44 protein-coding genes and 1 pseudogene (1 of these 45 only partly in view) are annotated in these 57,671 nt (G+C 72.8%); 27 read left to right on the forward strand and 18 right to left on the reverse strand.

The window, feature by feature from the left end; genetic code table 11:
• Positions 1 to 19 precede the first annotated feature (19 nt).
• Positions 20 to 673, forward strand: a complete 654-nt coding sequence (locus AB0D85_RS16450) for a hydrolase (RefSeq protein ID WP_362319939.1) — start codon at positions 20 to 22, stop codon at positions 671 to 673.
• Positions 674 to 675: 2 nt separating this feature from the next.
• Here AB0D85_RS16450 and AB0D85_RS16455 read toward each other — a convergent pair whose 3' ends face one another.
• On the reverse strand, positions 676 to 981 hold the full coding sequence (locus tag AB0D85_RS16455) for a hypothetical protein (RefSeq protein WP_362320392.1): 306 nt from the start codon (positions 979 to 981) through the stop codon (positions 676 to 678).
• Between AB0D85_RS16455 and AB0D85_RS16460 the strand changes: the two genes are divergently transcribed.
• Positions 953 to 1,099 carry a CGNR zinc finger domain-containing protein gene (locus AB0D85_RS16460; protein WP_362319942.1) on the forward strand — a complete coding sequence of 49 codons (147 nt, stop codon included), beginning with the start codon at positions 953 to 955 and terminating at the stop codon, positions 1,097 to 1,099. The two genes, AB0D85_RS16455 and AB0D85_RS16460, sit on opposite strands and share 29 nt — an antisense overlap.
• Before the next feature lie 43 nt (positions 1,100 to 1,142).
• Here the strand turns inward: AB0D85_RS16460 and AB0D85_RS16465 are convergent, their stop codons facing one another.
• Both AB0D85_RS16465 and AB0D85_RS16470 read right to left on the reverse strand, forming a co-directional pair.
• Complete coding sequence (locus tag AB0D85_RS16465; protein ID WP_362319945.1) at positions 1,143 to 1,925, reverse strand: hypothetical protein; 783 nt, start codon at positions 1,923 to 1,925, stop codon at positions 1,143 to 1,145.
• A gap of 13 nt (positions 1,926 to 1,938) precedes the next feature.
• A complete protein-coding gene (locus tag AB0D85_RS16470) occupies positions 1,939 to 3,111 on the reverse strand; it encodes an MFS transporter (RefSeq protein ID WP_362320378.1) in 1,173 nt (390 codons plus the stop codon).
• 321 nt (positions 3,112 to 3,432) lie between these two features.
• On the opposite strand from AB0D85_RS16470, the gene AB0D85_RS16475 reads away from it, so the two are divergent.
• A complete protein-coding gene (locus AB0D85_RS16475; protein WP_362319948.1) occupies positions 3,433 to 4,059 on the forward strand; it encodes a hypothetical protein in 627 nt (208 codons plus the stop codon).
• A gap of 61 nt (positions 4,060 to 4,120) precedes the next feature.
• Here AB0D85_RS16475 and AB0D85_RS16480 read toward each other — a convergent pair whose 3' ends face one another.
• The 3 genes from AB0D85_RS16480 to AB0D85_RS16490 form a co-directional block, all read right to left on the reverse strand.
• Positions 4,121 to 6,082: a PAS domain S-box protein gene (locus AB0D85_RS16480; RefSeq protein WP_362319951.1), complete on the reverse strand. Its 1,962-nt coding sequence runs from the start codon at positions 6,080 to 6,082 to the stop codon at positions 4,121 to 4,123.
• 616 nt (positions 6,083 to 6,698) lie between these two features.
• A complete protein-coding gene (locus AB0D85_RS16485; protein ID WP_362319954.1) occupies positions 6,699 to 7,688 on the reverse strand; it encodes a nitroreductase in 990 nt (329 codons plus the stop codon).
• A 110-nt stretch (positions 7,689 to 7,798) separates the two neighbouring features.
• A complete protein-coding gene (locus tag AB0D85_RS16490) occupies positions 7,799 to 8,680 on the reverse strand; it encodes a universal stress protein (RefSeq protein WP_362319956.1) in 882 nt (293 codons plus the stop codon).
• A gap of 578 nt (positions 8,681 to 9,258) precedes the next feature.
• Here AB0D85_RS16490 and AB0D85_RS16495 point away from each other — a divergent pair.
• The gene (locus AB0D85_RS16495) at positions 9,259 to 10,113 is read left to right on the forward strand and encodes a hypothetical protein (RefSeq protein WP_362319959.1); all 855 of its coding nucleotides are present in this window, start codon (positions 9,259 to 9,261) and stop codon (positions 10,111 to 10,113) included.
• A complete protein-coding gene (locus AB0D85_RS16500; RefSeq protein ID WP_362319962.1) occupies positions 10,110 to 11,591 on the forward strand; it encodes an NADH-ubiquinone oxidoreductase-F iron-sulfur binding region domain-containing protein in 1,482 nt (493 codons plus the stop codon). The genes AB0D85_RS16495 and AB0D85_RS16500 overlap by 4 nt, the downstream gene beginning before the upstream one ends.
• 76 nt (positions 11,592 to 11,667) lie before the next feature.
• Here AB0D85_RS16500 and AB0D85_RS16505 read toward each other — a convergent pair whose 3' ends face one another.
• Entirely contained in the window at positions 11,668 to 11,955 is a 288-nt protein-coding gene (locus AB0D85_RS16505; RefSeq protein ID WP_362319965.1) for a DUF1876 domain-containing protein, read from the reverse strand.
• Between the two features lie 233 nt (positions 11,956 to 12,188).
• Here AB0D85_RS16505 and AB0D85_RS16510 point away from each other — a divergent pair, with 233 nt between their 5' ends.
• From AB0D85_RS16510 to AB0D85_RS16550, 9 genes are all read left to right on the forward strand, one after another.
• Positions 12,189 to 13,925 carry a SulP family inorganic anion transporter gene (locus tag AB0D85_RS16510; protein WP_362319968.1) on the forward strand — a complete coding sequence of 579 codons (1,737 nt, stop codon included), beginning with the start codon at positions 12,189 to 12,191 and terminating at the stop codon, positions 13,923 to 13,925.
• Positions 13,925 to 14,350: an ATP-binding protein gene (locus AB0D85_RS16515; protein WP_362319971.1), complete on the forward strand. Its 426-nt coding sequence runs from the start codon at positions 13,925 to 13,927 to the stop codon at positions 14,348 to 14,350. Before AB0D85_RS16510 ends, AB0D85_RS16515 begins: the two co-directional genes overlap by 1 nt.
• Before the next feature lie 135 nt (positions 14,351 to 14,485).
• Positions 14,486 to 14,836, forward strand: coding sequence for a metalloregulator ArsR/SmtB family transcription factor (locus AB0D85_RS16520; protein WP_362319974.1), 351 nt, complete (start codon positions 14,486 to 14,488; stop codon positions 14,834 to 14,836).
• 128 nt (positions 14,837 to 14,964) lie between these two features.
• Positions 14,965 to 15,447 (forward strand): oxidoreductase, encoded by a 483-nt coding sequence (locus AB0D85_RS16525; RefSeq protein ID WP_362319977.1) that lies wholly within the window; start codon positions 14,965 to 14,967, stop codon positions 15,445 to 15,447.
• Positions 15,444 to 17,477, forward strand: coding sequence for a proton-conducting transporter membrane subunit (locus AB0D85_RS16530; RefSeq protein ID WP_362319980.1), 2,034 nt, complete (start codon positions 15,444 to 15,446; stop codon positions 17,475 to 17,477). Before AB0D85_RS16525 ends, AB0D85_RS16530 begins: the two co-directional genes overlap by 4 nt.
• 10 nt (positions 17,478 to 17,487) lie before the next feature.
• On the forward strand, positions 17,488 to 18,444 hold the full coding sequence (locus tag AB0D85_RS16535) for an NADH-quinone oxidoreductase subunit H (protein ID WP_362319983.1): 957 nt from the start codon (positions 17,488 to 17,490) through the stop codon (positions 18,442 to 18,444).
• The gene (locus AB0D85_RS16540; protein ID WP_362319985.1) at positions 18,441 to 19,133 is read left to right on the forward strand and encodes a hypothetical protein; all 693 of its coding nucleotides are present in this window, start codon (positions 18,441 to 18,443) and stop codon (positions 19,131 to 19,133) included. The genes AB0D85_RS16535 and AB0D85_RS16540 overlap by 4 nt, the downstream gene beginning before the upstream one ends.
• Positions 19,133 to 20,743, forward strand: coding sequence for a proton-conducting transporter membrane subunit (locus AB0D85_RS16545; protein WP_362319987.1), 1,611 nt, complete (start codon positions 19,133 to 19,135; stop codon positions 20,741 to 20,743). Before AB0D85_RS16540 ends, AB0D85_RS16545 begins: the two co-directional genes overlap by 1 nt.
• 4 nt (positions 20,744 to 20,747) lie before the next feature.
• Positions 20,748 to 22,253 (forward strand): NADH-quinone oxidoreductase subunit C, encoded by a 1,506-nt coding sequence (locus AB0D85_RS16550; protein ID WP_362319990.1) that lies wholly within the window; start codon positions 20,748 to 20,750, stop codon positions 22,251 to 22,253.
• On the opposite strand, the gene AB0D85_RS16555 is transcribed toward AB0D85_RS16550, so the two are convergent.
• The 3 genes from AB0D85_RS16555 to AB0D85_RS16565 are packed head-to-tail and all read right to left on the reverse strand — an operon-like array spanning position 22,232 to position 22,940.
• Positions 22,232 to 22,417, reverse strand: coding sequence for a hypothetical protein (locus AB0D85_RS16555; RefSeq protein WP_362319992.1), 186 nt, complete (start codon positions 22,415 to 22,417; stop codon positions 22,232 to 22,234). The genes AB0D85_RS16550 and AB0D85_RS16555 overlap by 22 nt on opposite strands.
• Positions 22,414 to 22,752, reverse strand: coding sequence for a metalloregulator ArsR/SmtB family transcription factor (locus AB0D85_RS16560; protein WP_362319995.1), 339 nt, complete (start codon positions 22,750 to 22,752; stop codon positions 22,414 to 22,416). The genes AB0D85_RS16555 and AB0D85_RS16560 overlap by 4 nt, the downstream gene beginning before the upstream one ends.
• A 5-nt stretch (positions 22,753 to 22,757) precedes the next feature.
• A complete protein-coding gene (locus tag AB0D85_RS16565) occupies positions 22,758 to 22,940 on the reverse strand; it encodes a hypothetical protein (RefSeq protein ID WP_362319998.1) in 183 nt (60 codons plus the stop codon).
• A gap of 280 nt (positions 22,941 to 23,220) precedes the next feature.
• Between AB0D85_RS16565 and AB0D85_RS16570 the strand changes: the two genes are divergently transcribed.
• Together AB0D85_RS16570 and AB0D85_RS16575 are read left to right on the forward strand one after the other, a co-directional pair.
• Positions 23,221 to 24,372 (forward strand): glutathione-independent formaldehyde dehydrogenase, encoded by a 1,152-nt coding sequence (locus AB0D85_RS16570; protein ID WP_362320381.1) that lies wholly within the window; start codon positions 23,221 to 23,223, stop codon positions 24,370 to 24,372.
• Between the two features lie 106 nt (positions 24,373 to 24,478).
• Positions 24,479 to 27,415 carry a SpoIIE family protein phosphatase gene (locus AB0D85_RS16575; RefSeq protein ID WP_362320001.1) on the forward strand — a complete coding sequence of 979 codons (2,937 nt, stop codon included), beginning with the start codon at positions 24,479 to 24,481 and terminating at the stop codon, positions 27,413 to 27,415.
• Here the strand turns inward: AB0D85_RS16575 and AB0D85_RS16580 are convergent.
• Both AB0D85_RS16580 and AB0D85_RS16585 read right to left on the reverse strand, forming a co-directional pair.
• Complete coding sequence (locus AB0D85_RS16580; protein ID WP_362320004.1) at positions 27,340 to 28,863, reverse strand: hypothetical protein; 1,524 nt, start codon at positions 28,861 to 28,863, stop codon at positions 27,340 to 27,342. The genes AB0D85_RS16575 and AB0D85_RS16580 overlap by 76 nt on opposite strands.
• Positions 28,864 to 29,021: 158 nt before the next feature.
• A pseudogene (locus AB0D85_RS16585) lies at positions 29,022 to 31,183 on the reverse strand (MMPL family transporter).
• Between the two features lie 353 nt (positions 31,184 to 31,536).
• Here AB0D85_RS16585 and AB0D85_RS16590 point away from each other — a divergent pair.
• The 5 genes from AB0D85_RS16590 to AB0D85_RS16610 all read left to right on the forward strand — a co-directional run bounded on the left by AB0D85_RS16590 (position 31,537) and on the right by AB0D85_RS16610 (position 37,862).
• Entirely contained in the window at positions 31,537 to 32,532 is a 996-nt protein-coding gene (locus AB0D85_RS16590; protein WP_362320007.1) for an XdhC family protein, read from the forward strand.
• Positions 32,533 to 32,655: 123 nt separating this feature from the next.
• Positions 32,656 to 33,933 (forward strand): methyltransferase domain-containing protein, encoded by a 1,278-nt coding sequence (locus AB0D85_RS16595; protein ID WP_362320010.1) that lies wholly within the window; start codon positions 32,656 to 32,658, stop codon positions 33,931 to 33,933.
• A gap of 187 nt (positions 33,934 to 34,120) precedes the next feature.
• Positions 34,121 to 35,518: a VOC family protein gene (locus tag AB0D85_RS16600; protein WP_362320013.1), complete on the forward strand. Its 1,398-nt coding sequence runs from the start codon at positions 34,121 to 34,123 to the stop codon at positions 35,516 to 35,518.
• Between the two features lie 24 nt (positions 35,519 to 35,542).
• A complete protein-coding gene (locus AB0D85_RS16605) occupies positions 35,543 to 37,072 on the forward strand; it encodes an aldehyde dehydrogenase family protein (RefSeq protein ID WP_362320016.1) in 1,530 nt (509 codons plus the stop codon).
• Between the two features lie 148 nt (positions 37,073 to 37,220).
• On the forward strand, positions 37,221 to 37,862 hold the full coding sequence (locus tag AB0D85_RS16610; RefSeq protein ID WP_362320019.1) for an isoprenylcysteine carboxylmethyltransferase family protein: 642 nt from the start codon (positions 37,221 to 37,223) through the stop codon (positions 37,860 to 37,862).
• Between the two features lie 42 nt (positions 37,863 to 37,904).
• Here AB0D85_RS16610 and AB0D85_RS16615 read toward each other — a convergent pair whose 3' ends face one another.
• On the reverse strand, positions 37,905 to 39,101 hold the full coding sequence (locus AB0D85_RS16615; RefSeq protein ID WP_362320022.1) for a PP2C family protein-serine/threonine phosphatase: 1,197 nt from the start codon (positions 39,099 to 39,101) through the stop codon (positions 37,905 to 37,907).
• Positions 39,102 to 39,502: 401 nt separating this feature from the next.
• Here AB0D85_RS16615 and AB0D85_RS16620 point away from each other — a divergent pair, with 401 nt between their 5' ends.
• The 3 genes from AB0D85_RS16620 to AB0D85_RS16630 all read left to right on the forward strand — a co-directional run bounded on the left by AB0D85_RS16620 (position 39,503) and on the right by AB0D85_RS16630 (position 42,632).
• Entirely contained in the window at positions 39,503 to 40,171 is a 669-nt protein-coding gene (locus AB0D85_RS16620) for a glycoside hydrolase family 11 protein (protein WP_362320025.1), read from the forward strand.
• The gene (locus AB0D85_RS16625; RefSeq protein ID WP_362320027.1) at positions 40,171 to 40,860 is read left to right on the forward strand and encodes a polysaccharide deacetylase family protein; all 690 of its coding nucleotides are present in this window, start codon (positions 40,171 to 40,173) and stop codon (positions 40,858 to 40,860) included. The genes AB0D85_RS16620 and AB0D85_RS16625 overlap by 1 nt, the downstream gene beginning before the upstream one ends.
• Positions 40,861 to 40,970: 110 nt before the next feature.
• Positions 40,971 to 42,632: a hypothetical protein gene (locus AB0D85_RS16630; protein ID WP_362320030.1), complete on the forward strand. Its 1,662-nt coding sequence runs from the start codon at positions 40,971 to 40,973 to the stop codon at positions 42,630 to 42,632.
• Here the strand turns inward: AB0D85_RS16630 and AB0D85_RS16635 are convergent.
• A complete protein-coding gene (locus AB0D85_RS16635; RefSeq protein WP_362320033.1) occupies positions 42,629 to 44,713 on the reverse strand; it encodes a SpoIIE family protein phosphatase in 2,085 nt (694 codons plus the stop codon). The two genes, AB0D85_RS16630 and AB0D85_RS16635, sit on opposite strands and share 4 nt — an antisense overlap.
• Before the next feature lie 192 nt (positions 44,714 to 44,905).
• Here AB0D85_RS16635 and AB0D85_RS16640 point away from each other — a divergent pair, with 192 nt between their 5' ends.
• Entirely contained in the window at positions 44,906 to 47,374 is a 2,469-nt protein-coding gene (locus tag AB0D85_RS16640; RefSeq protein WP_362320036.1) for a SpoIIE family protein phosphatase, read from the forward strand.
• Between the two features lie 40 nt (positions 47,375 to 47,414).
• Here AB0D85_RS16640 and AB0D85_RS16645 read toward each other — a convergent pair whose 3' ends face one another.
• The gene (locus AB0D85_RS16645) at positions 47,415 to 48,215 is read right to left on the reverse strand and encodes a helix-turn-helix domain-containing protein (protein WP_362320039.1); all 801 of its coding nucleotides are present in this window, start codon (positions 48,213 to 48,215) and stop codon (positions 47,415 to 47,417) included.
• Between the two features lie 219 nt (positions 48,216 to 48,434).
• On the opposite strand from AB0D85_RS16645, the gene AB0D85_RS16650 reads away from it, so the two are divergent.
• Positions 48,435 to 51,338, forward strand: coding sequence for a BTAD domain-containing putative transcriptional regulator (locus AB0D85_RS16650; protein WP_362320042.1), 2,904 nt, complete (start codon positions 48,435 to 48,437; stop codon positions 51,336 to 51,338).
• Between the two features lie 22 nt (positions 51,339 to 51,360).
• Here the strand turns inward: AB0D85_RS16650 and AB0D85_RS16655 are convergent, their stop codons facing one another.
• The 3 genes from AB0D85_RS16655 to AB0D85_RS16665 form a co-directional block, all read right to left on the reverse strand.
• Positions 51,361 to 54,237: a BTAD domain-containing putative transcriptional regulator gene (locus AB0D85_RS16655; protein WP_362320044.1), complete on the reverse strand. Its 2,877-nt coding sequence runs from the start codon at positions 54,235 to 54,237 to the stop codon at positions 51,361 to 51,363.
• A 158-nt stretch (positions 54,238 to 54,395) separates the two neighbouring features.
• Entirely contained in the window at positions 54,396 to 55,367 is a 972-nt protein-coding gene (locus AB0D85_RS16660) for a glycoside hydrolase family 25 protein (protein ID WP_362320046.1), read from the reverse strand.
• A 93-nt stretch (positions 55,368 to 55,460) separates the two neighbouring features.
• Positions 55,461 to 56,120, reverse strand: a complete 660-nt coding sequence (locus AB0D85_RS16665; RefSeq protein ID WP_362320049.1) for a BTAD domain-containing putative transcriptional regulator — start codon at positions 56,118 to 56,120, stop codon at positions 55,461 to 55,463.
• Between the two features lie 588 nt (positions 56,121 to 56,708).
• Here AB0D85_RS16665 and AB0D85_RS16670 point away from each other — a divergent pair.
• On the forward strand, positions 56,709 to 57,671 hold the 5' portion of the coding sequence (locus AB0D85_RS16670; RefSeq protein ID WP_362320051.1) for a hypothetical protein. Its footprint extends 558 nt past the window's final position; the window shows 963 of its 1,521 coding nt (coding positions 1-963); it begins with the start codon at positions 56,709 to 56,711; the stop codon falls past the right edge of the window.

Below are 57,671 nucleotides of genomic sequence, written 5' to 3' on the forward strand. Positions count from 1 at the left end.
TTCCGGTAAGGAGGACGCCGTGAACGCAGTCATGGAGAGTGTGCGGATACCCGCCACGGGTGTGCTGCTCGAAGCCGACGTGGCCGTCCCCGATCCGGCGAGGGGCGTGGTCCTCTTCGCGCACGGCAGCGGCAGCAGCCGGCTCAGCCCCCGCAACCGCTTCGTCGCCGGCGAACTCCGCACGGTGGGGATCGGCACCGTGCTCGCCGACCTGCTCACCCGTGAGGAGGAGAACGTCGACACGGTCACCGGGACGCTCCGCTTCGACATCGGCATGCTCGCCGGGCGCCTGCTCGACCTCGCCGACTGGCTTCGGGGGTACGAGCCCGCCGCAGGCCTCGGACACGGGCTCTTCGGCGCGAGCACGGGCGCCGCGGCCGCCCTCGTCGCCGCCGCCGCGCGCCCGGACACGATCCGCGCGGTCGTCAGCCGGGGCGGCCGGCCGGACCTGGCGGAGGGCTCCCTGGCGTCGGTCCGCCAGCCGACCCTGCTGATCGTCGGCGGACGGGATCATGAGGTCCTGCGGCTGAACCGGGAGGCCATGCGGGAGATCCCGGGCGAGACCCGGCTCGACGTCGTCCCCGGCGCGACCCACCTGTTCGAGGAGCCGGGGGCTTTGGACCGTGTGGCCCACCTGGCGGCCGACTGGTTCACCCGCCACCTGGCCGCGTGAGGTCACGGCGCCGGGGAACGCGCGACGGCAAGGACGACGGGCACCTCGCTGCGTTCGTGCCCGGGCTGCGCGACGCCGCGCAGGCAGCCGCCCGAGGCGGGCCGACCGGTCCCGTCAACGCCCTGCTGGAACGGCACCCGCCGCCGGTCCGGGTCGACGACCACGACGGCAAAGGCGCCCCGCATCTGCATGTCGCGCCGAACGGCGAGGACGCCGTGACCCGGCTCGACCGCAGCCGCGCCGCCGCCCTCGCGCACGTCGTTTGCGGCGGACCCCGCCGTGACGATCGGCCGCTGCCACGCAGCCACCTGCGAGCGCTTCTACGTCGACGACTCCCGCAACCGCACCCGGCGATTCTGTTCCAACGCCTGCGCCGGCCGGACCACGGTGGCCGCGCACCGCGCGCGCCGCAAGGCGAACGGCTGAGCCGGCCGGCCGGTCGGCCCCGCCGAAGGTGCTCCGCCGCCGGTCATGAACCGGCGGAGCGGCGCTCCCCGAACTCCGCCGTGGGTTCTTCGAGCGCCGTGAGTTCTTCGAGCATGGGGCGGAGGCGGGCGGCGAGTGCGGGATCGGAGCGTTCCACCTCGTCCACCGCCAGCGTGGCGGTCGCGGTCAGGGCGCGGCGGAGTTCCGGTTCGGTGAGCGAGCGGACCAGCGTCGTCTCCAGCGGGGCCGTCAGCTCGGCGGGCAGCAGGTGGGCGCCCTTCGCATACGCGGTGGTATGGCCCAGCCGGAGGCAGGCCAGTGTGATCGTGTGGTCGCGCATGGCGCTGATCCAGTGCTCGGCCTGCCACCAGCGGCCCCGCTCGATGCTGACGCGGGCGTGCAGGGCGTGGTGCCAGACGAGCCCGGCCAGGGTGCCGTGGTCGGGGGCCGCAAAGGGATCGAGGGGCTGTGCCCGGCCGAAGAGCGTCCGCCATTGGGGGCCGCGCGGGCCGAACTCGGCCTCGGGGGCGAAGGTCAGGTCGAGTTCGAGCCAGCCGGGGAGCAGGAAGACGCGGACGACGGTGCGGCCGGCCGGCAGATCCCAATGGTGCCGGACGTCGAGGTCGTCGTAGAGCCATCGGGTCCAGCGGTCCGCCGTCGTGGCGGGCTCGCCGCGTACGGCGAGGACGAGGTCGATGTCCGACCACCGGTCACCCGCCCCGACGGCGTGCGAGCCGGTGAGGGCGGCGCCGGTGACCGTCCCGTCCGTTTCGGCCCTGGCCAGCAGCCGCTCTCGGACCCGGTCCCGCTGCCGCGCCGTGAACATCACCAGGCTCCCTTCAACTGTTCTGCCGTTCAAAGGACTTGGCCTGCCGTACGGCCACGAGCAGCACGACCACGGAAGCCAGCGCGATCGCGGCACCGGTGAAGAGCGGCGCCGTGTAGCCGAGGCCCGCGGTGATGGCCAGGCCGCCGAGCCAGGCACCGAGGGCGTTGCCGACGTTGGACGCGGAGACGTTGGCGCTCGCGGCCAGCGCCGCCCCGTGGGCGGCGTCGGTCACCCTGGTGATCATGCCGGGGACACTGGCGAACCCGGCCACCCCCATCAGAAACACCAGTATCACCGACGCCACGGCACTGCCGGCCAGCAGACCGAACACGGCCAGGGTGACGGTCAGTCCGACGAGCGCCAGGATCAGGGCGCGGTCCCGGTCACGGTCGGCCGCCCGGCCGCCGATCAGGTTCCCCACGACCAGGCCGACGCCGTACACCATCAGCAACCAGGCGACGTCCCCCGGGGAGAACCCGCCGACCTCGGTGAAGGTGTACGCGATGTAGCTGAACGCCCCGAACATCCCGCCGTAGCCGAGCGCGGTGGCCGCCAGGGTCAGCCAGACCTGCGAGGACCGGAACTCCCGGAGCTGGTCCCGCAGTCCACGGGCCGTCGCGCCCCCTGGCTCCGTACCCGACCGGGCGGGTACGAGGGCGACGATGCCGGCCAGCGCCAGCACACCGATCCCGGTGACGGCCCAGAAGGCCGCCCGCCATCCCCAGCGCTCGCCCACCAGCGCGCCGAACGGCACACCCAGTACGTTCGCGACCGTCAGTCCGGCGAACATCGCCGCCACCGCACGGGACTTCCGCTCCGGCGCGACCAGACTGCGGGCGACGAGCGAGCCGATGCCGAAGAACGAGCCGTGGCACAGGGCGGCGACGATCCGCCCGAGCAGCATCACCGGATAGCTGGGCGCGATCGCGGACAGCAGGTTGCCGATGACGAACAGCGCCACCAGACCGACCAGGACCTGCTTGCGGGGCAGCCGTGCCGTCGCCGCGGTGAGCACGATCGCGCCGACGGCGACACTCAGCGCGTACCCGGAGATCAGCCAGCCCGCGGTCGCCTCGGACACCGCGAAACTCGACGCCACCTGTGGCAGCAGCCCGGCGATCAGGAACTCGGTCAGCCCGATGCCGAAGCCGCCAAGTGCCAGCGCCACAAGCCCACTCGGCATCCGCCGCGACTCGCCCACGCGCCCGTCCGCCGGCACCTGCCTGTCACCGACGCCGAATCGACCCATGAACCGACCCTCACCGCCGACGGCGGCTCCGTCCATGGACAAAGATCGACGGCGCTTGGACGAATCGACGGCAATATGCCACCGGTGCGCCGGTGCCGCACCGGCCGACGAGTCTCAACGTCCCCCGTGGAGGGGGACGTTCGGCCCTGGGGCACGGGCCCGCCGGCCCCCTGCGGAGCGGTTGCCGCGGCGGGACATTGAAGGCGCGACGAGAGTCGTCAGATCCCCACGCACCCCCTGGAAGGGATGAACATCATGGCAGTCCACCATGACCACCCGCGCCCGCACCTGGGGTTCCGCCTCCGGTCCCCGCGCAGGTCCGGGACGGCGTCCGTGTCCGTCGAGGTGACGACCGCGGCGGCTACGTCGACCAGCGCGTACGTACTCGCCGGGCTCCGCCTGCTGACCGGGTTCGTCTTCCTGTGGGCCTTCCTGGACAAGACCTTCGGGTTCGGCTACGCCACTCCGTCCGGCAAGGGCTGGATCGACGGCGGCTCGCCCACCAAGGGCTTCCTCGGCGGTGTCGCCGCCGGCCCGATGGAGTCCACGTTCCACGACTGGGCCGGACAGGGCTGGGCGGACTGGCTGTTCATGCTGGGCCTGCTCGGCGTCGGCCTGGCGCTGATCGCGGGTGTCGGACTGCGGATCGCCGCGGTCGCCGGCAGCCTGATGATGGCGTTCATGTGGACCGCCGAGTGGCCGCCGGCCAGGCACCTGTCGGACGGCTCGGCGAGCATGTCCAGCAATCCGTTCGCCGACTACCACCTCGTCTACACCGTCGTCCTCATCGCCCTCGCGGCCGCGGGCGCCGGCGCGGTCTGGGGCCTGGGCAAGGTCTGGGCGCGGCTGCCCTTCGTCAGCCGCAACCGCTGGCTGCTCTGACCCCCGGGCACCCGCAGCACCGCGGCAGGCCCCGGCACGGGGCCTGCCGCGGGTGCGTCCTTCACAGCCGGAGGGTGAACCAGGTGGTCTTCCCCTCGTCCGTGGGCCGTACCCCCCAACTGTCGGCGAGCGTACGCACGAGGAGCAGGCCCCGGCCCGACTCCTCGTCCTCGGCGGCCCGGCGCGGCCGGGGCAGCTGCGGGCTGCGATCGCTGATCTCGACGGTGAGGTCGGTGGCGGTGTGGTGCAGATGCAGGCCGATGGGGCCCTCACCGTGCTGGACGGCGTTGGTCAGGGTCTCCGACAGGAGCAGCAGCGCGTCGTCCGCGCCCGCCGCGCAGTCCCAGGCGGTGAGCGCCTTGTACAGGAACGCCCGCCCGGCCGGCACCGAGGAGGGGCAGGCCGGCAGATCGGTGGTCAGGGACGCCAGCGGGGCGGCCGGGAGCTGCGCGAGCAGCAGGGTGACGTCGTCGTTGTGGCTCTCGGCGTCGGGGAGCAGGCTCGCCAGCACCTGGTCGGCGGCGGTCTCCAGGCACGGGGCATCGGTGAAGAACTCCTCCAGGGCGAAGGTGAGTTCCGCGATCCGCCCCTCGATGTCGCTGCCCGGAGTCTCGATCAGCCCGTCCGTGTAGAGGACGAGCGTGGCCCCGGGCGGGATGGCCGTGCGGGACTGCTCGTAGAGGATGCCTCCCACGCCGAGCGGGGCGTTCACGGGCGAGTCGAGGATGCCGACCACACCGTCGCCGGCGCCCGCGACGAGCGTCGGCAGATGGCCGGCCGAGCAGACGGTCACGGTCCCGGAGTCGGGGGCGATGACCAGATAGCAGCAGGTGACCAGCTGGTCGGGGACGTCGAGGTCGGCGACGCAGGAGTCCAGTGCCTGCATCAGCAGCCGCGGCTCCATCCCGGTCTTGGCCAGCGCGTGCGCCGCCGAGCGCAACTGGCCCATGACGGCGGCCGCCTCCAGCCCGCGGCCCATCACGTCGCCGATCAGCACGCCCACCCGGTCGGCGCCCAGCGGTATCAGGTCGAACCAGTCGCCGCCCACCCCGGCGCCCTGGGTGGCGGGCCGGTAACGGCTGGCGGTGGCCAGGCCGGGGAGCGCCGGCGGGGTGCCCATCAGGCTGCGCTGCAGGGTCAGGGCGATGTGCCGCTGCTGCTCGTACAGGGCGGTCAGCTCGGCCTCGGCGCGCTTGCGGTCGCTGATGTCCCGGACGATGGCGCACGCGCCCACGACTCTGCCCCGGGTGTCCCGCGTCGGCCACAGGGTCACGTCCACGTCCAGCAGCGCCCCGGATTCGGTGACGCGCAGCGTCTCGAAGTGCTCGACCTTCTCGCCCTTGCGCAGCCGGTCCAGCAACGCGCTGATCTCCCCGCGGAGTTCGACCGGGGCGAGCATGGACACATGCCGGCCGATGGCCTCCTCGGCGGTGTAGCCGTAGAGGTCCTGCGCCGCCGCGTTCCAGTAGGTGATGTACCCGTCGAGGGTCTTGGCGAGGATGGCGTCCTGGGAGGACTCGACGAGGGCGGCGAGCTCGTTGATGCGGGCCTCGGCGGCCTTGCGGTCGCTGACGTCGCGGACGGCGGCCGACACCAGCAGCCCCTCCGCGGTCTCCATCGGGCTGAGGCTGATCTCCACCGGGAACTCGGTGCCGTCCTTGCGCAGCCCGTGCAGTTCCAGGCCGGCGCCCATCGGACGGACCTGGCGGTTGGCCGAGTAGCCGCCCCGGTGCAGGGTGTGCTGGCTGCGGAAGCGGTGCGGCATCAGCAACTCGACCGGGTGGCCGAGGAGTTCCTCGCGCCGGTAGCCGAAGAGCGCCTCGGTCTGCGCGTTGACCAGCTTGATGATGCCCGTGCCGTCGACGATGACCATCGCGTCCGGCGCGGCCTCCAGCAGACCGCGGAAGCGTTCCTCCGCGGCCCCGGTCCCCTGTCCGTGGTCCGGCGGTCGGCGGCACCCGTAGTGCTCAGCCTCCGCCGTGACGACCATCCGCGCCCGTTCGCCTTCGAGGGAGCCGGCCATGTCCGCCCCACCCCTTTCCCGCCACTGGTTGCGGTCATCTCAGCGCTTCCGGCGCGTCCGGGCGGGGAGAAGTCGTTTACTGGCCGTGACCGCCCGAACCTGTCCGCTGCGGCACGCTGGTTGCCCGCCTCGTGTCCGGGACAGGTGTCCGGGACACGCACGTCCACGGCGTACGCGCCCCCTCGGCGGGCCTGTGCGGGGGCGGGCGGTGGCTTGCCGTGCTGTTCCCGTCATGACCGGAACCTCCCGCGTCCGAGCCGACGGTTGGTCCACTTCCGGTGGACCGGGCGGACCTGCCGGCCCGGGACCATCAGCACGCCACCGGGCCCGTACGGCGGCTCCCGGCGCCCCGGCATGGCGCAGAACCATCGGTCGCGCACCCCACCGTTCCTCGCGCCCGGCACTTCGCAGCGCCATGTACACGGAGCACAGCCATGTCCACGACCCCAGCGACCGGGCAGCACGCCGCGCCTCCTGTCGCCCTCGGCCTCCCTGCCGCCTCCGCCCTGGTGACCGGCAGCATCATCGGCACCGGATTCTTCACCCTGCCCTTCTCGCCGTCGCGCCCGGCGTGGTCGTCGGGGACGGACGCGGGGCACGGTGGGCGCGCGCCGGTTCAGACGACGTCGAGCACCTCGTTCGGCGGACGCCGGGGGCTGGGGTGGCCCTCCGGGCCGTAGCCGAGCCGGATCGCCATCTGCACATGGGCCATGCCGGAGCTCGGGTCGCGGGTCAGCCGGCGCAGCTCCGGCCACTCCAGGGTCTGGGACACCATCGAGGCGACCAGTCCGCCGGCCGTGGCGACGAGCAGGACCCGCTCCAGCGCCTGACCCGCGCGCAGCCAGTCCGCCGGCCCGTCGTGGCCGGTACCCAGCAGGGCGATGTGCGGATTCTTCTCGAACACCGCCCAGCCGCGTCCGGGCACCGGGCGTCCGGCGGCGAAGTCGCGCACCGGGGTCGCCGGACCGTACCGGCCGGGGCCGAACGCCTCGGCGGGTATCCCGTCCGCCGTCCCGTCGGCGCCCGCCGCCCCGGTCCGGGTCCAGTGGGCCCTCTCGGCGCGCAGGCCGGGGTCGAGCGCCTCGCGGCCCTCGGCGTCCTGCACCAGTTCCAGCAGTTCCTGCACATGCCAGGTGCCGGGGAAGACCAGCTGCGCGCCCTCGGCGGCCGCGGCTTCGCACATCCGGTCCTCCAGGTCGGCCGGTAGCGGCCGCTCGCTGAAGGGACGGCGGCTGGAGTGGCGCCGGGGGATCGCCGGGGACAGAGCGGCGAGGGTCTGGTCGGGCGGTTCGCCGCCGGCCAGGGCGACCTCGGCGAGCAGCGTCGGGTCCGCCGGATCCGGCAGCAGCCGTACGACCGGGGTCCGCCCGGCCGCGGCGGCGGCCACGCGCAGGTTGAACAGCGCGGCGCCACAGCCCAGGTGCAGGCCGCGGCTGTCGGGGTCGGTGCGCGGCAGCGCGCGTGACTCATCGGCGTACAGACGCAGGATGCCGTCGGCGGACAGGTAACGGAAACTCCAGGGCTGTGCGTTGTGCAGCGACGGCGCCGCCGTGGCGTCGGCCACGAGTGCGGTGAGCGTGTTCGCGTCCACGTGTCGAGCGGTCACGATGACTCCCTTCGCCGGGCCCCTCCTCCAGCGTGGACGATCACCACGGTGGTGGGGCATGGGCCGCATGGATCCTCGGAGGGGCCGAGTGGACCCGCGGCAGCGGCTGCTCAGGCGGCCGCCGTGGGAACGACGAGGACGGGGCAGCGGGCATGGTGCAGCACACCCTGGCTGACCGAGCCCAGCAGCATGCCGGCGAAGCCGCCGCGCCCGCGGGTGCCGACCACCAGGCCCAGCGCGTCGGCCGAGGCGTCGCTGAGCACCTGCACGGGATGGCCGACCACCAGGTCGTGCCGCAGGTCCACCTCCGGGTGGCGGGCCTGGCGTCCGGCCACGATCTCGGCGAGCAGGCGGCGCGCCTCCTGCTGCGGTTCGTGCTCGTCGAAGATCCGCAGCGGCCCCGGCTGCCACACGTACACCGCACGCAGTCCGGCGCCGCGCAGGGCCGCCGCCTCGAAGGCCAGGTCGACGGCGGCGGCGCAGTGCTCGCTGCCGTCGACGCCCACGACGAAGTACCCGGGTTCCCGCGTGGTGTGCTCCGGTTCCGGCACGACCACCACGGGACACCTCGCGTGGGCCATCAGCGGCACGGCGACCGAGGCGGAGCCGAACACCTCCTGGGCCCGGCTGAGGTGCCGTGAGCCCAGCACGACGGCCGAGGCCTCGCGGCTCTGCTCGCGCAGCACCCAGACCGGATCGCCTTCGGCGAGGAGGGGGTCGGTCTCGACATCCGGGTGCCGGGCCGTGACGAAGGCCGTGGCCTCGTCGAGCAGCTGCCGTCCGGCCTTGTGCAGCGTCGCGTTCCACTCCTCCCAGGAGGGCGGGACATCCCGCCCCCGGTAGCCGCCGGTGGGCACGCCCTCGGCGTGCACCACGCGCAACAGCACCCGGCGGCGGTCCGCCTCGTCGGCCGCCCAGGTCAGCGCCGTACGCAGACCGGGATCCGGGGCGATCCCCACCACGATCGGCCGACGGTCAGCTGCGCCGGTCATGGCCGCCTCCCGATGTCGGCGCGGCTGTCGGACGCCCGACCCGGGCGTCCGGGCCGGGGGAGCGGTTCCTGTCCGGTGCCGGAGCGGTCATCGTCCTCGCCTCCTTCACGGCGGCGTGGCGAAGTGCCGCCTGTTCCATCGAAACGCGCCGTGGGGCCGGGGCGCCAGTGGCATTGGTCCCCTGTCGAACCCCTCGCCCCGCCCTGGGTGTCACCCACGGGTCGGTCGCGTGCCCCGAGCGGCCGCGGGGCGGTCACCCGACCCATGATCCCGACACGGGCCACGGCCCCCGCGCCGGTGAGCCTGGTCACGCCTCTTTCGGCGTCTACTACGCACGGTCGTGGACCACAACGCCACCCGAGCCCGAGAACCGGCCCCGATGCCGGCCTTGCCTACGGTCGTGGGCCGTAACGGCGCCGTTGTCATCGGACCGGGGTACGGGCTAACGATGGCCCCTGCTGTGCAGTACCGCCGGTGCCACGCTCCCCGGCGGTGCCTCCTGCGACGTGGGCGCATGGAATCCCGATCCGGCCCCCACGGCCCGGCTGCGTGGCCCGAGTACGAGGAAGAAGGTGCCCATGTCCAGCGTCGCCCCGCACGCCCGGCCTATGGCCGGCGCCGCGTCGGCCGCGGTGGCAGGCCGGATGATGGCCTTCCTGGACTACTTCGCCGGCGTCTTCACCCTGCTCTCGCTGACCGCCGTCGTGGCCTGCGGGCTCGCCGCCACCGACCGGCTGGTGCTGACCCCCCGGCTGCGGGTTGCCGTGCAGTCGGTGCACCGGGCGAGCGCCGTCGCGGCGCTCGGCTTCCTGGGCACCCACATCGCGGTCAAGGTCGTCGAGCGGCACGCCGCTCCGCGGACCGCGGTGGTCCCCTTCACCGGCGGCGCCGCCCTCGCCGTGAGCCTGGGTACCGTCGCCGCCGACCTGCTGGTCCTCGTCATGGCCACCGGTGTGTTCCGGGGCCGGTTCGCCGGCGGCGGACGTCCCTGGCTGTGGCGGGCGCTTCACTCGCTGGCGTACGTCTGCTGGCCGGTCTCCCTGGCGCACGGGCTGACGGCCGGGCGCAAGGCGCACACATGGGTGCTCTGGGGCTACGGCCTGTGCGCGGCCCTGGTGGCGCTCGCGCTGCTGGTCCGCGCCCTGTCCTACCTGGGCCGCCGCCGGACAGCCAGCCGGCACCGGCGCGGTGCCAGGGCGTATCGGCCCGCTGCCGTCCGCCCGGCCGCGCTGTCCGCGCTGTCCGCTCTCTCCGTCCGGTCCGCCCGGCCCGTCACCGGCACCCGTCCGCTCGCCCGGGCCGCCCGCCCCGAGGCACCGACGGCGGCGGCTCACCGGTCCGCACAGCGGGCCAGCCTGCCCGGACAGCCCAGGCACGCCATGAGGCCAGGGCCCCGACCGCTTCGCCTGGCCCAGCCCGGGAGCAGCGAGTGAACGACGCCCCGCTGAAGCTGCCCGAGGTGCGCTGGCAGGATCCGGCCCGGCTGACCGCCGGCCTGGAAAGCCACCAGCGCCTGGACCTCGCCACCCACACCCGTGTCCACGCGACCGTCCGCCCATGGGGCCGGGAGGGTCTGCTCGCCCTGGCCGAAGCCGTCCGCCTGGCCGGCCGCGGCGGCGCCGGCTTCCCGTTCGCCCGCAAGGCCCGGGCCACGCTCGCCGCCGCCGACCGCACGGGCATGCCGCCGGTCGTGGTGGTGAACGGCGCGGAGGGCGAACCGGCGAGCGCCAAGGACAAGATGCTGCTCGCCCGTGCCCCGCATCTGGTCCTGGACGGCGCCTGCCTGGCCGCGGCCGCGTTCGGCGCCGAAGAGATCGTGATCGGCGTCGCCGCGGGCAGCCCGGGCGAGCTGTCGGTCCCGGCCGCCCTCGCCGAGCGCGAACTTCCCTGCCCGGCCCGGACCGTCTGCCTGCCCGAACGCTTCGTGTCCGGTGAATCCGGGGCCCTGATCCGTGGCGTCAACGGTCTGCCGGCGGTACCGGCCCCGCTGAAGTCCCGCGCGGCCGGGGGCGGAACAGGCGGGGTGCGTCAGCGGCCGACCTTGCTCTCCAATGCCGAGACCTGGGCCCAGCTCGCCATCGCGGCCCGGCTCGGACCCGACGCCTATGCCGCCGTCGGCACCGCCGACGAACCCGGTACGGTCCTGCTCACCGTCAACCGGCCGGGCGCCGGTCCGCTGGTGGCCGAGGTACCGGCCGGCACCCGGCTGGGCCCGGTACTGGACGCCTGTGGCCTCCGGCCGGGAGCCGGGGTGCTGGTGGGCGGCTACCACGGCGCCTGGCTGCACCCCTCGGACGCCGCCGGCGCGTCACTCTCGCGCGCCGGACTCGCGGCCCTCGGCGGAACCCTCGGCGCGGGCGCGATCGTCGCGCTCCCCGACGACACCTGTCCGCTCGGCGAGATCGCCCAGGTCGCGGCCTGGCTGGCAGCCGAGTCCGCCGGCCAGTGCGGACCGTGCAAGCGCGGTCTGCCCGCAGCCGCCGAGGCCCTGGCCGTGCTGGTCACCGGTGCCGCCGAGCCCGAGGTGCTGGAGAACGCCCGGCGTGCCCTCGGCGCGGCCCAGGCAGGTGGCGCCTGCTCGCACCCGGACGGTACGGCCCGCTTCGTACTCACCGCGCTGGACGTCTTCTCCGAGGACCTCGACGCCCACCTGTTCGGCCCCGGCTGCGGCCGTCCCGTGCGCGGCGTACTGCCCCTGCCGCCCGCGCGGGGCGCCCGGCTGGAGGTGGACTGGTCCCGCTGCACCGGTCACGGTCTGTGCGCCGTGGTGGCCCCCGACGTCATTCGCCTCGGCCCGCACGGCTACCCCGTCTCCACCACCATCCCGGTCGCCCCCTGGCAGGAACACGGCGCCCGCCGCGCCGTCAACCAGTGCCCCGCCCTGGCCGTGCGTCTGCGCCGTCGCGCGTGATGCGCTGATCGGCCCCGCCCTGCGGCAGGACGGGCGCCGGTTCCAGCCGTACGGCCGGTGGACGGGTCCGCGTGATTCACATGGGCCAGCCGACGTTCTCCGGGGTGCTCGGCCGGGAGCCGGTCATGCCCTGGACGTCGTTCTCGGCGATCCTCAGCAACTGGTGGGCGAGATCCTCCATGGCCCTGCCCGCGGCCAGCTCGTCGCCGATCTCCGGGACGTTCGTGTCCGCCGGGTTGCAGTGCGCGGCCCCCCGGCCGGTGAGCTCCGTGGTGCCGGTGTCCAGGATCACCTGTGCCTTCGTCGTTCCGTTGTCGTCCTCGAAAAGGTGGAAACGGACCTTCCACTGCTCTGTGTGCGACATCGCTCTCTCCTCGCTCTCGCCGGGTCGCAGGCCTCCAGCAGGTCGCGGATCGGTCCCCCTCCCTTCCAGTGTCGAACGGCGGCGGCCTTCGGGCAGGGCCGAGCTCATGCGGAATTGCAAAATTTAGCAATTGGTTAGATGCTGTGTTGGCAGTGTCTGCAGATGACCGTGGGCACCGCCATTTGCGTCCGCCCCCTCGGGGGACCTGTCGGGGAAGCCGAGGTCGTCGCGCGATGAGCACCGCGTTCAGCCGGGTGTGGGCCCGGACCGTGTCGCTGCTGCCCGGTGCGGCCGATCTCGCCGAGGTCCGGCGCGACCCGCGCCGGGATCTGCTCGCCGGTCTCACCGTGGCGATCGTCGCGCTGCCACTCGCGCTCGGCTTCGGCGTGTCCTCCGGGCTCGGCGCCGCGGCGGGACTGGCGACCGCCGTGGTCGCGGGCGCCCTCGCCGCGGTGTTCGGCGGGTCCGACCTTCAGGTGTCCGGCCCGACCGGTGCCATGACGGTCGTCCTGGTCCCGATCGTGGGCCGGTACGGGCCGACCGGGGTGCTGACCGTCGGGCTGATGGCGGGTGTCATGCTCGTCGGCCTGGCGGTGCTCAGGGCCGGGAAGTACATGCGGTACGTGCCCGCCCCGGTCGTCGAGGGCTTCACCCTCGGTATCGCCTGCGTGATCGGCCTGCAGCAGCTCCCGAACGCGCTCGGGGTGCCCAAGCCCGAGGGTGACCGCGTGCTCGTCGTCGCCTGGCGGGCAGCGGGGGAGTTCGTGAGGAACCCGAACTGGACCGCGGCGGGACTCGCGGCCGCGGTGGCCGCGGTGATGCTGCTGGGGGCCCGGTGGCGGCCGGCCGTACCGTTCTCGATCGTCGTCGTGATCGCGGCGACGGCCGTGGCGCAGCTGGCCCGCCTGGACGCGGCGAAGCCGATCGGCGACCTGCCGGCCGGACTGCCCGTACCGTCCCTGTCCTTCCTGGACCTGGGCTCGCTCGGCACCCTCCTCGCCCCTGCCGTGGCGGTCGCGGCGCTCGCCGCGCTGGAGTCGCTGCTGTCCGCCTCGGTCGCCGACGGCATGACGGTCGGGCGGCGGCACGACCCCGACCGGGAGCTGTTCGGCCAGGGCCTCGCGAACATCGCGGCCCCGCTGTTCGGAGGGGTCCCGGCCACCGGCGCCATCGCCCGCACCGCGGTCAACGTCCGCACCGGAGCGGGCTCCCGGCTCGCCGCACTCACCCACGCCGCCGTCCTCGCGGTGATCGTCTTCGCGGCGGCCCCCGTCGTCTCGAGGATCCCGCTGGCCGCCCTCGCCGGCGTCCTGCTGGCCACCGCGATCCGCATGGTCGAGGTCGGCTCGCTGCGGGCGATGGCGAAGGCCACCCGTTCCGACGCCCTGATACTCGCCCTCACCGCCGTGGCCACCCTGGCCCTGGACCTCGTGTACGCCGTGATCATCGGCCTCGCCGTCGCGGGCGCCCTCGCCCTGCGCGCCGTCGCCCGGCAGGCCCGCTTCGACCAGGTGCCGCTCGACCGCGGCGATCACAGCGCGGAGGAACACGCGCTGCTGGCCGAGCACATCGTCGCCTACCGCATCGACGGCCCGCTCTTCTTCGCCGCCGCCCACCGCTTCCTGCTGGAACTCACCGAGGTCGCCGACGTCCGGGTCGTCATCCTGCGCATGTCCCGGGTGTCGACCATGGACGCCACCGGAGCCCTGGTCCTCAAGGACGCGGTGGACAGGCTGCACCGCCGCGGCATCCACGTCCTGGCCTCCGGCATACGGCCCGGCCAGCGCCAGGTCCTCGACTCCGTCGGCGCGCTCGACGTGCTGCGCCAGGACGGCCGGGAGTACGCCACCACCCCCGACGCGATCCGGGCCGCCCGCGCCCACCTGGAGAGCGCCGGAGTCCTCCCGGCACTCCCCGCCGGCCGGCCCCGGACCTCCGGCGAGAACGCCCTCGCCCAGGCGGAGGCGTGATGTCGACCCAGCTCGAAGCCCTGCCCCACCGGCACGTCCTCACGGTGCCCAGCGAGCCGTCCGCCGTCCGCCTGGCCCGCGAGACCGCCGAGCAGGCCCTCGTCGAATGGGGCATCGGACTGCGCCACCCCACGGTGGATCCGGCACTGCTCATCCTCGCCGAACTCGTCACCAACAGCGTCCGGCACGCCGCCGTTCTCTCCCCGACGGTGACCGTGATCTACGCGGCGGGACCGGACTGCCTGGCCTTCGCCGTCCACGACCGCCATCCGTACCAGCCGCCGCTGTACGGAGCGGTCACCGGCACCGGGACCGGCGGCCTGGCCATCGTCATGGAGCTGACGCTCGCCCTGGGCGGCACGGCCGTGGTCCGCGCCGATTCCGACGGCGCGGGCAAGAGCATCTGGATCACCCTCCCCCTCTGATGAACCGCGAGCGGTTTCGGCCCGGCCGGTCGCGCAGGCGAGGATGGTCCACATGTTCTTGACGAGTGGGTGGATGCGATGCGCCGAGGCCCGGCCGGTACTGCCGTGCTGCTGCACGGGGGAGGGGAGGGCCAGGTGAGTACGCCGCTGTACCAGCTGAAGGCCGAGTTCTTCAAAACCCTCGGCCATCCGGCCCGCATCAGGGTCCTGGAGCTGCTGAGCGAGCGCGAGCGCGCGGTCGCGGAGATGCTGCCCGAGGTGGGCATCGAGGCGGCGCACCTGTCCCAGCAGCTGGCCGTACTGCGGCGGGCGAACCTGGTGCGGACCCGGAAAGAGGGGTCGAACGTGTACTACTCGCTGGCCAGCCCGGAGCTGGCGGAACTGCTGCGGGTGGCGCGCTCGATCCTGTCGGGCGTGCTGGCGGGGCAGGCGGAGCTGCTCGCCGATCTGCAGGCGGCCCAGTCGGAGGCGAAGCCGCTGTCGTAGCTTCCGCCTCACATACGGCAACATTCCGCAAAACCAGGCAAATTGCCGGAAAAGCGCAGTAACTCCACTGGTGGGGTGGTCCGTTGGCCGTCTGCAGACACGTCCTCACCATGTCGGGAAGAGGGTTCATGGACCTGTTGCGCAAGATCCGCGGGACCGGGCGGGTGGCCGAACCCGCGCCGCCGTTCCCCCAGGGCGACATGCCGCACACGGCACGGGAGTTCGGCGGCTCGGTCCAGGTGCGGTGCGTGGACGCGGGCTCCTGCAACGGCTGCGAGATCGAGATCGCGGCGGCCTTCAACCCGGTGTACGACGCCGAGCGGTACGGGGCGCGGCTTGTCGCCTCGCCCCGGCACGCCGATGTGGCCCTGGTGACCGGGCCGGTGACGCGCAACATGGCCGAGCCGTTGCGCCGCACGGTGGCCGCGATGGCCGAGCCCCGGCTGGTGGTGGCGGTGGGGGACTGCGCGATCGACTGCGGTGAGTTCGCGGGCGGGTACGGCGTCGAGGGCGCCGTCGCCGATGTCGTACCGGTGGATCTGGCCGTGCCCGGGTGCCCGCCGGAGCCGGGCGAGATCGTGGCGGCCCTGCGGCGCCTGACCGGACGGTGAGCGTGATTCCGGCCGCCCTGGCGACGGCCACCGCACTGGGCGGCGCGGGGGCGCCGGCCGGGTTCGGACTGCCGTACCGGGTCCGTGTCCCGGTGGCCGGAGCCCTGACGGCGGGCGTGGGGGTCGCCGGCGGTACGGCGGGGGTGGCCGCACTGGGAGGCAGCCGCTGGAACGCCGTCCTCCCCGGGCTGCTGCCGCCGGCCGGTACGCATATGGCGGTGGATGCGCTGTCGGGCCTCTTCATGACGGTCGCGGGGGCCGTCGTCGCCGCGGTCGCGGTGTACGGCATCGGGTACGCGGCCGGGCACGGCGCGCACGGGCTCGGCTCCCGTACGGCGCAGGCGGTGCTGCCGTTGTTCGCCCTCACACTGGTCCTCGTACCGGCGGCGGCGTCGGTGTCGACGTTCCTGGCGCTGTGGGAGCTGATGGCTCTCGCCTCGCTGCTGCTGGTCCTGGCCGAGCACCGGGAACGTGTCACGGTCCGGCGGGCCGGCCTCTGGTACGCGGTGCTGACACACCTCGGCCTGGTGCTGCTGCTCGCCGGGCTCGCGCTGTTCGCCGCGCAGGCGGGTGGTGAGACGTTCGCCGCGCTGCGGACGGGCGCGCACTCCGTGTCGCCGGCCGTGCGAGGGCTGGTGTTCGTCCTGGCCGGGCTGGCGTTCACCGCGAAGGCGGGCGCGGTGCCGCTGCACGCCTGGCTGCCCCGGGCCCACCCCGAAGCACCCACCCCGGTCTCGGCGTTGATGAGCGCCGCCATGGTCAACCTGGGCGTCTACGGCCTGGTCCGCACCGGCCTCGACCTGCTCGGCGGCGGCCCGGCGTGGTGGTGGCTGGGGCTGACGGCGGTCGGCGGGGCCAGCGCGGTGTACGGGATCCTGCAGGCGGCGATGGCCTCCGACCTGAAACGGCTGCTGGCGTACTCGACGAGCGAGAACATGGGCCTGGTCCTGATCGGCATCGGGGCCTGTGGGCTGTTCTCCGCCTACGGCGATCAGCCGCTGGCCGCGCTGGCACTGGCGGCGGCGCTGCTGCACGTGGTCAACCACTCGGCCTTCAAAGCCCTGTTGTTCTGCGCGGCCGGGTCGGTGCTGCGGGCCACCGGTCTGCGGGACCTCGACCGGCTCGGCGGTCTGCGCTCCCGGATGCCCGTCACCGCCGGCCTGTTCGCGCTGGCCGCGCTGGGCGCGGTGGCGCTGCCGCCGGGCAACGGGTTCATCAGCGAGTGGCTGCTGCTGCAGTCCCTGATCCACGGACTCCGGGTGCCGGGCGTCGCGGTGGCGGTCGTCCTGCCCCTGTCGGTGGCGCTGATCGCGCTGTCGGCCGGTATCGCCGCGGTCGTCTTCGTCAAGGCGCTCGGGGTCGGCTTCCTCGCCCGGCCACGCAGCCCACAGGCGGCCGCCGCGCGGGAGGCACCGCCCCTGATGACCGCCGGGATGGGTCTGCTCGCCGCCGCGTGCGGGGCGCTCGCCCTGGTGCCGGGGCTGCTGGGCGGCGGCCTGGACCGGGCCTTGAGCGCGGTCGGGCTGCCGGGCACCGGTGCCGTGTCGGGCGGCGGAGTGCGGGTGCGGCTCGCCGACATCTCCGCGTCGCTGTCACCGGTGTGGGTGGTGGCCGCCCTGACCGCCGCGGTCGCACTGGCCGTGCCACTGCCCCGGCTGTACGGACGCCGTCGGCGCCGGGTGAACGCCCGGTTGTGGGACTGCGGCGGTGGGGCGCCGACCCCGCGCATGTCCTGTACGGCGACCTCGTTCGCGGAACCTCTGCAGCGGGTCTTCGACGACGTGCTCGCACCCGAACAGGACGTGGACGTCACACCGGTGCGCGAGTCGGCGTACCTGGTGGAGCGGGTGCGCTTCCGGCGGCGGGTGCCCGACCGGATCGAACACCGGCTGTACGAACCGGTGTTGCGGACGCTGAACACGACCGGCCGGACCGCCCGGCGGCTGGCGGGCGGCAGCGTCCACCTCTATCTCGGCTACGGCTTCGCAGGCCTGGTCGTCCTGCTGCTGGCGTTGGCGGTGGGCTGGTGAGAGCGGACGGATGAGTGCTGTCGGATATGCGGCTGTGGCCGGACAGGTCGTCGTGGTCGGCGCCGGGGCGCCGCTGGTGACCGGGTGGATGCGGCAGGTACGGGCCCGCCTGGAGGGCCGGGCCGGTGCCGGAGTGCTCCAGCCCTGGCGGGACGCGCGCAAACTGCTGCGCAAGGAACCCATCACCCCCGTGGGGACCGGGCCCGCCTTCCGTACGGCCCCCGCGCTGCTGGTCGCCACCACCGTGGTGGCCGCCGCCCTCGTACCGCTGCTGTCCACCGACACCCCGGTCAGCCCCCACGCGGACCTGATCCTCGTCGTGGCGCTGATCGCCCTCGGCACCCTCTCGCTGGCCCTGGCCGGCCTGGACACAGGTACCGCGTTCGGCGGGATGGGCGCCTCCCGGGAGATGACGGTGGCCGCGCTGGTCGAGCCGACCATCCTGCTCTCGGTGTTCGCGCTGTCGATACCGGCCGGGACGACCAACATCCCGGCGATCGTCTCCGGCGCCGCCCACGAACCGGGCCGGCTCGCCTCCCCGGCCGGGCTCCTCGCCACGGCCGCCCTCGCGGTGGCGGTGCTCGCGGAGACCGGGCGGATCCCGGTCGACAACCCCTCCACCCACCTCGAACTGACCATGATCCACGAGGCGATGGTGCTGGAGTACGCCGGTCCGGACCTGGCGCTGCTCGAACTCGGCGCCCAGCTGCGCCTCACCCTGCTGCTCGGCCTGCTCGCCTCCCTGTTCGTGCCGTGGGGCATCGCCACCAGCGCTTCGTGGGCGGCCCTCGCCGTGGCCCCGGTGCTGTTCGCGGCGAAGCTCTGCCTGCTGGGCGCGGTGCTCGCGGCGGCCGAGGTGTGCTGGGCCAAGATCCGGCTGTTCCGCGTGCCCGAACTGCTCGCCGGCTCCTTCCTGCTGGCGCTGCTCGCGGTCACCGCCTCCTACTTCCTGACCGGAGCGTCATGACCGGCGGCCTCTACACCCAACTCCTCGACCTGGCCTGCGGCGCCTTCCTGCTGGCGGCGGTGATCGTGCTGTGGCGGCGTGAACTGGCCGCGATCGTCCGCGTCTTCGCCCTGCAGGGCATCGCGCTCGCCGGGCTCGCCGTCCTGCTCGGCGCCCACGAACAGCGCGGGGACCTGATCGGCGTCGGCATCGGGATCGGCGTACTGAGGGCGGGCGTCCTGCCGTATCTGATGCGCCGCGCCCTGACCACGCCCACCCGGGACCGACGGCATGACGGCCACGGGGGAGCGGAGAACCGCGAGACACAGCCCCTCGTCAACGTCGCCGCCTCCCTGCTCACCGCCGCGCTGCTGACCCTGCTGGCCTACGCGGTGGCCCGGCCGCTGACCGAACTGAACCCGACCCCCGCCACCCGTGCCCTGCCGGTCGGCCTCGCCGTCGTCCTGATCGGCTTCTTCGTGCTGGTGACCCGCAGACGGGCACCGGCCCAGGCGGTCGGGTTCCTGCTCCTGGACAACGGCATCACCGCCACCGCCTTCCTCGCCACCTCCGGGGTACCGCTGATCGTCGAACTCGGCGTCTCCTTCGACGTGTTGCTCGCGGTCCTGGTGCTGCGGATCCTCACCACCCGGATGCGCGAGGCGTTCGGCACCACCGACCTCGACGACCTGCGGGAGCTGCACGACTGATGAGCCCCACCGCCTCCGCGCTGCTCCTCACCGCGCCCGCCGTCGTGCCCCTGGCGGTGGCCGGCGTGTACGCCTGGGCCGGTCCGCGCTCCCGCCCGACCGCCGCCGTGTTCGCCGCGGCACTCACCGAGACCCGGCAACGGGTGTCCGCACAGGGCTCCGTCCTTGTGCGGGGCTCCGTCCTGGTGGTGGAGGCACCCGAGCCCGTCGCCGCGCCCACCCGGCAGGTGCGGGACCGGGCCGGACTGGTCTCGCCCGCCGTGATCCTCGGGTGCGGGAGCGTGCTCGCCGCCGACGTCGTGCGCGACGGACCGCGTACGGCGTACTCGGGCCTGCTGCGCGCGGACGCCCTGACCGCGTGGCTGCTGCTCGTGGTCGGCGCCGTCGCGCTGATCGCCTGCTCCTTCGCCCCCGCGTACCTGAGCGGCGAGCGGGCCGCAGGACGGGCGGGCGAGCGGACCGTGCGGCACTACCACGCCCTGGTCCAGGCGTTCCTGGCCGCGATGTGCCTGGCCGTCGTCACCGCGAACCTCGGCGTGCTGTGGGTCGCGGTCGAGGCCACCACCATCGTCACCGCCTTCCTCGTCGGCCACCGCCGTACCCGGACGTCGGTGGAGGCCGCCTGGAAGTACGTGGTGATCTGCTCGGCCGGCATCGCCCTCGCCTTCCTCGGCACCGTGCTGATCTACTACGCGGCCCGGCAGGCCGGTATCGCCGAGGCATGGGCACTGGACTGGCCCACCCTCGTCGCCCGTGCCGGCCGGCTCGACCCGGCGGCGACCCGGCTCGGCATCACGCTCGTCGTCCTCGGCTTCGGCGCCAAGGCGGGCCTCGTCCCGCTGCACGCCTGGTTGCCGGACGCCCACAGCCAGGCCCCGGCGCCGGTCTCCGCGCTGATGTCCGGGGTGCTGCTGTCGGTCGCCTTCTCCGCCGTCCTGCGCTACCGGGTCATCGCGGACGCCGCCCTCGGACCGGACTTCACCCGCGTCCTGCTCGCCGGGATCGCCCTGCTCACCCTCGCCCTCGCGGCCGGGCTGCTGCTCGCCCAGCGCGACTACAAACGGATGCTGGCCTATTCCTCGATGGAGCACATGAGTCTGATCGCCCTGGCCGCGGCGATCGGCAGCCCCCTGGCACTGTCCGCCGCGCTGCTGCACATCGCCGGGCACGGGCTCGCCAAGTCGGTCGCCTTCTGCGCTTCCGGCCGCATCCTGCAGCTCACCGGCACCACGCGGATCGGACGTGTCCGCGGCCTGATCGCCCGGGCACCGGTGCTGGGAGGGGCGTTCGGTCTCGCGATGGTCGCGCTGCTGGCCTTCCCGCCGTTCAGCCTCTTCGCCTCCGAACTGGGCATCGCCCGGGCCGGGTTCGCCGCCGGAGCCGGCCCGGCCTGGACCACCGCGGCGGCCCTGCTGCTCGTGCTGGTCGCCTTCGCCGCGCTGGCCGCCCGAACCGCCCGGATGCTGCTGGGACCCGGCACACCGACTGCCGAAAGCCCGTCCGCCACCTGGCCGTTGGTACTGGGCCTGGCCGCCTGCGCCGCCCTGGGCGTGGCCACCGGCCCGCTCACCGACCTGCTGCACGCCGCCGCCCAGGCGATCGGAGGCTGAGGCGATGCGCACCGCGTACGACATCGACGTCACCGAACTGCCGCTCCGGGCCAAGGAGTTGCTGACCAGCGGCCATCGGCTCGCACTGGTCGCCGCCCACCACGACGAGCGCGGGATCCGCGTGGTCTACCTGTTCGTGACCGGCCCGCCCGACACCCGCACCGAACTGCACGTGCGCCTCGACCCCGACCGGCCCGAGGTCCCCACCCTCGCCCATCTCTCCTTCCCCGCAGGCCGGTTCGAGCGCGAGATGCGCGACCTGTTCGGCATCGTCCCCCTCGACCACCCGCTGCCCCGCCGCCTCGTACGGCACTTCCACTGGCCGCGCGGCTGGTACCCGATGAACCCCGACGCCGGCCCGCCGCCCGCCTTCGGCGAACAGGAGGGCCCGTACCCCTTCCTGGAGGTCGAAGGCGACGGCGTGTACGAGATCCCGGTCGGACCCGTGCACGCCGGGCTCATCGAACCGGGCCACTTCCGCTTCTCCGTCGTCGGCGAGACCATCCTCAAACTCAAGGCCCGGCTCTGGTTCGTCCACCGGGGCGTGGAGAAGCTGTTCCAGGGCCGCTCGGTGGCCGCCGGGCTCCCGCTCGCCGAACGCATCAGCGGCGACACGGCCGTGGGACATGCCCTGGCCTACTGCCTGGCCGTGGAGGAGGCCACCGGCACCGAGGTCCCGGCCGGGGCGCAGCGCGCCCGCGCCCTCCTCCTGGAGCTGGAGCGGATCCACAACCACGTCGCCGACCTCGGCATGCTCTGCAACGACGTCGGCCACGGCATCCTCAACGCCCACGCCCAGCGCGTCCGCGAGACGCTCCTGCGCCTGAACAAGGACGTCACCGGCCACCGGCTGCTCCGCGGCGGCGTCGTCCCGGGCGGCGCGGCCCTGCGCACGCTGCCCGATCCGGCCCTGCTGAAGGCGATCCGCGAGGACATCGGGGAGATCACCGGCCTCGCCCTCGGCCACTCCACCGTGCGCGACCGCTTCACCGGCACCGCGGTCCTGCGCACCGCCGCGGCCCGGGAGATCGGCTGCCTGGGCTGTGTCGCCCGGGCCAGCGGCATCCCCGACGACGCCCGGGTGACGCACCCCTTCACGCCGTACGGCACACGGCTCGACGTACCCGTCCACGACGGCGGCGACGTCCTGGCCCGTTTCCTGGTCCGGGCCGAGGAGATCACGACCTCTTTCGCCCTGGTCGAGGAGTTCGCCGAGCGACTCACCGCCCCCGGCGCGCTGCCGGCGGCCCGGCCGAGGCCAGGCGCGGTCGCGGGAACGGGCGTGGGCGCGGTCGCCGGTACGGGCGTGGGCCTGGTGGAGGGCTGGCGGGGCACCATCGCCACCCGCGTCGAACTCGCCCCCGACTCCACCCTGACCCGGGTCAAGCCCGTCGACCCGTCCTTCTTCAACTGGCCCGCCCTGCCGGTCGCCCTGGCGGACACGATCGTCCCGGACTTCCCGCTGACCAACAAGAGCTTCAACCTGTCCTACGCGGGCAACGACCTCTGACCCCGGCCGGTGAGGTCCGCCGCGGGCCTCGCGGTGACGTCGCCGCCGTGTTCCGCGGCCCGTTCGGCCACCATCCGCAGCCCCGCGCCCATGCCCGCGTCGCAGAGATCCGGCAGATGCGGCTCGGCGTCCGCGACGCCGGCCGCGGGGAGGTAGCCGGTCACCGCGCCGCCTCCGTCCCCCGCAGCTCCTCCAACAGGTCCTGCCGGCCGGTCAGCAGGGTGGCCAGGATCCGTCGCGCCGCGGCGAGCAGCTCGGCGACATCGCCGCCCGCCAGCTCGTACACCACCGTCGAACCGGTACGGGTCGCGGTCACGATGCCCGAGCGGCGCAGCACGGCGAGCTGCTGGGACAGGCTCGACGGCTCGACCTCGATCGCCGCGAGCAGTTCGCGCACCGGCCTGGGGCCGTCCTGGAGCAGTTCGAGCACCCGGATGCGCACCGGGTGGCCGAGCATCCGGAAGAACTCGGCCTTCGCCTCGTACAGCGGAACCGGCATTCCGATCACCCCTCGTCCGCGCCTGTCGTCCCGACGTCCAGCCCGTGCCGCCGTGCCAGCCGTATCGCGTCCTCCAGCTCGTCCTCGGCCACCGCGACGGCATACGCGTCCGCGGCCCGCACGGCGGCCGCCAGCGCGGCGCGCGCCTCGCGCACCCGTGCCAGCAGCGCCTCGGCGGCTTCGTTCACCAGGACCTCCGGACGGTGGATCACCTAGGAACCACGACAACTGACGAATTGCAGAACTCTTCAATTTGATTGTAAGGGCCGGAAGCGGCCCGCGACAGACGCCGTGCGGGTTGCAGTGCCCGCCTGAGCGGCGTTTTCTGGAAGTATCCGATGGTGAAACAAGAGCGCCTAGGGTCGCGGCACGGACCGGGGGCTCTGCCTCGACGTGTTTCTCCTGGCCACCGCCTCGGTCTGCGCGGTCCGTCGCCGTCACCTGGCGTTCGACGCGGAGGTGAGCCAGGTGAAAGCCGTCGTCTACGACAAACCCTTCAGCGTCTCCGTCAGGGACGTCGACGATCCGCGGATCCAGCACCCGAACGACGTGCTGGTACGGGTCACATCGACCGCTATCTGCGGATCCGACCTGCATATGTACGAGGGCCGTACGGCCGCCGAGTCGGGCATCGTCTTCGGCCACGAGAACCTCGGCATAGTCGAGGAGACCGGCGAGGGCGTGACCTCGCTGTCCAAGGGCGACCGCGTCGTCATGCCGTTCAACGTCGCGTGCGGATTCTGCAAGAACTGCCTGGCCGGCAAGACCGGCTTCTGCCTCACGGTCAATCCGGGCTTCGCCGGCGGAGCCTACGGCTATGTGGCGATGGGCCCCTACAAGGGTGGGCAGGCAGAGCTGCTGCGTGTACCGTTCGCCGACTTCAACTGCCTGAAGCTGCCGCCGGGCCAGGAGTTCGAGACCGACTTCGTGCTCCTCGCCGACATCTTCCCGACCGGCTACCACGGCTGCGAGCTCGCCCAGGTGTCGCCCGGCGAGAGCGTGGCCGTCTTCGGAGCCGGCCCGGTCGGGCTGATGGCCGCCTACTCCGCGCTGCTGCGCGGTGCGTCCAAGGTGTTCTCGGTCGACCGCGTGCCCGAGCGGCTGGCCAAGGCCGAGGAGATCGGAGCGATCCCGATCGACTTCACCAAGGGCGACCCGGCGACCCGGATCAAGGAACAGACCGGAGGCGAGGGAACGGACAAGGGCGTCGACGCCGTCGGCTATCAGGCCCAGGCGCACGACGCGAGCCACGAGGAACCCGCCGTCGTCCTGAACACCCTCGTCGAGACGGTACGGCCGACCGGCATGCTCGGCGTGCCGGGCCTGTACGTCCCGTCCGACCCGGGCGGACCCGACGAGCACGCCAAGCACGGCCAGCTGCTGGTCTCCATCGGCAGGATGTTCGAGAAGGGCCAGCGGATGGGCACCGGCCAGTGCAACGTGAAGCAGTACAACCGCCAGTTGCGTGACCTGATCATCGCCGGGCGGGCCAAGCCCAGCTTCGTGGTCTCCCACGAACTGCCACTGGAGGACGCGCCCAGGGCGTACGAGAAGTTCGACCAGCGGATAGAGGGCTACACCAAGGTCGTCCTGCACCCCGGGCACGCGCTCGCGGCGTAGGTCCGTCCACACCCCCACGGCGGGCCGGCTCCCGTGACCGGCCCGCCCCGATGTCCGGCAGGGCCTGCTGTGGGCCGGTCGAAAACCCCGGATGTAGTTTTGTCTTATGCACGCGCGGCTGTCTCTGCTCGTGGGCACGGACAAGGGGATCGCCGAAAGCGAGATCTTCCGGTTGGCCCTCCAGCACGCGGCGGCCGAGACGGACGCACTGGGCGGGGCCATCCATCTGCGCGGCCCCATGTCGGCGCTGCGCCTCGTGTCCTCGACCGGTCTGCCGCCGGCGCTCACCCGTCCCTGGGAGATCGTCGACCAGGACGGACCGACGGTACCGGCGCGTGCGGTGCGAGAGGGCCGCAGCGTGTGGGTGCCCACCGAGCCCCCCGGCGCTCCCGGGCCGCCGACGAGGCCGTGGCCGGGTGCGGGACTCGCCTCCGTACCGATGGTCAGCGCAGACCGCACGATCGGCGCACTCACCCTGCTCATGGGCGGCGCGGGCGAGCCGACCGGGGAGCGGTGGGAGTTCCTGCGGAGGGTGGTCGCCTGGGCCGAGGAGTGGATGCGTCAGGCGCCGCCGCCCGCCTCGCCGCGGGAGGAACTGGTCGGCCAACGACTCCGGCAGGCACTGAAGGCAGTGACGGTCGGCACCTGGGACTGGAACATCCGTACCGGCGAGCTGCTGCTGGACGAGGCGGCGACGGCCCTGTACGCGGGCGGTGACCCGGCCGACTACGTGCCCCGGATCGAGAGCTGGATGCAGGTCATCCACCCCGACGACCTGCCGTGGACGCTGGCGGCGGCGGAGCGGGCGATCCGCGACGGCACCGTGTACGAGGCGGAGTACCGGGTGCGGCGCCCGGACGGCAGCTACGGCTGGACGCAGTCCCGCGGCACGGTCGTGGAGTACGACGACGGGGAAGCGGTCCGGATGGTGGGCATGGGGTGGGACACCAGCGAGTCCCGTACCGCCCGCGACGCGCTCAGCCGGGCGCTGCGCCACATGAGCGACGGCTTTCTCCTGGTGGACGACGACTGGCGGATCACCTTCGCCAACCTGGAGGCGGAGCGCACGCTCAGCGCCCGGGAGGAGGAGCTGTTCGGGCGTGTGCTGTGGGACCTGCCCGCCGTGCGACAGGTCCCCGATCTGGAGGCCCGATGCCGCAGGGCCGCCGTCACGGCCACGTCCGAAGGCTTCGACGTGCGGATAGCGGCCGGACGCCGGCACCATCTCCGGCTCGTCCCCGGGCCCGACGGGCTCACCCTGTATCTCACCGACGTCACCGAGAAGCGGCGGCGCGAGTCGGAGGAGGCCGCCGCCGCGCGGGCCGCCGCCGAGCGTTCGGCCCGGATCGCGGAACTGACCACCGCGCTCGCCAAGGCGATGACGTCGCACGACGTGGTGGAGGCGGTCGCCCAGCGGGTGCTGCCGCCGTTCGGGGCCAGCGGCCTGGCCGTGCTGGCCGTCGAGGGCGGCCGGACGGACGTCGTCGGCGCCGTCGGTTACCCGCGGGCCTTCCTCGACACGCTCGACGGCCTGCAGGTGACGGCGAGCGATCCGGTGGGGGAGGCCGCCGGTACCGGCGCGCCGCTGTTCATCGCGTCGGCCGAGGAGTACGCCGAGCACTATCCGCGTCTCGCCCACCGGCCGCGGCTGGCCGGCAAGCAGGCCTGGGCGTTCCTGCCGCTGACCGTCTCCGGGCGCACGTTCGCCGTCTGCTCGGTCGCCTTCGACCGGCCGCGCCGCCTCACATACGAGGAACAGACGCTGCTGACCGCGATCAGCGCTCTCGTCGCACACGCCCTGGAACGGGCCCGGCTCTACGACGCCGAGCACACGCGCTCACAGGAACTGCAACGCGGACTGCTTCCCCAGCGGCTGCCCGAAACCCCCGCGTGCACCGCCGCGGCGCGCTTCCTCCCCGCCGGTCAGGGCATGGACGTGGGCGGCGACTGGTACGACGTCATCCCGTTGTCCGCCGACCGGGTCGCGCTCGTCATCGGCGACGTCATGGGCCACGGCCTGTCCGAGGCGGCCACCATGGGCCGGCTGCGGACCGCCGTGAAGACCCTGGCCGACCTGGAACTGCCCCCCGACGAGGTCATGGGTCACCTCAACGACATCGTCGGCGGCCTCGGCGAGGACTCGTACGCCACCTGCCTGTACGCGCTCTACGACTCCACCACCCGGATCTGCTGCATCGCCCGGGCCGGTCATCCGCCCCCCGCGGTGGTTCAGCCCGACGGCACGGTGTACTTCCCGGAACTGTCCCCGGACCCGCCGCTCGGCGCGGCCGAACCGCCCTTCGAGACGGTCGAGCTGGAGCTGCCCGACGAGAGCCTGCTCGTGCTGTACACCGACGGCCTGGTCGAGTCCCCCAGCCGTGAGATCGACAAGGGGATGGCAGAACTGGAGCAGCTCCTGCGCACGGCCGACCGCGGGAGCCTCGGACGGCTCTGCGACACGGTCACCACCGGGCTGCTCGCGGACGGGCGGTTCCGCGCCCATGACGACGCCGCGCTGCTCGTCGCGCGCGTCCACGCGCTCGCCGCCGACAGGATCGCGTCCTGGCAGCTTTCCGAGGACCCCCGGGCGGCCGGTCAGGCCCGCGACCGGGTGCGGGAGCAGCTGTCCGCCTGGGGGCTCGACGACCTGACGACGACCACGGAACTCATCGTGAGCGAGCTGATCGGGAACGTCGTACGGCACGCGAAGGGCCCGGTGAACCTGCGGCTGCTCCGCAGCGCCGGCCTGATCTGCGAGGTCTCCGACGGAAGTCTGACGACACCCCGCATGCGCCGCGCGTCCGAGACGGACGAGGGCGGGCGCGGTCTGCAGCTCGTCGCGGCACTCTCCCAGCGGTGGGGCACGCGCTACACGGCGGTCGGGAAGTGCATCTGGACCGAGCAGGCGCTCAACGGTTTCGCCGATGTCCTGCCGAGTACGGGTGGCCCCGGGGGCGCCGATGAGCCTCAGCGGCTGTCCGCCGCACAGGCGGAGCAGACGACGTCGTCCGTGGCGGTCCGGTCCATCTCGACCGCGATGTAGGAACGGTCGCAGGCACGGCATCGGACGCGGGTTTCCCAGATGTCCTCGACCTCGTCGCGCGGGTCGCCGCCGCGGGCGCGTACGGGGTCGGGGCCGAACCGGAGCGCCAGCCAGTACAGCCCGGCCGCCAGGGCGACGGTGATCAGCGGTGCGAGCTGGGCGAGCGTGGCGTGTGCCGTCTGCTCCGTGAGGGTGATGCCGATGGCGGAGGCCACCGCCCAGGCCCCGGCTCCGGCGGTGACCGGGGCGAGCCGCAGGGGCCGGAACTCGGGCAGCCCGTCGCGGTCGGCTCCGCGTACGGCGATGTGGACCAGGGCGATGGCCACCCAGGCGGTGACGAAGACGCCCTGCCAGGCCAGGGCGCGCAGCAGATAGCCGAGTACGTCGGTGAGCATCAGCAGGTACGCGACGACTCCGGCGACCGCCACCCAGGCCACGCGGGGCAGCCTGACCCGCAGCACACGGGCGGCGAAGGCCTCCAGGTTGGTGGAGGCGAGGTAGTAGTTGGCGGTGTTGATACGGGTCTGGGACACGATGATCACCACGACCCCCGCGAAGCCGAGGGTGCGGAGGAACGCGTCCACCACCCCGGTCTCGGAGCCCGCGATGTGCCAGGCGCGCAGCAGGTAGATACCGATCAGGCCGTTGACGGCGAACGTGCAGAGGTAGAACACCCAGCCGAAGGTGACGGTGGAATGGAAGCCCTGGTCCGCCGCCCGGCCGAAGCGGGCGTAGTCCACGGTGTACATCATCATGATCCACACGCCCATGTAGATCAGGTACGAGGTGAGCCAGCCCGGCAGCGCGCCACCGCCGGCCGGGGCCGAGCCCAGCCAGTCGTGCGGGTAGCCCCGCTCGACGGTGGCCGTGACGACGGCGGCGAGCAGCCCGGCCACGTACAGCGGGAGCAGTACCCCGTTGAGCTTGTCGAGCCAGACCCGGACTCCGCCGATCACCAGGGGCAGGGCGTAGAGCACCACGGCGAGATACCAGAGCCTGATCTCGCCGCCGAAGTACCGCTGGAGGGCCACCGCGATGATGGACCCCTCGAAGACGCCGTAGTAGACGGCGGTGGCCGCGAAGAGCAGCGGTGCGAGCGCCGAGCCGAGCACGCCGAACAGCCGGCGGGAGAGCAGGGCGACGGTGAGGCCCGTGCGGGCGGCGTACCGGGACAGGACGAAGTTGACCACTCCGTAGGTCACCATCGACAGGGCCATGCCCACGATGGTGGCCGGCGTACCGACGGCGTCCGCCGAGGCCACCGCGATGTACAGCCAGAACATGGCCGAGAACAGGGCTCCCCAGGCCATGGCCAGCGACCAGCGGCCGGACCGCCAGGACCGTGGTACGACGTGCGTGGAGTAGTCCTCGGTGGCGGCCTCCCTGACGACCCTCGGATCGTCGGTGAAGGACACCTCCAGCGCCTGATGGCCGGGATCCGCGGGCATGATCGCCTCCGGAACACGGGAGCCTCCGGAAGTTCCTCGTGTGATCCCATTTTGCGTTCTTGCGGGCGATGCGGCTCGGCGAGCCGCATCGCCGGCGGCACCTGACGGGTCTGCCCGGCCGCGTGGCCCGGCAGACCCGTCCGTGGTGACGTCGGCCGCTAACTGCTGTGCCCCGCCGGGGTGTTGCGTTCCTCGCCGGGTGCCGGAACGGAGCCGGCCGGGGCCGTGCCCGCCGCCGGTTCCGCCCGGTCGGCGTGGCCGGGCCACCAGGCCGCGTGGCCGATCAGCGCCGTGAGGCTCGGGGTGAAGAACATCGCCATGACGAACGCGGCGACCGCGATACCGAAGGAGACCGCGAAACCCATCTCCGTGAGCAGCGCGTTGCCCGCCAGCATCATCGTGGCGAAGGTCGCCGCCAGGATGAAGCCCGCCGCGGCCACCGTCGGACCGGCGTGCCGCAGCGCCATGCCGGCCGCCTCGCGCGGGTCACGGCCCTCGCGTGCCTCCTCGCGGAGCCGGGCGATCATGAGGATGTTGTAGTCCGTGCCGATGGCGACCACGAAGAGATACATGATCACCGGGAGCATGAACATCAGCCCGGGCTTGTTCTGCGCGTCCTGGAAGATCCAGACCGTGGTACCGAGGGTGGCGCCGAAACCGAGCCCCACCGAGGCGATCAGATACCAGGGGGCGACCACGCTGCGCAGCAGCAGCCCCAGGATCACCATGATCAGCAGGGCGGCGACGGGGAACACCGTCCGGTAGTCGTGGTTGACCGCGGAGTCGATGTCCTTGTAGATCGAGGACATACCGCCGACGACCGCCTCGGTGCCCTCGGGAGCGCCGGCGTGCGCGACGTCCCGCACCCGGCCCACGGCGTCGAGCGCCTTGTCCGTCGACGCCTCGTACTTGAGGGTGACGGTGAAGTCCGCCGTGGTACCACCCTTGTTGACCTGGGTCATCCGGGCGCTCGCGACACCGTCCACGGCACCCAGCTTCCGCGCGTACGCGTCGAAGCCCGACGTGTCCAGCGGCTTGCCGTCGGTGCTGGACAGATAGACGTCGGTGGGCGCGGCGGCACCCGCCGAGTACGCCTTCTGCATCTCGTCCTGGACGACCATGGACTCCTTGGTCTTGGGCATCGAGCCCGACGCCAGGTCGAACGTGGCCTTGTAGCCGAGCGTGCCGAGCGACAGCACGAGCAGAACGAGACCGGACAGCGCGGCGGTCAGCGCTGCACACCACGGCCCAGGGCCGCGAAACGGGCGTTGGCCGGCTCCCGCTGCCAGGACTTCGAGGGCCAGAACACCTTCGGGCCGATGAGCGAGACGACCGCCGGGATCAGGGTCAGACCCGCGACCAGGGTGACGGAGACCGCGATGGCCAGCGCCGGGCCCATCTGCTTCAGGAAGCCCAGCGTGGACAGCACCAGCGCGAGGAAGGCGATGATGACCGCGCCGGCCGCCGAGGCGATGGCCTCGCCGACCCGGCCGACCGCGTTGATCATGGCCTGCTTGGGTTCGTCGCCCGCGCGCAGGCGTTCGCGGTAACGGAACATCAGGAACAGGAAGTAGTCCGTGCCCACGCCGAAGAGCACGACGATCAGGATCGACGAGACGGAACTGTTGGCCTGCAGATCGAACAGCTTGGTGGCGTAGGCGATCAGCCCGTTGGCGATCGCGGACACCAGACCGATCAGGATCAGCGGCAGGAACGCGAGGATCGGCGCCCGGAAGATGATCAGCAGGGTCACCAGGATGATCGCGAAGGTGCCGATGCCGATCAGCGCCTCACCGCGTTTGGACGAGTCCTGCTGGTCCAGGGCCTGCGCGGCCGAACCGCCCAGCCTGACCTCCAGGTCCGTGCCCTTGACCAACTGCTTGACGTCGTCGCGCAGCACCTTGGCCGCGTCCGCCTGTACGGGCTGGCCCGCCTTCTTGCTGTCCATCTGGACCAGCGTCATGGTGTACCTGCCGTCCTTGGACGGCTGGCCGGGGACGACCTTCTGGACCTGATCGATGTGCTTGCCGCCCAGTTCGGTGGTGATCCGGGCGACGGCCTGCTTGTCCTCGGCGGTCAGTCTGCCGCCGTCGGTGCGCTGGTACAGGGCGATCGCGGCCGGGGTGAAGGCGCTGGGGAACGCCTTCTCCTGGAGGCCGGCCGCTTTGATGGACTCGTAACTCTTGGGCAGGAAGCTGCTCTCGTCGCTGTTCGAGGGCAGGCTCGGGGCGGTGGCGACGATCGCCACCGCCGCGATCAGCCATGCCACGATCGTCCAGACGGGATGTCGGACGACGGCAGTTCCAATGCGTCGGAACATGCGGAAGGTCCTCCTGGGTAGGAAGATCACCGCAGCCCGGGGAGCGGACCCTGGCATCGGCGACCCCGACCGGCACGCATCCAACGAGCCGGTCGCATGGTTGTCTTGGGGCCATATGGTAGGGATCGCAGACGAAGATCGGTCCAGTGGATTTTCCGTGGCGCGCGTCCGCGGTACGGCTCCCGCGCTGTCCACCCGGCACTTTCCGGCACTTCCGGGCCGTTCCGGGCCCGGGGGAGAACCCGCGTTCGGCGGGCGTGCCGGGACCTCCCCTCACTAGAATTCGGGTGATGGCGTCCTCGCCCGCCAGACGGTCTGCCGGCGCCGACGTCCGGAACGGGAAGGACCACGACATGCGCGAGCTGGCGGACACGGCACGGCAGTGGGCGGCCCAGGGGCGTACCGGAGTCCTCGCCCGCCCCGTCGCCGAGCAGGGCTTCGGTCCCCGGCGCCCTTCCGACGCGGTACTGATCGACGAGGGCGGACACTGCCACGGCACCCTGTACCGCGGTGTGTTCGACGCCCACCTCGCCACCGAGGCGGCCACCCTGACCGCGGGACACACGGCGCGCGTGTGCGCGGTGTCCGTCCACGCCGACGAGGTGCGGCGGGCCGGCCTGACCTGCGGTGGACAGGCGGACGTCCTGCTGCAGCCGCTCGCCGCGATCCCCGCCCGCTGGTGGACCCTGCTGGCCGAGGGGGCCGACGCGGCGCTCATCACCCGGCTGGACGCCGACCGCACCCGGGCGGTCAGCATCGTCGCCGCACCGGACGACGGCACCGTCCCCCAGGGGCCCGTACAGTCCGTCGAACGGGCCCGGGAACTGCTCGCCCGCCGCCGGGCCGGCCGCGAGACCCACTCCACCGACGCCGGACTCGTCCTCATCGAGTCCTTCCCGGCCGTACCCCATCTGGTCGTCGCCGGCGGCGGCGAACTCGCCGAACTCCTGGTCGCCCAGGCCCACCTGCTGGACTGGCGGGCGACCGTGACATCCACGGCCCAGGACACCGTGAAGCTGCTGGCCGACCGCCCGGCCGCCGCCTGCCTGATCGTCCTCAGTCATGAACCGGACGTCGACATCCCCGTCCTGCGCGCCGCACTGACCGGCGGGGTCGCCTATGTGGGCGCGCTCGGCTCACGGCGTACGCAGGCCCGTCGCGCCCAGGCCCTCACCGAGACCGGCCTCGACGACACCCACCTCGGGCGCATTCACGGCCCGATCGGCCTCGACCTGGGCGCCCGTACCCCGGCCGAAACGGCACTGGCCATCTGCGCCGAGGTACTCGCCGCGCTCGACGGGCGCGAGGTCCGGGTCCTGCACGAGGAGAGCGGGCCGACCGGCCCCTGACGCAGATACCGGGGCGGTACGGGAAACCGGTTCGCACATACGACCCTGACAGGCCATCCGGTCTCGTACATGCGTTTTGCTCCCGCCGTCGGCCGGGTACGGTCGTGCGGGAGGTGGTGGCCCGTGATCCAGATCGTGGAGCACACACCGCAGGAAGGCCCGTACGCCATCGGAGCCGCACTGGAGGCGGCCGGGCTGCCGCTGCGGGTCTGCCGGACCTGGGCGGGCGACCCGGTGCCCGACACCACGGACGGACTGATCGCCCTGGTGGTGATGGGCGGTCCGATGGCCGCCTACGACGACTTTCCCGGCCGTACCGCTGAACTGGCCCTGCTGCGCTCCGCGTTGGAGGCCGAGGTGCCGGTGCTCGGGGTGTGCCTGGGCGCCCAGCTGCTGGCGGTCGCGGCGGGCGGCACCGCCAGGCCCGGCACCGGAGCGCAGATCGGCTGGGGCGAGATACGGATGACGGCAGCCGCCCCCGCCGACCCGCTGTTCGCCAACGCCCCCGGCCACCTCCGGGTGCTCCACTGGCACAACGACACCATGGATCTCCCGGCCGAGGCGACCCTTCTGGCGTCCTGCGACCGCTACCCGGTGCAGGCGTTCCGGATCGGTCGCTCGGCCTGGGGCACCCAGTTCCACCTGGAAGTGGACGAGCCGGCGGTCGAGGCCTTCGCCGGGGCCTTCCCGGAGGAAGCGGCCACCGCGCCCGGCCTGCTGGAGTCCGCGCCCACCGAACTGGCCGCCCTGGCCCGGCACCGCGACGACATCTTCAAACGCTTCGCCGCCCTCGTCGCGGGCCGGTCCGAACAGACCACGGCCCGGGCCTTCTTCACCCGGCGCGCCGCCACCTGGGAGGAGCGCTTCATCGACGACGGCCCCCGGTACGCGGCGGCGGTCGGCCGGATGGGCCTCCGCCAGGGCCGACGCGTCCTCGACCTGGGCTGCGGGACCGGCCGGGCGCTGCCCGCGCTCCGCGCACACGTCGGCGCCGGCGGCGTGGTCACCGGTATCGACCTCACGCCCGCGATGCTCCGGGCGGCGCTGCGCGAAGGCCGGGACAGGGACGGGCGGTTGCTGCTCGCCGACGCCTGCCGGCTGCCGCTGCGGACCGGCGCGGTGGACGCCGTCTTCAGCGCGGGCCTGATCAACCACGTCCCCGACCCGGCGGCGGCGCTGCGCGAATGGGCCAGGGTGACCGCTCCGGACGGCGTCCTCCTCCTCTTCCACCCGTCCGGCCGCGCCGAACGCGCCGCCCGCCACGGGCGCCCCCTGGACCCGGAGGATCTGACGGCCGAGGAGAACCTCACCCCCGCCCTGCGGGCGGCGGGCTGGGACCTCGGACTCTACGAGGACGCCCCGCACCACTTCCTGGCACGAGCGACCCGCGCACACACCTGACCGCACCCCGGTCCGACACCAGCCCCGCCTGCTGTACCGCCTTCTGTACGGCAGCGGCCCGGTCGGCGACCATCGATGACATGATCCGCCGACCCGCACCACGCCCTCGCTCCCGCGGGCGCCCGCGGTCGGCGCCGGTTCCGCCCCGACACCCACGTCGCGTGAACCCCGACCGAAAGGCCGAACCATGTCAACGATCAGTCAATGGCAGCTGCGGGCCGCGTTCGCGGTCCGGCTGTCGGAGATGTACGGGCAGGAGGTTCCCGCCTACACGACGCTGGTGGACGTCGCGCGCGAGGTGAACGAGGACGTGCTGCGCGCCCGGGGAGCCGACGCCGAACGCCTCGGGACCATCGGCCGCGTCACCGCCGAACGGCACGGAGCCATCCGCGTCGGCACACCGCGCGAACTCCGGCAGGTCGCCCGCGTCTTCGGCGCCCTCGGCATGTGCCCGGTCGGCTTCTACGACCTGCGGGAGGCCGCCGCCAGCGCCGTCCCCGTCGTCTCCACCGCCTTCCGCCCGGTCGACGGCGAGGAACTCGCCCGCAACCCCTTCCGGGTGTTCACCTCCATGCTCACCGCGGCCGACCCCCGCTTCTTCGACACCGACCTGCGTTCGCGTCTGGAGACCTTCCTCGCCGGCCGGGAACTCTTCCCGCCGGAGCTGCTCACGCTGGCCGACCGGGCCGCGGCCGACCGCGGACTGCCTGCGGACGATGCCGAGCGCTTCCTCCAACTGGCCGTGCAGGTCTTCGAGTTGTCGAAGGAACCGGTGGACCGGGCCTGGTACCGGACCCTGGAACGGGTCTCCGCCGTCGCCGCCGACATCGGCGGCGTCCGCAGCACGCACATCAACCACCTCACCCCGCGCGTCCTGGACATCGACGACCTGTACCGCCGTATGACGGACCGCGGCATCGAGATGATCGACACCATCCAGGGCCCGCCGGCCTGGAAGGGCCCCGACGTCCTGCTGCGCCAGACCTCCTTCCGCGCCCTGGCCGAACCCCGCCCGATGCGCACCGAGGACGGCAGCGTCGTCAGCGGCGAACTGCGGGTCCGCTTCGGCGAGGTCGAGGCCCGCGGCATCGCCCTCACCCGCACGGGACGGGCCCGCTACGACGAACTCCTCGGCCGAGTCGACGAACAGGCCTCCCAGAACCCCGCCGAGTCCCGCGCCGACATCGCCCGTTCCATGTGGGAGGCGCACATGCCCGGCAGCGAGCAGGAACTCGCGGCCGAGGGACTGGCGTACTTCACCTACCGCCTCGCCGACGACCGGCCGCGCGACGGCGCCACCCCGCCCGCCGGCATCCGCGAACTGGTACGGCAGGGCTGGGTACGCGCCGAGCCCATCGTCTACGAGGACTTCCTGCCCCGCTCCGCCGCCGGCATCTTCCAGTCCAACCTCGGCGGCGAGGGCACCCGTGACGACGACCGGCAGGGCACCGCCTACGACGCCGACCGACTCTCCGGCGCCGTCGAACGCGAGGTCCTCGACCCCTTCGCCCTCTACGAGCAGCAGCAGAACCGCTCCCTCGCCCATGTCGCCCGCGCCCTCGGCCTCACCGACCCCCTCCGCTGACCCCCCACCCCCTGGAGGACCACGATGACCAGCACCGCGCTGCCCACCACGGACGACCTGCGCCACCGCGCCCGGACCTGCCTGCGGAACATCGGCGTGGAGGTGCCGGAGGGCGACGACCTCCCGGCCCGCACCCCCATCACCGGCGAACACCTCTTCGGGCTGACGGCGGCCACCGCCACCGACGTCGAGGAAGCCCTCGCCGCCAGCCGCACCGCGTTCCTCGCCTGGCGCACCACACCCGCCCCACGCCGTGGTGAACTCGTGCGCCGCCTCGGCGAGTTGCTGCGCGAGCACAAGAGCGACCTGGCCGATCTCGTCACCGTCGAAGCGGGCAAGATCCGCTCCGAGGCGCTCGGCGAGATCCAGGAGATGATCGACATCTGCGAGTTCGCGGTCGGCCTGTCCCGCCAACTGTACGGCCGTACGATCGCCTCCGAACGCCCCGGCCACCGGCTGTCCGAGACCTGGCACCCGCTCGGCGTGGTCGGCGTCGTCTCCGCGTTCAACTTCCCCGCGGCCGTCTGGTCCTGGAACACCGCCGTCGCCCTGGTCTGCGGCGACACCGTGATCTGGAAGCCCTCGGAACTCACCCCGCTGACCTCCCTGGCCTGCCACCACCTGCTGGCCCGGGCCGCCGACGAGGTCGGCGCACCCCGTGACGTACACCGCCTCCTGCTCGGTGACCGGGCGGTCGGCGAGCAACTCGTCGACGATCCCCGCGTGGCCCTCGTCAGCGCCACGGGCTCCACCCGGATGGGCCGCGAGGTCGGCCCGCGCGTCGCCGCCCGCTTCGGCCGCAGCCTGCTGGAACTCGGCGGCAACAACGCCGCGATCGTCGCCCCCTCGGCCGATCTGGACCTCGCCGTCCAGGGCATCGTCTTCGCCGCGGCCGGCACGGCGGGCCAGCGCTGCACCACGCTGCGCCGCCTCATCGTCCACCGGGACATCGCCGACACCCTCGTCGAGCGCCTGACCACCGTCTACGGCAGGCTCCCCGTCGGCAACCCGTTCGACGACACGACCCTGGTCGGCCCGCTCATCTCCACCACGGCGCTCGACGCCATGAACAGCGCGCTGGCGCGCGTCCAGGCCCAGGGCGGCAAGGTCCTCGCGGGCGGCAACCGGCGCCTGGCCGAGGCGGCACCGGCGGCGGCCTACACCGAGCCCGTCCTCGTCCGCGTCGACGAACAGACCGACGTCGTGCGGGAGGAGACCTTCGCGCCGATCCTGTACGTCCTCACGTACGACACCCTCGACGAGGCGATCGCGCTGCACAACGACGTCCCACAGGGCCTGTCGTCCAGCATCTTCACCCGTGACCAGCGGGAGGCCGAGCTGTTCCTGTCCGCCGCCGGCTCCGACTGCGGCATCGCCAACGTCAACATCGGCACCTCCGGAGCCGAGATCGGCGGCGCCTTCGGCGGCGAGAAGGACACCGGCGGCGGGCGGGAGTCGGGCTCCGACGCGTGGAAGGCGTACATGCGCTCGGCCACCAACACCGTCAACTACTCCGGCGAACTCACCCTCGCCCAGGGCGTCAGCTTCCTCTGACCGGGCACCAGGAATCCGGCGGTGACCGTCAGCGGTGGAAGAGCCCCACCCGCGCCCGTCGCGGCCGGGTCTCCATCCGTGGGTGGAGCCCTCTCCATCGACCCGTGGGTGCTGGTGATCCGCTCCGCTCCCGGAGCAGGCTTGGCACATGGGATCACTTCACTCGGCACTACTCGCTGTCACCGGCATCTGCATCGTGATCTTTGCCGCGGCCTGGATCGCGGGTGCCGTCTACTTCGGTCTGCGGAGCCGGGCCGGCATCCGCGGCTGGGCGCGTGGACTGCGTCGCACGGTGGCCCGCCGGGTTCCGCTGATCGTCGGCGCCTGGCTGTTCTCCGTACTGGTCGGACACACCGACGATTTCTGGCGTCATCTTCGCTACTGGCAGCCCGAACTCGCGCTCCTGGGCGGCCTGCTCGCCGTCGCCTCCACGGCACTGCTGCTGTGGGCCCGCTGGGTCCTGGGCACGATGTGGGCCAGCGTGCCGCTGGTCCAGGAACACCACGAGCTGCGTACGGACGGTCCGTACCGGCTGGTGCGCCATCCCATCTACACCGGCTTGCTCGGACTGATCGTCGGCGCCATGCTCGTCTACGGTTTCGGCGTCTGGACGGCCGTCCTGCTGGTCGCCGTGCCATGGTTGCTGCGCCGGGTCCGGACCGAGGACGGGCTCATGGCCGGCCGGTTCGGGGCTTCCTACGACGCCTACCGCGCCCGCGTCCCGGCCCTGATCCCCTGGATACGCCCCGCGAAGGGCCCTGATGGCCGACTGAGGCGCTCAGCGATATGAACATCCTGGTACGCGTGGCCCCGAAGGGACCGGCTCGGACCCTCACGACGTCCTTCGCGGCGGAGGGCCGCCGGACTCCCCGGCGTCCGGGCCGTCGGGGCCGGCCTGCGGGTCGCTGTGGTCGGCGTCCGAGCCGGAGCGGACGGTGTCCGGTGGCGGGGTCGTTCCCTCGGGGAGGAGGAAGGCGGTGAGCGCGGCCGTGTCGTCCTGCAGCTGGTCGTGGCTGTAGGCGAGCAGATCCTCATGGAGCCGCTCCAGCAGTACCGGGGGCGGCAGCGGCCCCCATGAACGGAGTCGCTGGAGCAGGGGGTAGAAGGAGCCGGCCGGGTCCCGGGTCTCCGTCACGCCGTCGGTGTACAGCAGCAACTGGTCGCCGGGACCGAAGGAGTAGGTGTCGACGCGGTAGGGGTCCCCGACGAGCATGCCGAGGTTCAGCGGCGGCCCCGACCGTCCCCGGTCCAGCTCGCACACCTCGCCGGGGCGGATGCGCAGCGGCGGCGGATGGCCGCAGTTGAGGATGCGGACGACCCTGTCCCCGCCGCCCGGAGGGATCTCGGCGAAGGCTGCGGTGACGAACCGCTCGCCCACCTCGCTCCCGCCCAACTGGCCGGCCCGGCGTGACATGCTGACGTCCACCCGCTCCACCAGGGCACGCAGATCGGGCTCGTCGTGCGCGGCCTCCCGGAACGCGCCCAGCATGGTGGCCGCGGTCTCCACCGCGAGCAGCCCCTTGCCGCGCACGTCACCGATGAGCAGCCGTACCCCGTACGCGGTCGGCACGGCCTCGAAGAGGTCGCCGCCGATCCGTGCCTCCGCGGCGGCGGACAGGTAGAAGCTCTCCAGCAGCAGGTCGCCGATCCGGTGCGGAACGGGTCTGAGCAGCACGCGTTGCGCGATCTCGGCCACGAACCGGACGTCGGCCAGGGTGCGTTCCCGGCGGATCCGGTGCGCGGCCAGGATCGTGCCCAGGGCGCCCACCAGGACCGTACACGCGTAGACGGCCACGTAGTGCCGTTCCCAGATGTAGCCCACGGAGCGGCCCGCGCAGCACGGGGTGCCGGCCAGGAGCATTTCGAAGCCGACGGAGAAGACGGTGACGCCGGCGACGACGAGCGGCACATGCGCGAACGCGGCCACCAGGGGCAGTGCGATCAGCACGAAGCTCACCGGCCACTCCACGGGAGTGATCGGTTCGAGCACCAGCACGGCGGCGACGTACAGGACGGGAAGCCAGCGCATCCATGCGGGGGGAGCGGGCGGTGCGGGCAGTGCTGGGTTGCGACCGTCGTGCCTCACCCGGGACTCCTGGCATACGAATCTCGACAAGACGCCCAGCCTCCCGGGCCACCGCCCGCCACGCCGGTGATTGCTCCACTCAGCGGCATGTTCCGGCGCGTCGACAGCGTTCGCATTCAGTTACGAAACATTCGGGATTTTCCAAGAAAATAATTGATCTTGAAATGGCCGATTGTCGACTCACGTGATCGACAGGTGAAATTATCTGCATGTGAACTGCAGGAATGATGCCTTGAGTCAATCGAAGGTTTCGAAATAATCACCGAAACTGTTGACAGGTGACATGGGCAGACCAACACTCGCCAGCGAACCACACCCGCACTGGCCACACGAGGAGGCACCGCATGAACCCGCTCGACCACGCACTGAGCCGCCGCGGCGCCGGCGCCCTGCTCCTGGGCGCCGCCGCCGGGCTGGCCCTGCCCGGCACCGCCCACGCCGCCACGGTCGTCACCACGAACCAGACGGGCACCAACAACGGCTACTACTACTCGTTCTGGACCGACGCCCAGGGCACGGTCTCCATGACCCTGGGCTCCGGCGGCAACTACAGCACCAGCTGGAGCAACACCGGCAACTTCGTCGCCGGCAAGGGCTGGAGCACCGGCGCCCGCCGCAACGTGACCTACTCCGGCAGCTTCAGCCCGTCCGGCAACGGCTACCTCTCCCTGTACGGCTGGACGTCGAACCCGCTCGTCGAGTACTACATCGTCGACAACTGGGGCACCTACCGGCCCACCGGCACGTACAAGGGCAGCGTCACCAGCGACGGCGGCACCTACGACATCTACCTGACGACGCGGTACAACGCCCCGTCCGTCGAGGGCACCAAGACCTTCAACCAGTACTGGAGCGTCCGCCAGTCGAAGCGCACGGGCGGCACCATCACCACCGGCAACCACTTCGACGCCTGGGCCAGGGCCGGCATGTCCCTCGGCAGCTTCAGCTACTACCAGATCCTCGCGACCGAGGGCTACCAGAGCAGCGGCAGCTCCAACATCACGGTGGCGTGATGAGTGCCGTAGCGGAACGCTCGTTACGCCCCCTGGTGGCGACCGCCGCCGCCGTCGCGCTGGCCGCCGCGGGCACCCTCGCCGTCGGCGCGGCCCCGGCCCACTCCGTCACCTGCGCCGGCTACGTCGGTCTCACCTTCGACGACGGGCCGTCGACCGCCCACACGCCCGGCCTGCTGAGCGCCCTCAAGGCGAACGGGCTGCGGGCCACGATGTTCAACGAGGGCCAGTACGCGGCCGCCTATCCCGCCCAGGTCCGGGCCGAGGTCGGCGCGGGCATGTGGGTCGGCAACCACAGCTACACCCACCCGCATCTGACCCAGGAGACCCAGGCACAGATCGACTCGGAGATCTCCCGCACCCAGTCGGCCATCGCCGGCGCGGGCGGCGGGACACCGGCCCTGTTCCGGCCGCCGTACGGCGAGACCAACGCGACCGTGCGCACGGTCGAGGCCAAGTACGGGCTCACCGAGATCATCTGGGACGTCGACTCGCAGGACTGGAACGGCGCGAGCGCCGACGCGATCGTGCAGGCCGTCTCCCGGCTCACCAGCGGCCAGATCATCCTCATGCACGAGTGGCCGGCCAACACCCTGGCCGCGATCCCGCGCATCGCAGGGACCCTCGCTGCCAAGGGGCTGTGCTCCGGGCGGATCTCCGCGCAGACCGGCCGCGCGGTCGCTCCCTGAGAGCCTCGGACACCAGGGGCGCGGCGGTGGTACGTCAACCGCCGCGCCCTCCTCATGAGTTCGGATGACAGCGGGATCGTCCGCCCCCTTCCGTCGATAGGGTCGCCGCCGTGGACTACTACGACCTGGGCAGTCACAGCCGGCGCGTGACGACGTCGTCCCTCGAGGCGCAGACCTGGTTCGACCGGGGGCTGGTCTGGACCTACGCCTTCAACCACGAGGAAGCCGTCCGCTGTTTCGAGGCGGCCCGCACCGCGGACCCGGACTGCGCCATGGCCGACTGGGGCGTGGCCTACGCCCTCGGCCCCAACTACAACAAACCCTGGGAGTTCTTCGACCAGGAGGACCTCGCCCGGACCGTGGAGCGTACGCACACCGCCGTGGAACGCGCCCACGCCAAGGCCGCGCACGCGACCCCGGTGGAGCGCGCCCTCATCGAGGCGCTGCGCGCCCGCTATCCGCAGGCCGTGGCCCCGGACGCGGAGGCCTGTTCGGTGTGGAACACGGCCTACGCCGACAGCATGCGGAGCGTCCACGAACTGGCGCCCGACGACCTCGACGTGGCGACCCTGTACGCCGACGCCCTGATGAACCTCACCCCCTGGCAGCTCTGGGACATCCGCAGCGGCCGACCGGCCGAAGGAGCCCGGACACCGGAGGCCAGGGACGTGCTGGAGCGGGCCCTCGGCACCGAGGCGGGCACCCGGCACCCCGGGCTGCTGCACCTCTACATCCACCTCATGGAGATGTCACCCACGCCCGAGACGGCCCTGCCGGTCGCCGACCTGCTGCGCGACCTGGTGCCCGACGCCGGGCATCTCCAGCACATGCCCTCGCACCTGGAGGTCCTCTGCGGCGACTACCGGCGCGTGGTCTCCGACAACGCCGCTGCCGTCGCCGCCGACGAGAAGTACCACGCCCGCGCCGGAGCGCTGAACTTCTACACCCTCTACCGCTGCCACAACCTCCACTTCAGGATCTACGGCGCGATGTTCCTGGGCCGCCTCCAGGACTCCCTCGCCACGGCGGAACGGCTCGAAGCCGCCGTACCCGAGGAACTGCTGCGGGTGGCGAGCCCGCCCATGGCCGACTGGCTGGAGGGCTTCCTGGCGATGCGGGTGCACGTGCTGATCCGCTTCGGCCGCTGGGACGACATCCTGCGCCTGCCGCGACCCGCCGACCCACGGCTGTACTGCGTGACCACCGCGATGCGGCACTACGCGCGCGGAGTCGCCTACGCGGCCACGGGCAGGATTCCCGAAGCCGAGTCGGAACGCGCCCGCTTCCGGGACGCCGTCGCCGCGGTGCCCGGGACCCGCATGCTGTTCAACAACACCTGCGCGGACATCCTGGCCATCGCGTCCGCCATGCTCGACGGCGAACTCGCCTACCGCAAGGGCGACTTCGACACCGCCTTCACCGCCCTGCGCCGCTCGGTCGAGCTGGACGACAACCTCCCGTACGACGAACCCTGGGGCTGGATGCAGCCCACCCGGCACGCCTACGGCGCCCTGCTCCTGGAGCGCGGCCGGGTCGAGGAGGCCGAGGCGGTGTACCGCGCCGACCTGGGCCTGGACGACACCCTGCCCCGGCCGCTGCAGCACCCGGGCAACGTCTGGTCCCTGCACGGCTTCCACGAATGCCTCCAGCGGCTGGGCAAGGAGGGCGAGGCCCGGATCGTGGCCCAGCAGCTGAAACTCGCCGCCGCGACGGCGGACGTGCCGGTCACGGCGTCCTGCTACTGCCGTACGGACTGCTGCGGCACGCGTTAGAGCGCCCGTGCGACCAGCAGCGCCACGTCGTCGTGGTCGTCCGGGTGGCGCAGGCCGTGCAACAGCAGGTCGCAGGTCTCCTCCAGCGGCCGCTGGGGCTCGTCCAGGAAGCCGAGCATGACGTCCAGGCGGTCGTCGATGGGGTGGCGGCGGGTCTCGACCAGGCCGTCGGTGTACAGGACCAGCAGGTCGCCGGTGGCGAGGCCGACGGTGGCGGTCTCGAAGGGGATGCCGCCGACACCGAGCGGGGCGGCGGGCGGGAGTTCGAGGAGGGTCGGGGCGCGGCCGGGCCGGGCCAACGCGGGCGGCATATGGCCCGCGTTGGCGAAGTCGCAGCGCCTGGTGTGCGGGTCGTACACCCCGTACAGACAGGTGACGATGTAGTGCTCCAGATCGCAGGTGATCTTGTCCAGATGCTGGAGCACCGAGGCCGGGGGCAGCTCCAGGTCCGCGTAGGCACAGGTGGCGGTGCGCAGCCGGCCCATGGTGGCGGCCGCGTCGATGCCGTTGCCCATCACGTCCCCGACGACCAGCGCGGTCCGGTCGCCCGACAGCGGGATCACGTCGTACCAGTCACCGCCCACCTCGCTGGTCGCCTGGGCGGGCTGGTAGCGCGAGGCCAGCTCCAGGCCCGTGTGGTGCGGCGGATGGTCGGGGAGGAGGCTGCGCTGGAGGGTGAGGGCGGTGTTGCGCACGCTCTGGAACCAGCGGGCGTTGTCGATGGCCACGGCGGCCCGCCCGGCCAGCTCGGTGGCGAGGACGACGTCGTCCTCGTCGAAGGGGAGCGGATTGCGGTTGCGCTTGAGATCGAGGGCACCCAGCACCTCGCCGTGCGCGATGAGGGGGACGGCGAGATACGAGTGCACCCCGGCCTGCGCCAGCAGAGCGCCCGCCTCCGCGCTGCGGGCGATGCGCGGAAGGTCGTGCGCGCCGACACGGGGGACCAGGATCGGCCGTGCCGTGTGCACGCAGAGAGTCACCAGCCGGTCGCCGTCGTACGCCGCGAGGTCACCCGGCGGGTCGGCGGCGCGCAGCGCGACCGTGGGATGGGCCGCCTTGAGGGCCAGGGCGCGGAACAGCTCGGGGCCGTTGTCCGGTCTGCGCGAGCGGCGCAGGGCGAGCGCCGAGTCCAGGACGTCCACCGCGACCACGTCCGCCAGTACCGGGGTGGCGATCTCGGCCAGCTCATGGGCCGTACGCTCCACCTCCAGCGAGGTGCCCACCCGGGCGGAGGCGTCGGCGATGAGGGCGAGCCGTCGTCGGGCCCGGTCGGCCTCCGCGGCAGCCCGGTGCCGCTCGCTGACGTCGACGACCGAGATGGCCGCGCCCAGCACCCGGCCGCCGGGATCCTCCAGCCGGTAGAACGACAGCGACCAGGCGTGCTCACGCTCGGGATCCGCCGGAGGCCGGCCCACGTGGTACTGGTCGAGCAAGGGGGTGCCGGTGGTGAGCACCTGGCGCAGCGCCGACTCCACGGTGTCGATGTCGGGCAGCGGCAGGGTCTCCCGCAGATGGCGCCCGATGTGTTCCTCCGCGGGGACGCCGTCGATGCGCTCGAGGGCAGGGTTCACCAGGAGATAGCGCAGCTCCGGATCGAGGAGGGCCAGGCCGATCGGGGACTGGTTGATCAGCCGCTCGCACAGCGCCAGGTCGGTCTCCACCCGCTGGAGCATGGTGTGGTCGGCCGCGATGCCCAGCGCGTAGACGTCACCGAGGTCGTCCAGCAGCCGCATGGTGCGGAACTCCATCAGCCGGCTGCCGCCGCCCTTGTGCAGGACCGGGAAGGCACCGGCCCAGCTGCGGCCGGTCTCCAGCACATCCATGAAGAGGTTCACCGCGGCCTTGAGATGCTCCGGGTGAACGAGCAGTCGCGCCGCGTTCTTGCCCAGCGCGTCCTGGGCCGTGTAGCCGAAGAGTTCCTCGGCCTGAGGGGTCCAGAACACGATCCGGCCCTGTGAGTCCAGCGCCACCGCCGCCACGCTCAGCACGTCCAGCAGACCCGTGGGCCGGGGCAGGCCCGAGCCGTACTCCGTACCACCGGAGCCCTCGGAGTCACCGGAGCGCAGGGAACCCACAGCCATCCCTCAACCACCTCCACCGGCCGACGGACCGATGCCGCTGCTGCGGCACTTCCATGCTGCCCCCGCCACACGGCCCACCCCAACCCCAGGACACCCGCGCCGGCCGCCGCGCGGCGGTCCTTACGGTCCCCTTCGGGCCGTGCGCATCGCGTGGACAAGCAGGAACATTGGGGTACGTAGAGGATGTAGCCAATGGATTCTCCGCGAGAAGACGCCGACGCGCCGACCGCCCTGGGCCCGCGCGATCTCCTCGACGCCTCCAGCGACGCGGCGGCAGTGCTGTCGTCGCGCGGTGTCGTGATCGGCTGGACCCGTGGCGCCGAGGCCATGCTGGGCCACCCGGCCGCCGGGGTGGTGGGCCGCTCCGCGGCCCGGCTGCTCGCCATGCGCGCCGACCCGGCCCGCGCCGCGGGCGTCGCCGAGCGCTGCCGCTCCGGCATGGGCTGGAGCGGCCTCGTCCCGGTCCTGCACCGCGACGGCCGCAGCGTCGTCGTGGACCTGCGGGTCTCCGCGTCCTTCCGGATCGGCGGCGAGGAGTGCTTCCTGCTGTCGGCCCGTGAGCAGCGGCCCCAGTGGACGATGGGCCAGTCCGTCCTCGACGGGTTCCTCGTCCGCTCGCCGATCGGCATGGCGGTGATGGACCCCGAGCTGCGCTACGTCTGGCTGAACGAAACCCTGGAGCAGTTCGGCGGAGTGCCCCGGGAGCAGCGCCTGGGCCGCCGGCTGAGCGAGCTGCTGCCCGGGCTGCAGGCGAGCACCATCGAGGGCCTGATGCGCAAGGTGCTGCTGACCCGGGAGCCGGTCACCGACTATGAGTACCTCGGCTGGAGCTGGGCCGACCCGCACCGGCAACGCGCCTACTCCACCTCGTTCTTCCCCCTCGTCGACGCCGACGACTCGGTGACCGGCGTCTGCTACATGGTCTCCGACGTCACCGAGCGGTGGAACGCCCGGCAGCTGCTGTCCATGGTCAACGAGGCCGGGACCCGTATCGGCACCACCCTCGACGTGCTGCACACCGCCCAGGAACTCGCCGACTTCGCCGTCCCCGGGTTCGCCGACTTCGTCATAGTCGACCTCCTGGAACCCGTCCTCAGCACCGAGGGACACGGCACCTGGCTGACCGACGCCGGCCCGGCCCCCGCCAGACCGGCGATGCGCCGCGCCGCGCTGAAGACCGTGCGCGAGGGCAGCCCCGAGGTCGTGGCACACATCGGCGACCAGGTGGACTTCCTGCCCCCGCCGCACGGCGTCGACCTGCTGATCAGAGGCGAACCCATCCTGATCCCGGTGCTCGACCCGGACGACCACCTCTGGGCCACCCAGCAGCCCGCGCGGACCGCCCGCATCCGGGAGTTCGGACTGCACTCCCTCATCTCGGTGCCGATGCGGGCGCGGAACACCGTCCTGGGCCTCACCACGTTCGCCCGCTCGCTCAACCCGGTCTCCTTCGGGCCCGACGACGTCCTGCTCGCCCAGGAACTGGTCGCCCGCGCCGCCGTCTGCGTCGACAACGCCCGCCGCTACACGAGGGAGCACACGGCGGCCGTCACCCTGCAGCGCAGCCTGCTTCCCCAGGCCCTGACGGGGGGTACGGCCCTGGACGTGGCCTCCGCCTACCTGCCGGCGGACGCGACGGACGGTGTCGGCGGCGACTGGTTCGACGTGATCCCGCTGTCCGGGGCGCGGGTCGGCCTGGTCGTCGGCGACGTGGTCGGCCACGGCCTCGCCGCGGCGGCGAGCATGGGCCGGCTGCGCACCGCCGTCCAGACCCTCGCCGACATGGAGATGCCCCCCGACGAACTCCTCGCCCACCTCGACGACCTCGTGCTGCGGCTGGGGGAGGGGGAGAGCGGGGGCACGGCCGTCGAGGACAGCACGACCACGTTCGTCGGGGCGACCTGCCTGTACGCCGTCTACGACCCGGTGACCCGCCGGTGCGCCATGGCCCGGGCCGGACACCCGCCGCCCGTCGTGGTCGGACCCGACGGGCAGGTCCACTTCCCCGAGATGCCCGCGGGGCCGCCCCTGGGCCTCGGCGGCATGGCCTTCGAGGCCACCGAGATCGAACTCGCCGAGAACAGCCTGTTCGGCCTCTACACCGACGGCCTCATCGAAGGCGCCGACCAGGACGTCGAGTCGGGCATGTCCCGCCTCCGCGCCGCCCTGGCATGCCCCGACGCCGATCTCGACACGCTGTGCACGGCCACCGTGCAGCAGCTGGTCGCCGTGCCCCAGCCCGACGACGTCGCCCTGCTGCTGGCCCGCACCCATGCCCTGGGCACCGACCACGTCGTCTCCTGGGACGTGCCCGTCGACCCGGCCGCCGTCGCCGACGTCCGGGCCAAGGCGACCCGCCAGGTGGTGGAGTGGGGCTACGACGAGCTGGCGGTGACCACCGAACTCATCGTCAGCGAACTGGTCACCAACGCCATCCGCTACGCCGAACCGCCCATCCGGCTGCGGCTGTTGCGTGACTCCCGGCTGACCTGCGAGGTCGGCGACGCCAGCAGCACCGCACCCCGGCTGCGGCACGCCCGCAGCACCGACGAGGGCGGCCGCGGCCTCTTCCTGGTGGCCCAGCTCGCCCACCGCTGGGGTGCCCGCTACACCGGGGAAGGCAAGATCATCTGGGCCGAGCAGGAGTTCCCGCAGGGCTGATCCCGCAGGACCGGGGAGCCCGGGGCGCCGCCCACGCGGCTCACCGGGTGCGCAGGAGCGCGCCGATGGTCCTTCCCGTCTGCTGCACCACGCCCACGAGCCGGTCCAGGCTGTGCGCGGGGTCGGTCACGAGGCTCAGGGACGCCAGCGGCACTCCGTTCGGGCCGCGCACGGGCACCGCCACACAGCACACCCCGGCCGCCACCTCCTCCCGGTCGAAGGCGACGCCCCGGTCCCGGATGACGTCCGCCTCCCGTCGCCAGGCCACGGGCAGCGGGCCCAGCGGGAGCCGGGGATGTGCCCCGGCGACGAGCACCTTGCCCGCCGCGGTGAACCACGGCCAGGACACGCCGTCGGGAAGTCGGCCGGCCGTCCCGGAGCCGTCGCCGGACGTCTGGTCGAGGATCAGTGTCTGACCCTCCCGCAGCACGTTGAGTCCCACCGTCGCCCCCGTGAGGCGCGCGAGGCGGCGGGCCGGTGCGCGGGCGGCGGTGCGCAGGCCGGGGTACGGTTGCCAGCCCTGCCCGAGGCGGAAGATCCGCGGGCCCATCCGGTAGCCGCCGCGGCTTCGCTCGACGGCCCCCAGTTCGACCAGCTGCTCCAGGAGCCGGTACGCCGTCGTCTTCGGCAGTCCGCACTCCGCCGCGAGCCTGGTCAATCCGGCCTCGGTGGCCCGCTCCACCGCTCCCAGCAGCGCGAACGCGCCCTCCAGAACACTCCGCCCGCCGCCGTCCGCCGCAGCCCGCGCGGCGTACTCGGCCCGCGGCTCGTACCGGTGGTCCGGATGCCGCCTCGGCGCGTCCGCCGTCCTCGTTGCCGTTGCTCTCCGCTGTTCGTCCACGTGCCTCTTCCTCCGGATACCGCCCGGCCGGTTCCCCGCACCGGCCGTTCCCCATGTGCGGTGCGCCGCCGTGCGCGGAGACTCTCCGCCCCAGCAGACTGAAGTCCGCCTCATCAGACTGGGGTTCGGATGTGGCTGAGAACGTTGTCGATAGGTTGTCGCCCCGGCATGGAATGTGTGTGCAAAGTGAAGACGATCTGCACGAGGAGTGTGGATACCGTGGTGGAACTGCGTCTTCTCGGTCCGGTCGAGTTCTCGGTGCGGGGCCGGACCGTCGACATCGGGCCGCCACAGCGCCGCACCGTGCTGGCCGCACTGGCGGTGGACACCGGCCGGCCCGTTCCCGCCGACGTGCTGATCCGGAGGGTCTGGGGCAGCCGTCCGCCGGACGGGGCACGGCGCGCGCTGCACGCCCATGTTGCCCGGCTCCGCCGGCTGTGCGAGCAGACCCAGGAGTCGGAGCACCCCCGATTACGGCTGGTGCGCCACTCGGGCGGATACGTTCTGCAGGCCCGCCCGGAACAGGTGGACATCCACCGGTTCCGGCAGCTCACCGACCGGGCCCGGGAAGCCGGGCGGACGGACGAGACTCGGGCGGCGCTGCTGCGCGAGGCGCTCGGCCTGTGGCACGGCGAGCCCCTGGCCGGCCTCGCCGGACAGTGGGTGCCCCAGGTGCGCGAGGCATGGCGGAGGCGGCACGTGGACGCCGCCGTCGACTGGGCCCACACCGCATCGCGCGTCGGTGATCCCGCTGCCGTCATCGGCCCGCTGACCGAACTCCTGCACGCGTACCCGCTCGTGGAACCACTGAACGAGGCACTGATGCGGGCGCTGCACGCCGCGGGGCGCAGCGCGGAAGCACTGGACCACTACACCGCCGTCCGCGAGCGGCTCGCCGAGGAACTCGGCACCGATCCCAGCCCGGAACTGCGGAAGGCCCACCAGGCGATCCTGCGGACGGGCCCGGCCGGGCCCGCCGCACCTCGGCCGCCGCGCCCCGTGGCCCGGGCCGCTTCCCCGGGGCCGCCGTCGGCCGCGGCGACTCCCTGGCCGGGCTCGGTCCCCGTCCAACTGCCCATCGCCGTACGCGGATTCACCGGGCGCCGCAAGGAGATCGCCCGGCTCGACGACATCCTCGCCGCAGCGGCGGACCAGCCGACGGCAGCGGTGATCACGGCGGTGCAGGGCACCGCCGGGGTGGGCAAGACCGCCCTCGCGGTGCACTGGGCCCACCGGTCCCGACGGGCCTTCCCAGACGGCCAGCTGTACGTGAACCTGCGCGGGTTCGCCCCCACCGGGTCGATGATGAACCCGGCCGAGGTGGTACGGGGTTTCCTCGACGCCCTCGGTGTACCGCCGGCCCGGATCCCGGCCGCCCCGCAGGCACAGGTCGGCCTGTACCGCACCCTCCTCGCGGGGCGGCGGATGCTGGTGGTGCTGGACAACGCCCACGACGCCGAACAGGTCCGTCCCCTGCTGCCCGGGACACCCGGCTGCATGGCCCTGATCACCAGCCGGACCTCCCTGACCGGACTCGCCGCCACCGAAGACGCGCACCTGCTGGCCGTCGGCCTGCTCACCCCGGGCGAAGCCCACGAGCTGCTGGTCCGCCGACTGGGCGCGGACCGGGTGTCGGCCGATCCCCACGCCGCACAGGAGATCGTCGGCCGGTGCGCGGGCCTGCCGCTCGCCCTGGCGATCGCCGCTGCCCGGGCCGCCGCACAGCCCGCTCTGCCCCTCGGTGTCTTCGCGAAAGAGCTGCGCCGGACGGACGGACGCCTGGACGCCCTCGACGGCGGAGACGCGAACAGTGACGTACGGGCGGTCTTCTCATGGTCCTACCAGGCACTCGGCCCGCAGGCCGCCCGGCTCTTCCGCCTGCTGGGCCTGCACCCCGGACCCGACGCCGCGCTCCCCGCCATCGCTGCCCTCGCGGACATCCCGGCCCCCCGCACCCGCGCACTGCTGGCCGAACTCGTCAGCGCGCACCTGCTCACCGAACAGTCCCCCGGCCGCTACACCTTCCACGACCTGCTGCACGCCTACGCCACCGAACTGGCCACGGCACAGGATCACGACGACACCCGGAACACCGCGACGCACCGCCTGTACGACCACTACCTCCACACCGCCCACCAGGCGGACACCCTGATCACCCCGCGCTCCGGCCCCGCACTCCTCCCACCCTGCCGACCGGGCGCCGCCCCCGAGACCCTCGTCGACCACCAGCAGGCACAGTCCTGGTTCACCGCCGAACACCCGGCCCTGCTCGCCACCGTGGAGCAGGCGCCCGCCGCCGGCTTCCACAGCCACAGCTGGCGACTCGCGTCCGCGCTGACGACCTATCTCAACCGGCACGGCTACTGGCGGGAGCTGCACGCCGCACACACCGTGGCGCTGGACGCCGCCCGTCAGCAGCACGACAGCGCCGGAAGGGCCGCGGCCCACCAAGGGCTCGGGCTCGCCCTCGACCGCCTCGACCACCCCGACGACGCGTACGCCCACTACCTGCGGGCGCTGGAACTGTTCGCAGAGGCCGGCAGCCACACCGGGCAGGCCCGGGTCCACCAGCACCTGTCCCGCATGTCCGAGGCCCAGGGCCGGCACCGGCAGGCACTCGGCCACGCCCAGGAGAGCCTCGCGCACCACCGGGCCGTCGGCGACCGGGCCGGGCAGTCCGCGGTCCAGAACCACATAGGCTGGATCCTCGCCCAACTCGGCGATCACCAGCAGGCCCTCACCCACTGCCTCGAGGCTCTCGACCTGGCGCAGGAGACAGGAGACCTCAACGGCCAGGCGCACATCCAGGACAGCCTCGGCTTCATCCACCACCAGCTCGGCGAGCTCTCCGAGGCCGTCGACCGCTACCGGCAGGCCCTCGACCTCTTCCAGCTGACGGGTGACCGCCACAGCAGGGCGGCCGGCCTCATCTGCCTGGGCGACCTCCACGCCTCGTCCGGCCGTCCGTATCCCGCCCGCGCCGCGTGGACCGAGGCGTTGGCGGTCACCACCGAACTCGGCCTCCCCGACACGGACGCCCTGTGCGTCCGGCTCCGCCGCCGACTCGGCCCCGGCCCGGCCGGCCTCAGCACCGCACCACAACCGCGTCGGACACCGGCCTGAGACGGGGGCTTCGAGACTCCGGTCAGGCGCGTGGCGGAAGCACCGTGTCGGACGGATCCCGGTCGGGCGGAAGCCGGAGCCTGGCCCGCAGCGCCTCGGCGTCCGGGTGATCGAGTTCCTCGAAGAGCGCCAGCGACAGCGTCCAGGCGTCGCGGGCGGCACGGGGATCGCGCGCGGCGTGATGAGTGTCGCCGAGATGGGCGAGAATGTCCGCCTCGTAATAGCGGTCCCCGATGTCGTGGAAGAGCGCCGCGGCTCTCTCGTAACAGGCGGCGGCCTCCCCGTGCTCGCCGAGGTGGTGGTGCGCGTAACCGAGGGTGTCCCAGGTGTGGGCTTCCCCGGAGACATGGCCGGTGCCGCCGATCAGGGCCAACGCCTGCTCGCAGTAGGCGATGGCATCCCGGAATTTTCCCATTTCCGCGTGGTCCCAGCCCACGTTGTTCAGCGTCAGCGCCTGCCAGGCGCGGTCTCCCGCGACACGGAAACCCTCCACGGCCCGCCGCGAGTGCGCCAGTCCCTCGCTGACGCGGCTCTGCTGGGTGGAGACCCTGCCGAGCGCGAGATGGGTGTGTGCCGCGCCCGACGGATCACCGAGCCGCCGGTACAACTCCGCCGCGCGTTCGAGGTGGACGCGGGCCTCGGCGGGGCGGCCGAGGCTCGTCTCCGCGTTGCCGATGTTGCGCAGGGCGCACGCCTGCGCCGCCTCGTCGGCCAGCCGGCGGGCGGCGGCCAGCCCGGCCGTGTGGGTGGCGAACCAGTCGGACCACAGCACCCTCCGCTGGTGATAGGGCGTCAGCGCCGCCGCGAGCTGCCAGACATGGGTGTCGAAGCCCTCCCGGACCGCCTGGTGGAGGGCCGCGAGGAGCACCGGATGCTCGGCCGTGAACCAGGCCATGGCCGCCTCGCGGTCGGCCGGTTCCTCGGGGGCCACCAGGGGCTGGACCGGGGAGGGGAGGATCCGGTCCGCGGGCGGCCCGAGGAGCTGTTGCGCCCGGAGTGCGGTGTGCAGGTAGTGGTCGAGCAGCCGGTGGGTCGCCCGGTGGCGGTCGGGGGCAGTGTCCTCGGCGTGGGCGAGCTCGGCGGCGTAGGCGCGGAGCAGGTCGTGCAGGGAGTACCGGCCCGGCAGTTGCTCGGTGAGCAGATGCGCCCGTGTCAGTTCCCCGAGCGGGGCACGGATCCGCTCGGGTGCCACACCGGCGAGGCTCGCGACGGCCGCGGCCGAGATGTCGGGTCCGGAGTGCAGCCCGAGGAGTCGGAAGAGCCGTCGGGCGGCGGGGCCGAGGGCCTCGTAGGACCAGGAGAACACGGCTCTTATGCGCGTTGCCGGATCACCGCCGTCCAGGGCGTCCAGACGGCTGCCGGTCTCGCGCACTTCGGCGGCGAGGGTGGCGAGCGGCATGCGGGGTTCGGCGGCGGCACGGGCGGCGAGGACGGCAAGGGCCAGCGGCAGGCCCGCGCAGCGCGCCACGATCTCCGCGACGGCGGCGGGCTCGGCGGCGATCCGGCGGGCGTCGAGACGATCGGCCAGCAGGGACCGGGACTCGTCGGGGGAGAGGACGTCGACGGCGAGCAGATGAGCGCCCTCGGCAGCGGCCAGACTGGTGAGCCGGCTGCGGCTGGTGACCAGGACCAGGCAGCCGGGCGCGCCCGGCAGCAGCGGCCGGACCTGCTCGGCGTCCCGGGCGTTGTCGAGCACGACCAGTACCCGCCGGTCCGCCAGCACACTTCGGTAGAGGGCCGTCTGCGCCTCCAGCCCCGGAGGGATCCGGGCCGGGGGCACGGCGAAGGCGTCCAGGAATCCGCGCACCGCCTCCGCCGGGTTCGCCGCCGTCCCTCCGGGATCGAAGCCCCGGAGGTTGGCATAGAGCTGTCCGTCGGGAAAGAACTCCCGTACCCGGTGGGCCCAGTGCACCGCCAGCGTGGTCTTGCCCACTCCCGCGGTGCCCGACACGGCCGAGACGACCACGGCGGGGGCCGAGGGCCGTGCGGTGTCGAGGAGAGCGTCCAGCCGGGCGAGTTCCTCGTGTCGGCCGGTGAAACCGCCCACCGCGAAGGGCAGTTGTGCGGGCACCGTGCCCCGCCGCGGCCCCGCAGGCTCCGACGGCACGACGTGTGGCGTGGCCACGACGTGCGGCGTGGCGGCGGGACCGGGCACGTTCCCGCGCAGGATCGCCTGGTGGACCTCGCGCAACGCCGTACCGGGATCCGTCCCCAGCTCCTCCGCCAGCCGCCGTTGCACGGAGGCGTAGCACAGCAGGGCCTCCGCGTCCCGCCCGGTGCTGTGCAGCGCCCGCATGAGCGCCTCCACCAGCGGCTCGACCAGCGGAAACTCGTCGAGGAGCGCGGACAGTGTGCCGATCGTCGCAGCCGGATCACCGAGCCGCGCCCGGACCCGGGCCCACTCGACGGTCGCGGCCACCTGCTCGCGCCGCCATGCCTGTCGCATCTGCTGGGCCCACGCGCCGTCCAGCCCGCTGAGCGGCTCGCCGCGCCACAACCCGAGCGCCTCGTCGAGGAGAGACGCCCGTTCGGTGTCCGGTACGCGAGCCTGGCGGGCCCGGTCGGTCAGGTGCCGGAAACGATGTACGTCCACCTGCTGCCGGTCGGCCTCCAGAACGTATCCGTCCGACCGGCGTGTCAGCCGCAGTCCTTCCCCCGGCACGTCACCGAACCGGTCACAGGCGTGCCGAAGCCGGGTGATGTGCGCATAGACCGAACGCCGGGCACCCTCCGGGGGGTCGGTTCCCCAGACCCGGCCGATCAGTGCGTCGGTTCCGACCGGCCGGCCGGCGTCCACGGCCAACGCGGCGAGCACGAGGCGCCGTTGCGGCGGGCCGGCGTCCACCGTCCGGTCCGTCGCGACCAGCTCGACCGGGCCGAGTAATCGCAGTTCCACCATGACATCCCCTCAGAACTCTCACCTCTCCGCCAGATTCTGCTCACATCCGCACGGTCGGCACAGAGGGATCGGCAAAGCACCGGCACGTGCCGGCCGCACTGGGGAGGGATGACCCGGTCGCTGTCCGGGAGGGAGCCGTCTCGCGGTCCTGCGCGCGGTCAGGCGGTGGTGTCGAGGTGTACGACGACCTTGGCCACGGCCGCCTCGATGGCCGCGGTGACGGACACGACCAGCGCGGCGGGGTCGACGGTCTTGTCGAAGGCCGCGATGGTGGCGGCGAGTTGGGTGATGGCCGCGCCCTGCGCCGCCTCGGTCGCCTGGACGGCCCGCAGCCGCGCGTTCGTGTCCTTGATGTAGGACTGGAGGGCCCAGTACGCGTTGGTCTTCGCGTCGGGGGCGTCGGCGGGGGCGGCGATCACTCCGTCCAGGGTCAGGACCGCCTTCGCGGAAGCGGTGGCGATCTTGCTGATGTCTTCGGCGGTGAGCGGCACGTCGGTCTCCGTTCCTGCGGCCCACGCACGCAGCGCGGACTCGCTCAGATAGCAGATGGATCGGTCCAGCGGGGTCGAGGTGAACTGCCAGAACAGCGGCGTACGGCCGGCCGGGACGGGCTGCACGTGTGCCTCGGCCTGTGCGTAGGTCGCGGCGCCCGGCCAGGGGTAGGCGGGATACCACAGCGGCGCGGCGGCGGGCGCGTGGCCGGCGGCGAGGTCGCTGCCCGAGGTGTAGACGCCGACGCGCTGGCCGGGGAACGCGGCCTGGACAGCGCTGATCCACCCGGTGGCGTAGGACAGGATCCCGGCCGCCGTGACCCCCGCGTAGTTCGCTCCGTCGGACCGCCGCTCCAGGTCCAGCCAGTGGACGAAGCCGGGCCCGGCGTGGGGTTTCACGGCCGCCACGTAGTTGGCCGCCTCGGTGGCGGCGCTCTGGTTCGGCCAGCCGAAATGGTAGGCGCCGGGGACGAGTCCGGCGTCGATGACGGCGGTGATGTGCTCGCCGAAGCGCGCGTCATGGGTGTGCTCGCCCTCGCTGGCCTTGACGAAGGCGAACACGACGCCTTCGGCCTTGCGGGCCTTCCAGTCCTGTGCGGGCTGGTAGACGGAGACGTCGACACCACGGCAGGTGGCCACGTCAGCTCCCCTCTTTCGGGTCGTCGGTCGGGTCCGTCGCGCGGAGCCGCTCTCGTCATGGAGGACGATGGCAGGGACCCCGTGACCGGGGTGTCACCGGCGCGTCAGCACCGCCGGGTGCGGGAACAGGTCGGTCAGCCGGGCCGAGGGTGTGAGGCCCACTTCCTCGTGGAGCAGCCGGCGGAACGACTCGTAGTGCCGGATCGCCTCCACGACGTTGTTCTCGGCCAGGTGGACGGCCACCACCGCGCAGTGGGCGCTCTCGCGGAGCGGCTCGATCGCCACGCAGGTGAGGGCGGCCTCCAGCGCGAGTGCGTGGCAGCCGCGCCGGGTGAGCCGGGCGCTCAGCGATTCGAGCGCGTGCAGGCGGAGTTGGCGCAGCCGCTCCCGCTCGAAGCAGATCCACTCCTCGTCCCACCCCGGGAGCAGTTCGCCGCCGACCAGCACACCGAGCGGCGGCGGGTCCCCCGGATCGGGCGCGGGGCCGGTCAGGTGCAGCGCCGCGCGGGTGAAGTCGTCGACGTCGACGGCGAGTCCGTCCACGAGGTGGAGGATGTCGCCGTCGGTGCCGACCACCGGGCGCGGCACGCGGCGCAGCCGCCACAGTGTCGTCCGCAGGCTGCCGTGCGCGTGCTCCTCGGTGACGTCGGGCCACAGGTTTCCGGCGACGACCGAACGGGTCGCGCGTTTGTGGAGCCCGAGGTAGGCCAGCAGCCGTTGTTCGTTCGCCGGGACGGTGATGGCTCCGTTCACACCCTCCAGCCGGAAGGCGCCGAACAGACTCAGCCTGCCCTGTCCTGTCCGCTTCCGTCCGCTCCCGCCCTGCGTGGTCGTGTGGTGTCTTCGTGGTTCCGCGGTCAACTCGTCCCAGACCATCGGCAGTCCCCGTTCCCCGTGTTGTTCCCCGTGTCGCGGGCGCCGGCTGAGCGGCCCCCGTGCCCAGGCCGTTGGCATGTGCCCGGTGTGGCCAGCGTGAGCGGCCGGAAGTCGTCTGTCATGCGCTGTTCCGCTCAGCGGTCCACGGGCCACGGCGGCACGCCGGGGGAGGGGAGGGGAGGGGAGCGGGGCGAGGCCGACGACGGCAACGCTCGCAAGCGGACAGTTACGGAGGCGTCACTGCGTCGTCAGCGGGCCTGTCGAAATCGCACGTTTGGCCGTACGCTGTCAATTCATAAGGATTCGGCAGCAATTGGGGGAGCCGCCATGTCCGGGGACGCGTACGACCCGAACCAGGGTCCGCCGAATCAAGGGCCCTTCAACCAGGGCCCTGCGAGCCACGGGGTCCCGAACCAAGGTTTCCCGGGCCAGGGTTTCCCGCCCCCGGGATCCTTCGTCCCGCCCATGCCGTCCGCTCCGCCGCCCGCCCCGCCGGACGCCGTGCGGGCCACCGCCGTCGCCCTGCTCAACCTCAGTGGCCTCGGCCTCGGTTACCTGCTCGTGCGCAGATGGATCCCGATGGCCGGATGCCTGGCGGCGACCGTCGTCCTGCTGCTCGTGGCTCTCCCCGCGGACGCCGACGGCGTGCCCGGAGCCGCACTCGTCCTCTACGCCGTCCTCCTGCTGCTGGCGGCCGTGCACGGCGCGTTCGTCGGCCTGCGCACCCGCCTGGTGTGGCCGGGACAGCGGCCCGTCGCCCTCGTGCTGGGCGTCGTCCTCCTCGCGGTACCCGTGGGCGGTGCGCTCTGGTACGACGGCGCGCAGAAGGAAGCCGTCGAACGCGCGCTCCTCGACCGTCTGGACCGCGCCGACAAGCGGGTCAGCGCGGCCGGCCAGGAGGCCTTCGCCACCGCCAAGTCCGACTACCAGGACGCCCTGGCCGTCTACCGCGACCTCGCCGTCAACCACTCCGGCTCCCGAGCCGCCGCCCAGGTCCCCGACCGTATGAGGACCTACTACACGACGGTCGCGGCGGCCTACAGCCACAACGACTACTGCACGGCGATCGAACCGCTCAAGTACCTGCGGACGGTCCCCGACTCCATGCCGAAGAACCTGCTCGGCACCCTCACCCACTGGCCCGACGACCGCCTGGCAACCTCGCTCTACGAGTGCGGGGCGGGCGGCCTGACCGGCGGCGGAGCCGACTGGGTCACCCAGTTCGGCGACCTCCTGAGCACCTTCCCCGACTCCGGCCAGGCCGCCAAGGTCGTCCCCGCCGTGGACGCTGCCGAGACGAAGGCGGCGAAGGCCGTCTCCGGGAGCGATCCCTGCACCGCCGTCAAGCAGTTGCACACGCTCAACACCCAGATCCTCCAGCTCTCGAACGGCAGCGGCAGTGGCAGCGGGTCGGACGGCCTCGTCAAG

The sequence above is a fragment of the Streptomyces sp. NPDC048277 genome (assembly GCF_040652235.1).
Taxonomy (GTDB): domain Bacteria; phylum Actinomycetota; class Actinomycetes; order Streptomycetales; family Streptomycetaceae; genus Streptomyces.

Coding starts and splice junctions, on each gene's coding strand:
- AB0D85_RS16465 (WP_362319945.1), bottom strand. CDS start 1,925: ATGTTCACGGCGCGGCAGCGGGACCGGGTCCGAGAGCGGCTGCTGGCC.
- AB0D85_RS16470 (WP_362320378.1), bottom strand. CDS start 3,111: ATGCCGAGTGGGCTTGTGGCGCTGGCACTTGGCGGCTTCGGCATCGGG.
- AB0D85_RS16475 (WP_362319948.1), top strand. CDS start 3,433: ATGGCAGTCCACCATGACCACCCGCGCCCGCACCTGGGGTTCCGCCTC.
- AB0D85_RS16480 (WP_362319951.1), bottom strand. CDS start 6,082: ATGGCCGGCTCCCTCGAAGGCGAACGGGCGCGGATGGTCGTCACGGCG.
- AB0D85_RS16490 (WP_362319956.1), bottom strand. CDS start 8,680: ATGACCGGCGCAGCTGACCGTCGGCCGATCGTGGTGGGGATCGCCCCG.
- AB0D85_RS16495 (WP_362319959.1), top strand. CDS start 9,259: ATGTCCAGCGTCGCCCCGCACGCCCGGCCTATGGCCGGCGCCGCGTCG.
- AB0D85_RS16505 (WP_362319965.1), bottom strand. CDS start 11,955: ATGTCGCACACAGAGCAGTGGAAGGTCCGTTTCCACCTTTTCGAGGAC.
- AB0D85_RS16510 (WP_362319968.1), top strand. CDS start 12,189: ATGAGCACCGCGTTCAGCCGGGTGTGGGCCCGGACCGTGTCGCTGCTG.
- AB0D85_RS16515 (WP_362319971.1), top strand. CDS start 13,925: ATGTCGACCCAGCTCGAAGCCCTGCCCCACCGGCACGTCCTCACGGTG.
- AB0D85_RS16525 (WP_362319977.1), top strand. CDS start 14,965: ATGGACCTGTTGCGCAAGATCCGCGGGACCGGGCGGGTGGCCGAACCC.
- AB0D85_RS16535 (WP_362319983.1), top strand. CDS start 17,488: ATGAGTGCTGTCGGATATGCGGCTGTGGCCGGACAGGTCGTCGTGGTC.
- AB0D85_RS16540 (WP_362319985.1), top strand. CDS start 18,441: ATGACCGGCGGCCTCTACACCCAACTCCTCGACCTGGCCTGCGGCGCC.
- AB0D85_RS16545 (WP_362319987.1), top strand. CDS start 19,133: ATGAGCCCCACCGCCTCCGCGCTGCTCCTCACCGCGCCCGCCGTCGTG.
- AB0D85_RS16550 (WP_362319990.1), top strand. CDS start 20,748: ATGCGCACCGCGTACGACATCGACGTCACCGAACTGCCGCTCCGGGCC.
- AB0D85_RS16560 (WP_362319995.1), bottom strand. CDS start 22,752: ATGCCGGTTCCGCTGTACGAGGCGAAGGCCGAGTTCTTCCGGATGCTC.
- AB0D85_RS16575 (WP_362320001.1), top strand. CDS start 24,479: ATGCACGCGCGGCTGTCTCTGCTCGTGGGCACGGACAAGGGGATCGCC.
- AB0D85_RS16580 (WP_362320004.1), bottom strand. CDS start 28,863: ATGCCCGCGGATCCCGGCCATCAGGCGCTGGAGGTGTCCTTCACCGAC.
- AB0D85_RS16590 (WP_362320007.1), top strand. CDS start 31,537: ATGCGCGAGCTGGCGGACACGGCACGGCAGTGGGCGGCCCAGGGGCGT.
- AB0D85_RS16600 (WP_362320013.1), top strand. CDS start 34,121: ATGTCAACGATCAGTCAATGGCAGCTGCGGGCCGCGTTCGCGGTCCGG.
- AB0D85_RS16605 (WP_362320016.1), top strand. CDS start 35,543: ATGACCAGCACCGCGCTGCCCACCACGGACGACCTGCGCCACCGCGCC.
- AB0D85_RS16610 (WP_362320019.1), top strand. CDS start 37,221: ATGGGATCACTTCACTCGGCACTACTCGCTGTCACCGGCATCTGCATC.
- AB0D85_RS16615 (WP_362320022.1), bottom strand. CDS start 39,101: ATGCGCTGGCTTCCCGTCCTGTACGTCGCCGCCGTGCTGGTGCTCGAA.
- AB0D85_RS16620 (WP_362320025.1), top strand. CDS start 39,503: ATGAACCCGCTCGACCACGCACTGAGCCGCCGCGGCGCCGGCGCCCTG.
- AB0D85_RS16625 (WP_362320027.1), top strand. CDS start 40,171: ATGAGTGCCGTAGCGGAACGCTCGTTACGCCCCCTGGTGGCGACCGCC.
- AB0D85_RS16635 (WP_362320033.1), bottom strand. CDS start 44,713: ATGGCTGTGGGTTCCCTGCGCTCCGGTGACTCCGAGGGCTCCGGTGGT.
- AB0D85_RS16640 (WP_362320036.1), top strand. CDS start 44,906: ATGGATTCTCCGCGAGAAGACGCCGACGCGCCGACCGCCCTGGGCCCG.
- AB0D85_RS16655 (WP_362320044.1), bottom strand. CDS start 54,237: ATGGTGGAACTGCGATTACTCGGCCCGGTCGAGCTGGTCGCGACGGAC.